General features: G+C 64.1%; 59 protein-coding genes (1 of these 59 cut by a window edge). 27 read left to right on the forward strand and 32 right to left on the reverse strand.

Annotation, left to right across the window (positions count from 1 at the left end; translation table 11 throughout):
- Positions 1-560: 560 nt before the first annotated feature.
- From ACX40Y_RS17050 to ACX40Y_RS17065, 4 genes are all read right to left on the reverse strand, one after another.
- Positions 561-2,228: a hypothetical protein gene (locus tag ACX40Y_RS17050; protein WP_459120772.1), complete on the reverse strand. Its 1,668-nt coding sequence runs from the start codon at positions 2,226-2,228 to the stop codon at positions 561-563.
- Positions 2,229-2,460: 232 nt separating this feature from the next.
- Positions 2,461-4,446 (reverse strand): hypothetical protein, encoded by a 1,986-nt coding sequence (locus ACX40Y_RS17055; RefSeq protein ID WP_459120773.1) that lies wholly within the window; start codon positions 4,444-4,446, stop codon positions 2,461-2,463.
- The gene (locus ACX40Y_RS17060; RefSeq protein WP_459120774.1) at positions 4,443-5,165 is read right to left on the reverse strand and encodes a hypothetical protein; all 723 of its coding nucleotides are present in this window, start codon (positions 5,163-5,165) and stop codon (positions 4,443-4,445) included. The genes ACX40Y_RS17055 and ACX40Y_RS17060 overlap by 4 nt, the downstream gene beginning before the upstream one ends.
- Before the next feature lie 659 nt (positions 5,166-5,824).
- Positions 5,825-6,457, reverse strand: a complete 633-nt coding sequence (locus ACX40Y_RS17065; protein WP_459120775.1) for a tyrosine-type recombinase/integrase — start codon at positions 6,455-6,457, stop codon at positions 5,825-5,827.
- 91 nt (positions 6,458-6,548) lie between these two features.
- On the opposite strand from ACX40Y_RS17065, the gene ACX40Y_RS17070 reads away from it, so the two are divergent.
- Positions 6,549-7,145, forward strand: coding sequence for a hypothetical protein (locus tag ACX40Y_RS17070; protein ID WP_459120776.1), 597 nt, complete (start codon positions 6,549-6,551; stop codon positions 7,143-7,145).
- A 217-nt stretch (positions 7,146-7,362) separates the two neighbouring features.
- On the opposite strand, the gene ACX40Y_RS17075 is transcribed toward ACX40Y_RS17070, so the two are convergent.
- The 4 genes from ACX40Y_RS17075 to ACX40Y_RS17090 all read right to left on the reverse strand — a co-directional run bounded on the left by ACX40Y_RS17075 (position 7,363) and on the right by ACX40Y_RS17090 (position 11,995).
- Positions 7,363-9,153, reverse strand: a complete 1,791-nt coding sequence (locus ACX40Y_RS17075; RefSeq protein WP_459120777.1) for an ADP-ribosylglycohydrolase family protein — start codon at positions 9,151-9,153, stop codon at positions 7,363-7,365.
- Complete coding sequence (locus tag ACX40Y_RS17080) at positions 9,150-9,845, reverse strand: DarT ssDNA thymidine ADP-ribosyltransferase family protein (RefSeq protein WP_459120778.1); 696 nt, start codon at positions 9,843-9,845, stop codon at positions 9,150-9,152. The genes ACX40Y_RS17075 and ACX40Y_RS17080 overlap by 4 nt, the downstream gene beginning before the upstream one ends.
- A complete protein-coding gene (locus tag ACX40Y_RS17085; RefSeq protein ID WP_459120779.1) occupies positions 9,842-11,233 on the reverse strand; it encodes a 3'-5' exonuclease in 1,392 nt (463 codons plus the stop codon). Before ACX40Y_RS17085 ends, ACX40Y_RS17080 begins: the two co-directional genes overlap by 4 nt.
- Before the next feature lie 306 nt (positions 11,234-11,539).
- Positions 11,540-11,995 (reverse strand): carboxymuconolactone decarboxylase family protein, encoded by a 456-nt coding sequence (locus ACX40Y_RS17090; RefSeq protein ID WP_459120780.1) that lies wholly within the window; start codon positions 11,993-11,995, stop codon positions 11,540-11,542.
- 173 nt (positions 11,996-12,168) lie between these two features.
- On the opposite strand from ACX40Y_RS17090, the gene ACX40Y_RS17095 reads away from it, so the two are divergent.
- The 3 genes from ACX40Y_RS17095 to ACX40Y_RS17105 are packed head-to-tail and all read left to right on the forward strand — an operon-like array spanning position 12,169 to position 14,253.
- Positions 12,169-12,930 (forward strand): SDR family oxidoreductase, encoded by a 762-nt coding sequence (locus ACX40Y_RS17095; protein ID WP_459120781.1) that lies wholly within the window; start codon positions 12,169-12,171, stop codon positions 12,928-12,930.
- Positions 12,927-13,367 carry a hypothetical protein gene (locus tag ACX40Y_RS17100; RefSeq protein WP_459120782.1) on the forward strand — a complete coding sequence of 147 codons (441 nt, stop codon included), beginning with the start codon at positions 12,927-12,929 and terminating at the stop codon, positions 13,365-13,367. The genes ACX40Y_RS17095 and ACX40Y_RS17100 overlap by 4 nt, the downstream gene beginning before the upstream one ends.
- Complete coding sequence (locus ACX40Y_RS17105) at positions 13,354-14,253, forward strand: sigma-70 family RNA polymerase sigma factor (RefSeq protein WP_459120783.1); 900 nt, start codon at positions 13,354-13,356, stop codon at positions 14,251-14,253. Before ACX40Y_RS17100 ends, ACX40Y_RS17105 begins: the two co-directional genes overlap by 14 nt.
- Positions 14,254-14,361: 108 nt before the next feature.
- Here the strand turns inward: ACX40Y_RS17105 and ACX40Y_RS17110 are convergent, their stop codons facing one another.
- The 5 genes from ACX40Y_RS17110 to ACX40Y_RS17130 form a co-directional block, all read right to left on the reverse strand.
- Entirely contained in the window at positions 14,362-15,078 is a 717-nt protein-coding gene (locus ACX40Y_RS17110) for an SDR family oxidoreductase (RefSeq protein WP_459120784.1), read from the reverse strand.
- Positions 15,079-15,134: 56 nt separating this feature from the next.
- A complete protein-coding gene (locus ACX40Y_RS17115; protein WP_459120785.1) occupies positions 15,135-15,809 on the reverse strand; it encodes a peroxiredoxin-like family protein in 675 nt (224 codons plus the stop codon).
- Between the two features lie 81 nt (positions 15,810-15,890).
- Positions 15,891-17,015 carry an alkene reductase gene (locus ACX40Y_RS17120; RefSeq protein ID WP_459120786.1) on the reverse strand — a complete coding sequence of 375 codons (1,125 nt, stop codon included), beginning with the start codon at positions 17,013-17,015 and terminating at the stop codon, positions 15,891-15,893.
- A 23-nt stretch (positions 17,016-17,038) separates the two neighbouring features.
- Entirely contained in the window at positions 17,039-17,674 is a 636-nt protein-coding gene (locus tag ACX40Y_RS17125) for a glutathione S-transferase family protein (RefSeq protein ID WP_459120787.1), read from the reverse strand.
- Positions 17,675-17,827: a hypothetical protein gene (locus tag ACX40Y_RS17130; RefSeq protein WP_459120788.1), complete on the reverse strand. Its 153-nt coding sequence runs from the start codon at positions 17,825-17,827 to the stop codon at positions 17,675-17,677. It abuts the gene before it with no gap.
- Between the two features lie 116 nt (positions 17,828-17,943).
- On the opposite strand from ACX40Y_RS17130, the gene ACX40Y_RS17135 reads away from it, so the two are divergent.
- Both ACX40Y_RS17135 and ACX40Y_RS17140 read left to right on the forward strand, forming a co-directional pair.
- Positions 17,944-18,837 (forward strand): LysR family transcriptional regulator, encoded by an 894-nt coding sequence (locus tag ACX40Y_RS17135; RefSeq protein ID WP_459120789.1) that lies wholly within the window; start codon positions 17,944-17,946, stop codon positions 18,835-18,837.
- Positions 18,838-18,934: 97 nt separating this feature from the next.
- Positions 18,935-19,705 (forward strand): enoyl-CoA hydratase/isomerase family protein, encoded by a 771-nt coding sequence (locus ACX40Y_RS17140; protein ID WP_459120790.1) that lies wholly within the window; start codon positions 18,935-18,937, stop codon positions 19,703-19,705.
- Between the two features lie 662 nt (positions 19,706-20,367).
- Here the strand turns inward: ACX40Y_RS17140 and ACX40Y_RS17145 are convergent.
- A complete protein-coding gene (locus ACX40Y_RS17145) occupies positions 20,368-21,252 on the reverse strand; it encodes an alpha/beta fold hydrolase (RefSeq protein WP_459120791.1) in 885 nt (294 codons plus the stop codon).
- A 20-nt stretch (positions 21,253-21,272) separates the two neighbouring features.
- Here ACX40Y_RS17145 and ACX40Y_RS17150 point away from each other — a divergent pair, with 20 nt between their 5' ends.
- Entirely contained in the window at positions 21,273-22,172 is a 900-nt protein-coding gene (locus ACX40Y_RS17150) for a LysR family transcriptional regulator (RefSeq protein ID WP_459120792.1), read from the forward strand.
- 35 nt (positions 22,173-22,207) lie between these two features.
- Here the strand turns inward: ACX40Y_RS17150 and ACX40Y_RS17155 are convergent, their stop codons facing one another.
- Entirely contained in the window at positions 22,208-23,110 is a 903-nt protein-coding gene (locus ACX40Y_RS17155; RefSeq protein WP_459120793.1) for a LysR family transcriptional regulator, read from the reverse strand.
- A 106-nt stretch (positions 23,111-23,216) separates the two neighbouring features.
- Between ACX40Y_RS17155 and ACX40Y_RS17160 the strand changes: the two genes are divergently transcribed.
- Both ACX40Y_RS17160 and ACX40Y_RS17165 read left to right on the forward strand, forming a co-directional pair.
- On the forward strand, positions 23,217-24,047 hold the full coding sequence (locus tag ACX40Y_RS17160) for an oxidoreductase (RefSeq protein ID WP_459120794.1): 831 nt from the start codon (positions 23,217-23,219) through the stop codon (positions 24,045-24,047).
- A gap of 165 nt (positions 24,048-24,212) precedes the next feature.
- On the forward strand, positions 24,213-25,199 hold the full coding sequence (locus ACX40Y_RS17165; protein ID WP_459120795.1) for an alpha/beta hydrolase: 987 nt from the start codon (positions 24,213-24,215) through the stop codon (positions 25,197-25,199).
- 641 nt (positions 25,200-25,840) lie between these two features.
- Here ACX40Y_RS17165 and ACX40Y_RS17170 read toward each other — a convergent pair.
- On the reverse strand, positions 25,841-26,737 hold the full coding sequence (locus tag ACX40Y_RS17170) for an NmrA family NAD(P)-binding protein (protein WP_459120796.1): 897 nt from the start codon (positions 26,735-26,737) through the stop codon (positions 25,841-25,843).
- On the opposite strand from ACX40Y_RS17170, the gene ACX40Y_RS17175 reads away from it, so the two are divergent.
- The 3 genes from ACX40Y_RS17175 to ACX40Y_RS17185 all read left to right on the forward strand — a co-directional run bounded on the left by ACX40Y_RS17175 (position 26,703) and on the right by ACX40Y_RS17185 (position 29,441).
- Positions 26,703-27,829, forward strand: a protein-coding gene (locus ACX40Y_RS17175; RefSeq protein WP_459120797.1) for an IS3 family transposase whose coding sequence is annotated in 2 segments (ribosomal slippage) — positions 26,703-26,955 and positions 26,955-27,829 — 1,128 coding nt in all. Because the reading frame shifts where the segments join, the coding sequence is not laid out codon by codon here. The two genes, ACX40Y_RS17170 and ACX40Y_RS17175, sit on opposite strands and share 35 nt — an antisense overlap.
- A 201-nt stretch (positions 27,830-28,030) precedes the next feature.
- The gene (locus tag ACX40Y_RS17180) at positions 28,031-28,456 is read left to right on the forward strand and encodes a hypothetical protein (RefSeq protein ID WP_459120798.1); all 426 of its coding nucleotides are present in this window, start codon (positions 28,031-28,033) and stop codon (positions 28,454-28,456) included.
- 226 nt (positions 28,457-28,682) lie between these two features.
- A complete protein-coding gene (locus ACX40Y_RS17185) occupies positions 28,683-29,441 on the forward strand; it encodes an aspartyl protease family protein (RefSeq protein WP_459120799.1) in 759 nt (252 codons plus the stop codon).
- A 498-nt stretch (positions 29,442-29,939) separates the two neighbouring features.
- On the opposite strand, the gene ACX40Y_RS17190 is transcribed toward ACX40Y_RS17185, so the two are convergent.
- Together ACX40Y_RS17190 and ACX40Y_RS17195 are read right to left on the reverse strand one after the other, a co-directional pair.
- Complete coding sequence (locus ACX40Y_RS17190; protein WP_459120800.1) at positions 29,940-30,434, reverse strand: carboxymuconolactone decarboxylase family protein; 495 nt, start codon at positions 30,432-30,434, stop codon at positions 29,940-29,942.
- A 14-nt stretch (positions 30,435-30,448) separates the two neighbouring features.
- Positions 30,449-30,904 (reverse strand): carboxymuconolactone decarboxylase family protein, encoded by a 456-nt coding sequence (locus ACX40Y_RS17195; protein ID WP_459120801.1) that lies wholly within the window; start codon positions 30,902-30,904, stop codon positions 30,449-30,451.
- Positions 30,905-31,067: 163 nt separating this feature from the next.
- Here ACX40Y_RS17195 and ACX40Y_RS17200 point away from each other — a divergent pair, with 163 nt between their 5' ends.
- Positions 31,068-31,976: a sigma-70 family RNA polymerase sigma factor gene (locus ACX40Y_RS17200; protein ID WP_459120802.1), complete on the forward strand. Its 909-nt coding sequence runs from the start codon at positions 31,068-31,070 to the stop codon at positions 31,974-31,976.
- 417 nt (positions 31,977-32,393) lie between these two features.
- Here ACX40Y_RS17200 and ACX40Y_RS17205 read toward each other — a convergent pair whose 3' ends face one another.
- Both ACX40Y_RS17205 and ACX40Y_RS17210 read right to left on the reverse strand, forming a co-directional pair.
- Positions 32,394-33,539 (reverse strand): extracellular catalytic domain type 1 short-chain-length polyhydroxyalkanoate depolymerase, encoded by a 1,146-nt coding sequence (locus ACX40Y_RS17205; RefSeq protein ID WP_459120803.1) that lies wholly within the window; start codon positions 33,537-33,539, stop codon positions 32,394-32,396.
- Positions 33,540-33,675: 136 nt separating this feature from the next.
- Entirely contained in the window at positions 33,676-33,858 is a 183-nt protein-coding gene (locus ACX40Y_RS17210) for a hypothetical protein (protein WP_459120804.1), read from the reverse strand.
- A 698-nt stretch (positions 33,859-34,556) separates the two neighbouring features.
- On the opposite strand from ACX40Y_RS17210, the gene ACX40Y_RS17215 reads away from it, so the two are divergent.
- The 7 genes from ACX40Y_RS17215 to ACX40Y_RS17245 all read left to right on the forward strand — a co-directional run bounded on the left by ACX40Y_RS17215 (position 34,557) and on the right by ACX40Y_RS17245 (position 37,559).
- Positions 34,557-34,685, forward strand: coding sequence for a hypothetical protein (locus ACX40Y_RS17215; protein WP_459120805.1), 129 nt, complete (start codon positions 34,557-34,559; stop codon positions 34,683-34,685).
- A 133-nt stretch (positions 34,686-34,818) separates the two neighbouring features.
- On the forward strand, positions 34,819-35,100 hold the full coding sequence (locus tag ACX40Y_RS17220; protein ID WP_459120806.1) for a hypothetical protein: 282 nt from the start codon (positions 34,819-34,821) through the stop codon (positions 35,098-35,100).
- Positions 35,101-35,109: 9 nt separating this feature from the next.
- Positions 35,110-35,997, forward strand: coding sequence for a transglutaminase family protein (locus ACX40Y_RS17225; RefSeq protein WP_459120807.1), 888 nt, complete (start codon positions 35,110-35,112; stop codon positions 35,995-35,997).
- A gap of 1 nt (position 35,998) precedes the next feature.
- Complete coding sequence (locus tag ACX40Y_RS17230) at positions 35,999-36,526, forward strand: hypothetical protein (RefSeq protein ID WP_459120808.1); 528 nt, start codon at positions 35,999-36,001, stop codon at positions 36,524-36,526.
- Between the two features lie 247 nt (positions 36,527-36,773).
- Complete coding sequence (locus ACX40Y_RS17235; RefSeq protein ID WP_459120809.1) at positions 36,774-36,992, forward strand: hypothetical protein; 219 nt, start codon at positions 36,774-36,776, stop codon at positions 36,990-36,992.
- A gap of 37 nt (positions 36,993-37,029) precedes the next feature.
- Complete coding sequence (locus tag ACX40Y_RS17240) at positions 37,030-37,236, forward strand: hypothetical protein (protein WP_459120810.1); 207 nt, start codon at positions 37,030-37,032, stop codon at positions 37,234-37,236.
- Complete coding sequence (locus ACX40Y_RS17245) at positions 37,236-37,559, forward strand: hypothetical protein (RefSeq protein WP_459120811.1); 324 nt, start codon at positions 37,236-37,238, stop codon at positions 37,557-37,559. Before ACX40Y_RS17240 ends, ACX40Y_RS17245 begins: the two co-directional genes overlap by 1 nt.
- 32 nt (positions 37,560-37,591) lie before the next feature.
- Here ACX40Y_RS17245 and ACX40Y_RS17250 read toward each other — a convergent pair whose 3' ends face one another.
- The 3 genes from ACX40Y_RS17250 to ACX40Y_RS17260 all read right to left on the reverse strand — a co-directional run bounded on the left by ACX40Y_RS17250 (position 37,592) and on the right by ACX40Y_RS17260 (position 39,872).
- Entirely contained in the window at positions 37,592-38,884 is a 1,293-nt protein-coding gene (locus ACX40Y_RS17250) for a cation:proton antiporter (protein WP_459120812.1), read from the reverse strand.
- 116 nt (positions 38,885-39,000) lie between these two features.
- Positions 39,001-39,246: a hypothetical protein gene (locus tag ACX40Y_RS17255; RefSeq protein WP_459120813.1), complete on the reverse strand. Its 246-nt coding sequence runs from the start codon at positions 39,244-39,246 to the stop codon at positions 39,001-39,003.
- 410 nt (positions 39,247-39,656) lie between these two features.
- Entirely contained in the window at positions 39,657-39,872 is a 216-nt protein-coding gene (locus ACX40Y_RS17260; protein WP_459120814.1) for a helix-turn-helix transcriptional regulator, read from the reverse strand.
- A gap of 310 nt (positions 39,873-40,182) precedes the next feature.
- On the opposite strand from ACX40Y_RS17260, the gene ACX40Y_RS17265 reads away from it, so the two are divergent.
- The 3 genes from ACX40Y_RS17265 to ACX40Y_RS17275 are packed head-to-tail and all read left to right on the forward strand — an operon-like array spanning position 40,183 to position 41,180.
- Positions 40,183-40,395, forward strand: a complete 213-nt coding sequence (locus ACX40Y_RS17265; RefSeq protein WP_459120815.1) for a hypothetical protein — start codon at positions 40,183-40,185, stop codon at positions 40,393-40,395.
- 10 nt (positions 40,396-40,405) lie between these two features.
- The gene (locus ACX40Y_RS17270; RefSeq protein WP_459120816.1) at positions 40,406-40,864 is read left to right on the forward strand and encodes a hypothetical protein; all 459 of its coding nucleotides are present in this window, start codon (positions 40,406-40,408) and stop codon (positions 40,862-40,864) included.
- A 1-nt stretch (position 40,865) separates the two neighbouring features.
- The gene (locus ACX40Y_RS17275) at positions 40,866-41,180 is read left to right on the forward strand and encodes a hypothetical protein (RefSeq protein WP_459120817.1); all 315 of its coding nucleotides are present in this window, start codon (positions 40,866-40,868) and stop codon (positions 41,178-41,180) included.
- On the opposite strand, the gene ACX40Y_RS17280 is transcribed toward ACX40Y_RS17275, so the two are convergent.
- From ACX40Y_RS17280 to ACX40Y_RS17290, 3 genes are all read right to left on the reverse strand, one after another.
- Positions 41,177-41,821: an SOS response-associated peptidase gene (locus tag ACX40Y_RS17280; RefSeq protein WP_459120818.1), complete on the reverse strand. Its 645-nt coding sequence runs from the start codon at positions 41,819-41,821 to the stop codon at positions 41,177-41,179. The two genes, ACX40Y_RS17275 and ACX40Y_RS17280, sit on opposite strands and share 4 nt — an antisense overlap.
- Before the next feature lie 74 nt (positions 41,822-41,895).
- Positions 41,896-42,843, reverse strand: a complete 948-nt coding sequence (locus ACX40Y_RS17285) for an IS110 family transposase (RefSeq protein ID WP_459120819.1) — start codon at positions 42,841-42,843, stop codon at positions 41,896-41,898.
- Between the two features lie 192 nt (positions 42,844-43,035).
- Entirely contained in the window at positions 43,036-43,698 is a 663-nt protein-coding gene (locus ACX40Y_RS17290; RefSeq protein ID WP_459120820.1) for an SOS response-associated peptidase family protein, read from the reverse strand.
- A gap of 168 nt (positions 43,699-43,866) precedes the next feature.
- On the opposite strand from ACX40Y_RS17290, the gene ACX40Y_RS17295 reads away from it, so the two are divergent.
- The gene (locus ACX40Y_RS17295) at positions 43,867-46,473 is read left to right on the forward strand and encodes a TonB-dependent receptor plug domain-containing protein (RefSeq protein ID WP_459120821.1); all 2,607 of its coding nucleotides are present in this window, start codon (positions 43,867-43,869) and stop codon (positions 46,471-46,473) included.
- Between the two features lie 32 nt (positions 46,474-46,505).
- Positions 46,506-48,590 carry an Atxe2 family lasso peptide isopeptidase gene (locus ACX40Y_RS17300; protein ID WP_459120822.1) on the forward strand — a complete coding sequence of 695 codons (2,085 nt, stop codon included), beginning with the start codon at positions 46,506-46,508 and terminating at the stop codon, positions 48,588-48,590.
- A 52-nt stretch (positions 48,591-48,642) separates the two neighbouring features.
- On the opposite strand, the gene ACX40Y_RS17305 is transcribed toward ACX40Y_RS17300, so the two are convergent.
- The 6 genes from ACX40Y_RS17305 to ACX40Y_RS17330 form a co-directional block, all read right to left on the reverse strand.
- Entirely contained in the window at positions 48,643-48,768 is a 126-nt protein-coding gene (locus ACX40Y_RS17305) for a hypothetical protein (protein WP_459120823.1), read from the reverse strand.
- Positions 48,769-48,791: 23 nt separating this feature from the next.
- Entirely contained in the window at positions 48,792-50,459 is a 1,668-nt protein-coding gene (locus ACX40Y_RS17310; RefSeq protein ID WP_459120824.1) for an asparagine synthase-related protein, read from the reverse strand.
- 110 nt (positions 50,460-50,569) lie between these two features.
- The gene (locus ACX40Y_RS17315; protein WP_459120825.1) at positions 50,570-51,217 is read right to left on the reverse strand and encodes a lasso peptide biosynthesis B2 protein; all 648 of its coding nucleotides are present in this window, start codon (positions 51,215-51,217) and stop codon (positions 50,570-50,572) included.
- A gap of 53 nt (positions 51,218-51,270) precedes the next feature.
- Positions 51,271-51,390 (reverse strand): hypothetical protein, encoded by a 120-nt coding sequence (locus ACX40Y_RS17320; protein WP_459120826.1) that lies wholly within the window; start codon positions 51,388-51,390, stop codon positions 51,271-51,273.
- A 283-nt stretch (positions 51,391-51,673) separates the two neighbouring features.
- Positions 51,674-52,744 carry a FecR family protein gene (locus ACX40Y_RS17325; RefSeq protein WP_459120827.1) on the reverse strand — a complete coding sequence of 357 codons (1,071 nt, stop codon included), beginning with the start codon at positions 52,742-52,744 and terminating at the stop codon, positions 51,674-51,676.
- Positions 52,741-53,280: an RNA polymerase sigma factor gene (locus tag ACX40Y_RS17330; protein ID WP_459120828.1), complete on the reverse strand. Its 540-nt coding sequence runs from the start codon at positions 53,278-53,280 to the stop codon at positions 52,741-52,743. The genes ACX40Y_RS17325 and ACX40Y_RS17330 overlap by 4 nt, the downstream gene beginning before the upstream one ends.
- 415 nt (positions 53,281-53,695) lie before the next feature.
- On the opposite strand from ACX40Y_RS17330, the gene ACX40Y_RS17335 reads away from it, so the two are divergent.
- Both ACX40Y_RS17335 and ACX40Y_RS17340 read left to right on the forward strand, forming a co-directional pair.
- Complete coding sequence (locus ACX40Y_RS17335) at positions 53,696-53,989, forward strand: RNA polymerase sigma factor (protein ID WP_459120829.1); 294 nt, start codon at positions 53,696-53,698, stop codon at positions 53,987-53,989.
- Positions 53,989-54,319: the 5' end (the start) of a HEPN domain-containing protein gene (locus ACX40Y_RS17340; RefSeq protein WP_064312258.1), read on the forward strand. 593 nt of this gene lie beyond the right edge of the window; the window shows 331 of its 924 coding nt (coding positions 1-331); its start codon is at positions 53,989-53,991; the stop codon falls past the right edge of the window. Before ACX40Y_RS17335 ends, ACX40Y_RS17340 begins: the two co-directional genes overlap by 1 nt.

Consider the following 54,319-nt stretch of genomic DNA (forward strand, 5'->3'; position numbering starts at 1 on the left):
TCTGCCAGTTTTGAACGTTCATGGATCTGTGTGGAGAGGTGGATGGTGCGGTTGCAGGAATCGAATGGATCGGAATGCGTTTTTTAAAACAATCACTTACCGCACTGCAACAAAAATGGAGCCCCAGGGGACAGGCCCCACTCCCCTTCTCGTAAATCGGGTTCGAAGCACAAACGCGAACGGGTTGGGCAACTACGAACGTGGGAGATGTCCCACGATCGTTCGGCAGCTAGCGACTAGATGGCGTCGTTCGCCGTTCGGGCTTTGAACGGCAGCTTCTGAAAGGACCCGCCATTCGCTTCGTGCGGAGCCGCCTGGCAGCAAAGCGCCCCAATCTAAGCCATTCCAGTCGCCAATCGACGATCCCAATACCCGTCGTTCATTCACAAGACACTGCGGGGATCGGTGAATGACCATGTACGGGACATTCCCGGCGTTCCGGCGAGGTTACTCGAACGTCAGCCGTTGCCAGAACTCGATGCTCAAGAGTGGGCTTTCTTGCCGTGATGAATCCGACCAAGGACAACGGTCGTTCACGCATCTCCTCCGCGGACGGCGTGCTAGCGAAGCTGATGTGGCGTTTTCCGTTTCCCCTGAATCCGTGCGGTGATCACATGATATTCTACGTCGGAGCCAGTGGGCGTCTTGCGCTCGACGCTGATCTGCTCGGAAATATGTGGCTGATGTCCCGCACGATCGGTGAGGTCGAGGACGAGTAGAAAGCCGAAACGGACACCGGTCGTGAGATAGCCGGTCGCTTGTCCTGCATAACGCCGTGCCAGCGTCTTGTTGTCAGGAACATTGTCGTCCTTCTTGACCTCGACGATCGTCTTGAGGCCGCGAAATGCGATGGCGATGTCCGATCGCCCGCCACCTGTGTCGCGGGCCTCCGCCTGTATCGACGGAGTGTCGGTCGATGACAGGAACTTCAGGAAATCCAGCTGTAGATCGTGCTCGACCGGCAGATCGCAACCGCGGCGGAAGACGTATTCGCTGGAAGGGTCGGTCGCGGTGCCGACGTTGGCGCGGAACTCGAGGAAACGAACCATCAGTGTACACATAGTCTCGAGCAATGCCTTCGCCGGACCGCGATCGATGTCGGCACATCCGGACAGGTCTTCCATCAGCCGTTGCCAAACTGGCGCTATTTGCTGGTTGCGATCGACCGCTACTTCGATCTGCGCGGCCGTCATCGCGGCAGTCGCCGCATCGACTCCGGACTTCCTCAGCAGATCGGCGATGCGGACTTCTGCCGCTTCGTCAAAAGGGCGCCGGTGGATTCCATCGACGACGGTCTGGCGAACCGTGTCCCGCATCTGCCCCACTGCCGGCGCGAGAGGGCTGTCGCCATTCTCGGCCAGCCACTGGTCGATCGCTTCGACGTAGAAGCTTCGACGCCGCAATGCAGTGACAATGGCGTTGCGCGCCAGCAGGTTCATGCCGCCGGCGTCCGATCGACCAAAGATGCGCTCGCCGACGAAGAAGATCGCTAGCAGCTCCTCCTCGATTACGAGATTGGCATGGAGCCAGATGTCTTTCGTGAAGGAACGAGCGAGTGTCGCCAGTTTCGAAGCCATCGACAGCCAGTGGAACCGCTCCTGCGGATCCCCCCTGAGCCAGGATGTCGTGCCGTGCGATGCTACGGCATAAGCGGAGTATTCGAAGGCATGTCGGCGCAATTCGGGCAATCGCCGATGCAGCGTGCTGTCCAAGCCGCCAGCCTGTGCCGCTATCAGAACAGACGCACAGGCTTCATAGAGCTGAGCATCCGGCCTGTTCTCGCTGGACGCCAGCGAGCGTTCAAACCATTCATGCGCGTCAGCCAGGGCGGACGATACGTCAGTTTCGGTTTGCGCCACCAAACTTTGCCGCAACCGGTCCAGGCCTAGTTCAAGAGTTGCCTCATCCGCCGATGCCTCAACGTCGGCCAGGACACGAAGAACCGCCCTGAAATCGTCGTCTGGATATCGACGCAGAATAACGCCAGTGACTTTAGCCACATGCCGGAGGTACGCGCCGTCATCCTGCGCATCCACGTCAAGGATATAGGCCTGCAAGCGGCGGATCAGGCTGGGGCTGTTCTGTACCACGAGAAGGCCGCCGCGCAGCGCATGGCACCGCATCCAGCTATGTTCCGACCGTGCTTCGAAGCGCGGTCGCAGGACATCCCATATCAGTTGGGCCAATGCTGGCGGAATGGGTGCGAGGCTCTCCAGACCATCGATCATCTCGGCCAGGGACGTCGCATCGTCTTCGCGCTCAAGCAGGCGAACAAGCGCCGCCTGGACGGACGATGCGTCCGCCCACCGCGCGAGCCACAGAAATGCATCAGTGCGCGCTATGTTGTCGGGAAGCTCATCGATCGCCTGTAGCAGGGTCGGTTCCGACGTGGTGCCTGGATCGAGAATGCGATCTCTAAGTGGAGTGCGCAGGATGACGACATCGTCGATGGGCGATGGATCAGAAGAGATAGGCCTCTCCCTTGGCGTGCAACCGGTGCGTGTCGGGCACCACGGCTTCCACCGCCTCGCGCGCAATCGTGCCAATGATAATCTGAATTCCGCCGATGCTTCGCGCTGCCGCCGCGACACTATCGAGCATCTGCTCGAAATCCTTGCTCACCACCTCTTCGGAAGCCGGTGAATCGATGATCAGCAGACCAGGGTGACGTCCATGGCCGCGACGCTGGGCTACCTCGACCGCCGCCAACGCGATCGCGATCTTGATGCGTAGTTTCTCGCCCATGGTTAGGCCGGTGAAGAACGTATCGGCACCGCCCTGACGCACTTTCAGCTTGCCGCCATTATCGAGATGCATGCTCGTCAGATGCGACACGCCGAACTTCGTTGCGAGGCTCATCACGGCGCCCGTGAGTTCGCCCAGAATATCCTCCTGCAAGGCGGTCATCGACGCTTTGCTGATCTCACTGGCGGCACGCAGGATTTGAAGATCGACTTGCGCCTCACTGTCTTCGGCCGATGGCAGTTGCAGCGCGGAAAGCAGCTCCTGCAGCTGTTTGGCCTGTGCTCCGAGTTCGATCACCCGGTTGTCTGGATCGACGGGCAAGGCCGATAGCTGGTCCTGCACCCGCCGTGCCTCAGCCATGTTGAGACGAAGCCGCTCGCTCTTGGCAAGGGCATCGGCTTCGGACCGCTTCTGCTTAGTTTTCGCCTGTTCGACGGATCGCGTGAGTTCCGTGACCAGATGCTTCGCATCGGCGATACGATCATCGCCTGCTTCAACGTCCTCGGCAGGGAGCACGTTTTTGCACAATGCGCAGCTGGCGTCCGACGACGATTTCGTCGTGGCAATCTCGAACTGGCCCTCGCAGGCAGGGCAGCAGGACGGGCTCAACTGCCGAAACGAGTATCCTGCGGAACGCTCTTCCTCCAGAAGCTTGAGCCGTCGCCTGGCGGTTTCGAAGCTCTCCGATATCGCACCGAGACTGGTCTCATCTGCCTCCATCACGGTATTGGCGTCACGGGCCTGTCTGCGATCCGCAGCAATGGTCTCGTCAAGCCGCGCCAGTTGCAGCCTTAAGTCGCTTCGATTGTCGGGACCGCGCGCCTTTTTTGCTTCCGCCAGCTGTTCTTCCACCTCAAGCAGTCTGGTCTTTAGAACCGTCGCCGTCCCGGCTTGGCTCGGGCGATTGGCAATCCCCTGCTCGATCTGCTTTTGCGCGGTCAACGCTGCGCTGTACGTTGAGACCCAGGGAAGGCCGATGAAGAGTTGGAGAAGACGCAGAGGAATGCCGTCGACCGGCAGATCACCAAACAGCGCCTTCGGTTCGACCGAACTGGACAGATAGAAGGCGGACGATATCAGCGGCCATCCATGCGCATGGCCACCGGTATTCTTGTTGTGGGCATAGATGACAGGGAAATCGAGTTCCTCCATCATCAACTGTTCGGTTTGCGCCTTTAGACCCTCTGCAGCGTCACCGCTGTAAAGGGTCACCCATTGATGGCCGTCCTCGCTGCGGCTGAGGTATGCGCGGGCCTGTGCGGCCTTCTCCTCGCCAGCGTCCTTTTCAAGCTCCAGACGGTGGAGCACGCTATCGATGCGAAACCGCACCTCCAGCGCTTGCAGCCATTTCCAGATATCGGATTTGATCCGGCCGGGAAAATCACCGCGGATTGCGGCGTTCAACATATTCAGGATCGAGGATTTGCCACGGAGATTACGCTCCGACATCACCGCGTAGATGCCGGCATCAAGATCCAGCCATGAGAGGCTGAACGGCCCGGCGGGCGTTGATTCAGACCGCACCCCGCTAAATTTAATGCTTTCAAAGCGCAGGCTCTTTGAGCGCGGTGGGGTTGTCTGCGCGCGGATGCCATATTTGAGCAGAACCTGACGAACGTCGCCGATATCGAGGTTGCAATGCTCAGCAATCGCCTTGACCCAGCCAAGCTCGGTCATTTCAACGGCGGCTGTCTTTTTCATGCGTTCGCCTCATCGATCTTGGCGAGCCGCTTCTCGACCTGCGAGCTGATACTCCCGATGATGTCGCCGTGCATCGTGTTTCCATATTCGGGATGTTCGTATTGCCACTCTTTGAGCGCGGAGCCGCTCTTTCCGTGCGCGATGCGCATCACCAGCTCTAGGCGATCCCTGTACCACGCCAATTCAGGATGCTCTCGCACTATATCCTCAAGAAACGCGAGCGCCTTAGCGGAGATCAGATACTCATATCGCCTGACCTTTCCGTCGCCATCTGACAATTGCATCGGTCTCACCAAGCCGTAATAGCTCAACATCGATAGCGCATCGTCGACGTTTTGATACGCGCCGTGCCGCCATCGAACCATGCGCACCAGTCGGACGGATGGCTCTTCCTTAAGAAATATTTGCCGAACCTCTTCCAGCAATTCCTGTTCGCCGGTTTGCTCGTATAGATCCAGCAGTGCATCGGCGAGATAGTCAGGATACCGAACGAGGAAATCCATCGCCATCAGGCGTTTCTCGGCCCTGAAGATGCGGACCGCGTCGTCGGTAGGAATTTCGGTCGGCTCACTTCCCTGAGCGAGGATGAAGAGGAGCCTCAGCGCGTTGCGATAGCGCGAACCAGGCTCACGCTGGCCGATTAGCGGAACTGTACGGCCCCCTCCGTTTAAGTGATCCCCGCCCCCTAGCTCCATATCAGCCCTGCCCCTGTCCTTCACAGATCCTATCGCATCACGGCGAACAGTGGCCACGATCAGATCGTGGCACCTATTCCACCACAGTTCCGTACCCACGACCGATAAAGTGCGGTCATTGCGGGGCCTCATATTCCCCTCATCAACTGCGACAGCCTAGCATTGCCTCGCCGAAAGGGAACAACGTTGAACAAAGGAAGCGGGCAACGTCGCGGATAAGGGGCGGCATGTAGCGTGATGCGAAGCGCTGGCTGGAGGGCACTTCGCCCTTCTTAGTTGATCCGTTGGGCAGGCAGGAGACTCGCTAAACGCGGCCAGTCAAAGCCTGCTCGAAAGTTTATCCGCGCAACCCTATTACCCATTTTGTTGCATAGGCGGCTTACGGGCGGGCCGCCGATTGCCCATGAACGGTGCGGATTGGGTCGGAACCGCAAAATGGAGCTACCGCCGGCAACGGCAGCTATCGTGTCGCGATCATCTGAAAACCGTCAGTCCGCAATCGGTCCAGCTTCACTCATAGAACAACGCCATGCGAACGAGCACTGAACGTCAACTGCTGGCAAAGGCCGACGTTCAACCTGTGGCCTAGGAACGGCCGAAATGTCCCAATGGCAGGCGCTGGCGCGCTGGCTACGACCTGCTTGGAGCGGTCGCTCCCGGAACATCGAACGACCGCTCCGCCGTCAGATTTCGGTCCGCTCAGCGAGGAGGAGCGCGTCTTCGATGTCGACCCCGAGGTAGCGTACCGTGTTTTCGATCTTCGTATGCCCAAGCAGAATCTGGATGGCGCGGACGTTGCCAGTGGCGCGGTAGATCATGGCTGCCTTGGTTCGCCGCAGCGAGTGCGTGCCATACTCGGTGCGGCGCAAGCCGATGGCGGTTACCCACTCATCGACCAATCGCGCGTATTGGCGCGTACTCATGTGATTGGCGTGATCGACACGACTGGGAAACACATAGTCGGCGACACTTCCGCCCCGTCGTTCGAGCCATGCCAAGAGGCTCGTCCGGACATCGGCGGTCAGCTCGAACTGCACAGGTCGGCCAGTCTTCTGTTGCACGACGATCGCCCGGGTCCGTATCTCCGCCCCAGAGAAAATGTCTCCAATCTTGATTTTCACCAGGTCACATCCGCGAAGTTTACTATCGATCGCAAGGTCGAAAAGGGCGCGGTCCCGGGCACGCCCTTCCCGGTCAAGAAAAAAGCGGACAGCCCAGATCTGTTTCTGCGTAAGCGGTCGCTTGGTTCCGACGGTCTTGCCCGCGTTCCAGGCTGGACGAGCTTGGACCGGCGCATCATATTGTGAATATCCCATTGTCGTTCTCCTCGGCCATGATTGGCCACCCGGAAAACGCGCTCGCCGCGCCGCTCTTGTCCCGACACCAGCCGGAAGGCACACGGGGCACATGAGGATCGAATTCCATCTTCCGGCAGCGCACCTCGATCTGTCGCCCCTGCACCGCGCAGCCGTGCTGACCTTGCGCCATCTCGTCGAGACGGGCCCCATTGGCTTGACTCCGAATTATGCGCTGAAGCGCTATTTTGTGACCTTGGCTGTCGAAGCCTTCGATTGGCCCGGCTACCGACCTGAGGACCTGTACGCCATCAACAAGGTGCTCAATGAGCACGACTTTCCGCCTCTCTATGCCCTTCACGACCTTCTGCTTGCAGGTAAGCTCGTGCGGCGACGCAAAGGCTTCCTCCACATCACCAAGCTCGGCAAAGACCTACTCGCCCATCCCGGGAGCCTCTGGCTTGCGCTGGCGCAGCATTTGCTGGCCACCACCGAAGTGGACTGGCTGTCGATCCTGAGCGCCATCAACATCGCGGCAAGCGTAACAGATCGAGACTTCGGCGGCGATCCGTCACTCGTCTATGTGCATGTGCTGCGCCCGCTGGCGTGGCTCGGCCTGCTTCAGGAGGAGATGAGGGTCTTCACGAAATCGCCGCTCTGGGGCGCAGCGCTGTCGTTCGAGGCTGGCACCCCCATGACCCGGCACTGATCCCTGCTACCCATTCTGTGCCGAATCTCATGGCGGAGTTTTTTGGGCCGATTACGGTCTGACTGCTTTCGGGCACCGGATCGCGAACTGCGGAAAACTAGAACACGTCGGCATTTCGGAAGCCCGCGCCGGGAAATACGCCAGAAGCTACGATCGCTATGTCGCGATGATCGCCGCAACGCGATCACGTCACCCAGACCGCCCGGCCAAACCGCAACTAGCTGTCGGCTGCGTGCCGCCGCATTTGATAGATCTCTACGCGATACCCGTCCGGGTCGAGGCACTGTAGCCGCGTACGGTCGTCACGTTCATCGAGACGAGACGGACCTTCCGGCATAAACCGCTCATAGGCAGCGTAGCTTCGCCGGACGTCAGCGACTTCGGCGAAGACCGTGACGTGGTCGGTCACAGCTTCGATCTGGCCGGCTTCGACGATCGACAAGACGCCACCGAGGTTCACCGACTTCGCGGTTCGCTTGCCAATCCGAAGACCCAAGACTTCGCGGTAGAAGGCGACGGACCGGCCAAGATCCGCAACCACCAGCCGAAGCCCCAAGTGCAACGGAGCCGGCATCTCCGCGGGCGAGCGGAAGCCGAGTTCGGGATCGGTTCCGAGCCGTTCGACCGCTCGACCCGATCTTTTGCCGAGTTTCTTGACGAAAAGCGTTTGCCCGTCCTCGAGCGTCAGCTGCCACGCGTTTGCAGTGAGCGACGGTGACTTTGGGATGATGCCGTCCCAACCCTCGGCGCGGGCGGTCAGCCCATTGGGAAGTCGGATCGAAGACGGCTCGCGAAGCGCCGCAAGTTCCGAGAGGAACGCGGCGAGCGCCGGCTTGGTAACGGGGCGATGCCCGGCGCGAGGGGCGGCATCTTCAGGAAGGTCGTAAATCTCGTCCGCCGTACGACGGATCATTTCACGATCCTGGAGATCGCGGAGGTAAGGCGAAAGCCATTCAAGGCCGATCGCCGCACCGAGCAGTCCGCCGGTCATGGAGGCGAGCGTGTCGGTGTCCGCCCCTTCGGCGAGCGCGGCCTGCTTCACACCTTCGACCGGATCGGCCGCGTGCCGTGAGGCGAGGAATAGCGCCGCGGCTGCATTGACCGTGCCCGATCCATTCACGCGCTTGTCAAAGCAGCCCAGCTTCTTGAGCACGTCCTCATCGATCACGGCAACGCCGCCCGCGAGCCCAGCGAGACACTGGTCGAGCAAGTCGAGTTGCTCCCGTACCGCGTCTGTCCACTGCGCGCGATAGGCACTAGAGCGATCGGCGATGTCGCCCCAGCCAGGCCAGCGCTCCGTAACCGAGGGCACGGCGCCCCACGCTTCCCGGTTCGAGCTGACGACATCAAGGAGCTGGCCATAGCCGAGCGTTCCGCGCTGCCGCAGCGCCTCCCAGAGCCCATAGCCATAGGCCAGTGCTCCGACGAGAGCGCGCGGGTGACCGTGGGTCGTGACGCCATCGGTCATGATGTCGGCCGCAAGCGCGGAGAAGCCAGCATCGCCAACGCGGCGAAGACAGTGCGGCAGGATCCGCATGGCGACGCCATTACCGCCGGCCGCGAGATACCGATCGACCTCTTCGGGCTTGGCGTCCCACGGCGCACGGCCCGCGAGCCAGCTGGTTGCCGCGCGCTTGGTCGCGCCGCCGCCGCCGCGCTGGTAAAGCGTCCACAGTGGGAGCTCCTGCGTGGCGAAGAGCAGCCACCACGAAGTCGGGTCGCGCAGCAACGACCGCGCGCAAGCCAGAATCAGCTGGGTGTCGTCGCTGTAGCTTCCAGGGCCTATCGCCTCCTCATGCGGCTGGAAGCGCCCCCCGGAGCGCTTCGTCCAAGCCTCGAAACCGAGAGTAGGCGATTTTCGGTTGCCGCCCGTACGGGAGGCACGCATTTCGTGCGGCCAACCCAGCGCATCCCCGACCGCAGCACCTAGAAATGCGCCTTCCGCGCGGTCGCGCCTTGGGCGGAACACGATGCTGCCATCATCATCGAGAGCTAAACGGTCGGTCATGCAGTCCACGGCGTTTCGGATGGTCTTTGCCCCGCTCGGATGGCGTTGCTGAGAGCGTACTTGTCGAACAAGGTGGGGGATACCACAAACTTCAGGTCGCCGACGTCAATACCCAGAATCTCGAGCCGGACGCGCTCGATCTGCGCTTGCTCCTCGCTCGAGAGTCCGATCGCCCTGATGCTGGCCGGTGGGATCGAATCCGGGACAAGCACCTCCGCCTGGTCATCGGTCGGCGAGCAGGGCAGATGCAGTAGGGTACGGCCGCGCACCTTTCCTTGCGCGCCGGGGACCGACAGCGCGTACATGCTGGCGAAGGCATCATACCCCGCGCTAATATAGGCGCCGTAGCCGGCAGCGGCATTCCGCGGACAGAACAAGGTCCCCTCGGACGCGAGTACGTCCGGATCGATGAAGATCACGACCCAGTCTCGAAACAGGATTTCGCCCTTCCGGGCACGGTCGAGATACCACGCGTTCGGATATTCGATCGAGCAGCAGATATGATCCGGGTGGCCGTCGAGGCGCTGGAGATCGGTCGGGTTGAAGAGCAAGCGATCCTCCTCGGCGAGCAACCTGGAGGGCAGGATGCCGGCGCCGCCAGCCAGGATATGGGCGAGGCTGCGCGAGGGCGTGAAGTGGCATAGCCGGGTGATGCCTCGTTGCGCGATATCCCGTTGAATGGCTTCGATCATCCTTCGACTTCCACGTAGAGCGATCGGGTCGGCGGGAGCAGCGGCGTCCGCTCCCCGGTATAGGTGAGGAGCAGTGCCGTCCGCGCACGGGTTACGCCTACGTAGAGGATGCGGCCGTCCGTCGCGGTAGCGTCCTCCAGGCCGGTCTTCTCGACTGCAAGAGGATGCGGGAGTTCCGCCTCCGAAAGGTGCGGCAGGATGACGCTATCGAATTCAAGGCCCTTGCCGCTGTGAAGCGTGCCAATCCAGACCCCCGAAGCCTCCTTCCAGATCGACAGTGAATCGGTGAGCGGCCGCGCATCGGGGAGCTTCGAGATGAACACCCGAGCCTGCTCTCGCGTTCGCGTCAGGATCGCCACGCTTCGGGTTCTGGCGAAGCGCGTGGCACGATCGACCACGAAGGCTATTTCTTCGTCGCGATCCGTGAAATGCACCAGAGTGGGCTTGGGGCCTTCGGCTGCGGGCTGCTTGGGTGCGACCAGGTCGGCCTCCCCGGCATAATAGGGCATGCGCGAGATCGCCAACGCCAAGTCCGCGATGGCCTGCGTGTTGCGATAATTCTCTTCGAAATACCAGATTTTCGGCGGGCTCAATCCCGCCGATCTCCAGGTCATCTGGTTGCCGTAGATCTGCTGCGCCACATCACCGAAGAACGTGAACGAACCGTCCTTCGGCACCGCCTTGGACAAGGCGCGGAGCATCTCCGGGGAGAGGTCCTGCCCCTCGTCGACGATGACGTGCTTGTAGAATCGGGGTCCGGTATCAGCATCGAACGCATTCGCGACTGCGGTTGCAATATCATCGACGTCATAACGGTAACCGGCTTCGCCGCGCAGCCTGCGATATTCCTCAAGAATCTTCCACATTGTCGGCCGCAGCGAACGGACAAGGCGCGCGTCGGCGCGCCCCGTCCTGCTCGTCGAGGAATAATCCTCCGCGCTCACGATTCCGTGCCGCGACAACCAACGGATCTCATCTTCAAAGAACGAAGCCGGCCGGTTGAAAAATGCGTGGCGATCATGATCTGCGGCGATATTCGCGACCGCTTGCTGGACGAGCCCCGCATAGCGGTTGGTCGGCAGGATCGACGTTCCGGTCATTTGGCCCCGGGCGCTCAGATATCCGCGGGCAAAGCGATGGAAATTCTCGACCGTGACACCGCGCAGAATATCGGCCGCGAGGAAGCGGATATAGGTCCCCAACGTCTTGTTGAAGGTGATCAGAAGCGTCTTGCCGGACCCGGGGAAGCTGGCATTCGACAGCAGCGCCGCCCGCAGGACTGCCATCGAAGTCTTACCGCTTCCCGCTGTGCCCAAAATTACCTGATGACCCTGCGTCGGAAGGTATACGACCTCGCGCTGACGTCCGACAGGTTTCGGTAAAGCCACGAATCCCCCCAAAAATGGCGTCGTCCTCTGCGGAACGCCCGCGTGCTTGCTACGTCGCGTCCGCTCGAGTCGCCAAGCTATTCGTTGCCGTTTTGGGGAAAAGTCCGAAAGAACGCCGGCTCTCGAGATCGTCAGCGGTCAGGCGGGATGGCCGAAATTGGGGCGCGCTGCTGCCGGACCGCTCAAAGGAATAGGAATGGCGGGTTCCGGCAGGAGCGGCCATTCACGCGCGCGCCGTTGAACGGCTCAAGTTGGTCGCGTGCCGCCGAAGAGGAAAGCAAAGGTTGCTCCCCCCCCTTTCAGAGCCTATGGCTTCGCGGCGACGGGAAGGCGAAATGGCGCGCCAAGACGATTGAACGCGTTCATCGCCGCAATAACTAGTGTGAGATCGACCAAATCCTTTTCAGCAAAGGCGGCGGCAGCAGCCGCATATGCTTTGTCCGAAGCATGGGTCGTGCTGATGTTGGTCACTTCCTCGGCCCAGGCCAGCGCTGCTCGATACTGGTCGGAAAACAGGTGCGGCACCTCAGCCCAGACAGGGACCAGCGCGACCTTGTCGATCGCCATGGTCTTGAGCAGGTCGCGAGTGTGCATATCGATGCAATGGGCGCACCCGTTGATTTGCGAAACCCGCAGGAACACCAGATGGATCAGCTCTCCAGGAAGATCTATCTTCTTGGTCACATAATGATGGACTCCGAACAGGGCCTTGGCGCCTTCAGGGGCGATTTCCGACCAGTTCAAACGCTTCATGTCGGTCATGCTTGCTTTCCTCGTCACCCGCGCCGGGCATCGGCGCTCGCTGACGTGACGAGGTAGGCCGGGGCATTGTGACATCATGGCGCCGATAATTTTTCGTTCCCGCTGTCGTCCCATGTCACACCGGTGGTGGCCATCTCGTCATGCAGGCAGACACTTGCATCGGAGACATGGACATGAAGATCGTTATCATCGGCGGCACCGGTCTGATCGGTAGGCCCCTCGTCGGACTGCTGCGGGCCGAGGGCCATGAGGTCGTCACCGCTTCACCGAGCACCGGCATCGATGCGCTGACTGGCTTCGGCCTGGCACAAGCGCTGACGGATGCCGCCGTCGTGGTCGATGTCAGCAATGCCCCATCGTTCGAGGACGAGGCCGCTCTCGCTTTCTTCCGCGGCACGACAACCAACTTGTTCGAAGCAGCACGCGAAGCAGGCGTGCAACACGTCGTCGCACTTTCGGTGGTGGGGACCGATCGCCTTCAAGCATCGGGCTATTTTCGTGCCAAGCTGGCGCAAGAGCAACTGATCGCCAGCGGTGGCGTACCCTACACGATCGTGCGCGCCACACAGTTCTTTGAGTTCATGTCCACCATCGCGGACGGCTATACGCGGGGCGACACCGTGTACCTGCCAGCGATCGCGCTCCAGCCGGTCGCCGCATCCGATGTCTCGGCGCTACTTGCTCAGATAGCCACAGCTGCCCCGGCCGGTGGCATCATCGAAGTGGCAGGACCGGAGCGCGCACCGCTGGCCGAGTTTACGGCTAGCTGGCTCGGCAATCGCGACGATCCGCGCCGGATCAGCGCTGCCGCCGAACGCGACTATTTCGGCGCGCCCGCTGACGACCGGACGCTGGTCCCGGGCGAAAATCCGCGGATTGCACCCACGCGCTTCGATGAGTGGCTTGCCGCTCAGTCGCAGGAGAGCGCCGCATGAGCCGGAATCTTCCGCTCGGGCTGGCCTCAGTGCTCGGTCTTGCGTCCGCTATAAATGGCGCCTTTATGCTGATCTCACCAGCGAATTGGTACTTTGCGGTGCCCGGCGTCACCACCACCGGTCCGTTCAATCAACATTTCATCCGTGACATCGGCTTAATTTTCCTGCTCGTAGCGATCGCGATGCTCAGTGGTGTCGCGCGACCGGCATCACGCGTTCCCCTGTGGTGCGCGGCTGCCGTCTGGCTTGCCGGCCATGCGCTTTTCCATTTCTGGGAGGTAGCGGTCGGCATATGTGGGACAGGTGCGCTGTCCCAGGATTTTCCTGCTGTGACCTTACCGGCTATGCTGACGACCGCTCTTGCCCTCTGGGCCTGGCGCGATGACGCGCGCAGTAGCCAAGCATTGTCGATGGGGGCCATTCGTGCGGCACGGTGATGAACGTCTCGCCGATTTCGAAGCTGAGCGGCCGAGGCTGTTGCGTCTCGCCTATCGGATGCTTGGCTCTCTCAGCGAGGCGGAAGATATCCTGCAGGAAGCCTGGCTGCGTTGGGCGGCAACGGCCCAGAGCGTTGACACGCCAGCGGCCTATCTGACCCGCATTGTCACCCGCTTATGCCTCGATCAGCTCAAGTCCGCCCGGGTGCGCCGGGAGACCTATGTCGGTGCCTGGCTGCCTGAACCCTTGATGGGTGCTACTGAGGAAGAGGAGACGATCGCCGACGACGTGACGCTCACACTGATGCTTGCAATGGAGCGCCTGTCCCCTCTCGAGCGTGCCGCCTTCCTGCTTCACGACGTGTTCGACATGGCGCTCCCCGATGTCGCGACGACATTGGGACGCGAGCCCGCCGCTGTCCGGCAGCTTGCCTCACGCGCACGCAGGCACGTACAGCATGCGCGACCGCGTTTCACCGTGGAGGCACCCGAGGCCGATCGGATCGCGCGCGCCTTCTTCGCTGCCGCCCGCGACGGTGATGCTGCCGCACTGTCTGCGATGCTGGCGCGCGATGTCGAGATACATTCCGATGGCGGCGGTAAGGTGATCGCCTTCCGCAATGTGGTGCGCGGGATCGAGCGAGCGCTTCGCTTGTTCGCTGGGTTGCGTCGGAAGTATACGTCAGTACCGAGGCTACTGCGCACCGCTACGATCAACGGTCTGCCCGGCTATATTAGTATCGATCGTGGTGACGTGCTCCAGACCACCGCGCTCGACGTGCGCGATGGGCGCATCGCGGCGATCTATATCGTTCGTAATCCCGACAAGCTCCGTCATTTGGTGGCAGCTTTTGGCACGGACAGTCATCTACAGCACGGCCACTGAAGGTCGTGAATTGGGTCGGCACCCGCCGCAAGCTCTTGGACCAGAGCGGCCCTCCGACATCGCAGTGGCGACCGGCTCCTGTTGTCGTAGGCCGCCACCGCATCGAGATTACAGCGCTGCTTTCCCAATCGAAGCGCCGCCATCCACGAAAAGCGTCTGGCCGGTCATGAAAGCAGCGTCGTCTGACAGCAGAAACGCGACGGCAGCCGCGATTTCATCCGGCGCACCAAAACGCCCCATGGGCAAACCGGCAAGATACCGGCGTTCGCCTTCGCTGCCCGGGGCATTGTTGGCGCGGAAAAGCTCGGTTTCGGTCGGACCGGGTGCCACTGCGTTCACGGTGATCCCGCTGGTCGCGAGCTCCAGTGCCCAACTCCGGGTGAAGCTGATGAGCGCCGCCTTGGCGGCTGCATAGGCTGTCCGCTCGACAGCACCGAGCACTGTCAAGCTGGCGATGTTGACGATCCGTCCCCAGCCCCGATCGGTCATTCCCGGCAGGAACGTCTGTACGGCTTGAAGAGCGGGGTGGAGATTGACGCGCAGTACGTCGTCAAGCGCGGATAGCTCGACAGCACCCAGCCGTTGCGGCCGAACCAGGCCGACATTGTTGACGACGCCATCGAAGGCGAATTCCTGGCCCAGTTCGGTCAGGCGCCCCTGGGTGGCTTCCGTATCGCTCAGATCGAGCGCGACCAGTGTGCCGGGATATTCAGCAGTGGTATGGCGCGCGATCCCGACGACCTGATGACCGTCGCGTGCGAGCCGGTGGGACAGCGCAAGGCCGATACCCTTGCTGGCGCCGGTGACGAGAAAGGTGCGGGACATAGCTAAACTTTCAAGACAGGCCCCGGCCGCGCGGGACGACCGGGGCAAGGGACAGGTCAGGCAGCGACGCTGGCGGCGCGGCGAAGAGCCGGGAGCATATCCTGTGGCTCGGGACGCTTGGTGTAGTCCGGGTTCACCTCGGCGTAGAGGATCGTGCCATCCTGCCCGATCACGAAGCGGCCGGGCATCGGCAGCGTCCAGCTCGGATCGCCGTTGAACGCCGGCAGATCATTCTTCAGTCCCTTGTACAGCTCGATCAGATAGTCGGGCATCGCGAAGCGCAGGCCGAAGGCGGCAGCAACATCATTATGCGTGTCCGACAGGATCGGGAAGCCGAGGCCATTCTGTCGCACCGACTTGCGGCTGTTCACCGCCGTCTGCGGCGAGATGGCAACGAGGCTGGCACCGAGGGCGTCGAAATCGGGCAGCGCCGCCTGAAGAGCCTGCAACTCCATGTTGCAATAGGGGCACCAGAGACCCCGGTAGAAACTCACAACCAGCGGCCCCTTGGCGAGCAGGTCGGTCGACGAGACCGGGTGGCCGTCGGGATCGTTGAGCGTGAAGGCGGGCGCCTTGTCGCCGGCCTTGAGCGCACGGCCGGCGGCGCCGGATACGATCAGTTCAGCGGTCGCGCGGTGCATCGTCTCGATCACCGAATAGGGCACGTTATAGGGCGGCTTGCCGGCCTCGAAATCGGCTTTGAAGGCGTCGAGCTTGGATTGCAGGGTCAAGATGTATCTCCTTGGATAGGTCGGTGAAGGGAAGATGAGCCATTCCAGAGAGGGGATGCAGGCGGCCTGTGCGACTAACCGTCATTCCCCATCGGAATGCGTGACGGATGGTCGGGCGGCGCGGCGGTAGGACGGGTAGTCGGTGTACCCATGAGCATCGCCGCCATAGAAAGTGGCGCGATCATACGGGTTGAGCGGCAAACGGAGCCGCAGCCGTTCCGGTAGATCGGGGTTGGCGATGAAGGCACGGCCGAAGGCGACCGCATCGGCGTCGCCGCTCGTGATGATCGCCTCCGCGCCCGCGCTATCGAAACCTCCGGCCGCGATCAGCGTGCCCCGGAAGACAGAGCGTAGATGCCTGGCTGCGACCGGCTCCGCGTCTGCAATCAGCTCCGTGCCCTTGATGCGCGGTTCCACAACATGGAGCCATGCGATCCCCAGATCATCGAGCCGCCCGGCGACATAGCCGAACGTGGCCTGGGGATCGCTGTCTGACATCGAGCCGTAGGTGCCGCTGGGGCTGAGGCGAACGCCAACCCGGTCAGCACCCCAGATATCGATTGCGGCCTGGGTTGCCTGCAACAGGAAGCGTGCGCGGTTCTCGATGGAGCCCCCATAGTCATCCGTCCGCCTATTGGTGCCGTCCTGCAGGAACTGGTCGGGCAGATAGCCATTGGCGCCGTGGATCTCGACGCCGTCGAATCCCGCCGCCTTCGCGCGTGTCGCGCCCGCGCCAAACTCGGCTACGATACCGGTGATCTCGTCACGCTTCAGCGCACGCGGCATCGCGAACGGCACTTCCCCGTCGGCCGAATAGCCATGCCCATCCGCCTGGATCGCGGAGGGGGCGACCGGCGCGCCGCTGCCCGGCTGGATGTCGGGATGCGACTGGCGACCGACATGCCAGAGCTGCAAAGCGATCTGCCCGCCTCTCGCATGCACCGCGTCGGTGATCGCGCGCCAGCCGTCGATCTGGGCATCATCATAGATGCCGGGAGCGCCAGCATAGCCATAGCCCTGCCGCGAGATGGGCGTGGCTTCCGAGATGATGAGGCCACCCTCGGATGCGCGTTGGCTGTAATATTCCTCCATCAATGCGCTCGACCGATCGCCGGGATCCGCCCGCATACGGGTGAGCGGCGCCATAACGACGCGGTGGCCGAGCGACAGGGCGCCGGCACGAACCGGCGTGAACAGCTTCGACATGACAGTCTCCTTGGGAATCTGGTTCAGGCCTGGGGGATGAGCGCGTTGACGCGCTCGATCGCGCGCTGGACGGCGGGGCGAGCCTCGATCTCCGCGTACCAGCGGGCGACGTGGGGACTGTCTTCGAAGTCGATGCCTGCGAACTCGCGCCGCCACAGCCAACCGAAATGCGCGATGTCGGCGATCGTGAAGGCGTCGCCGGCCACGAAACGGTGAACTGCCAGCACGCCGTCGAGGACGGCCAGCGTCCGCTTCGCCTCGGTCGAAAAGCGCTGGATTGCGAGCGGCTGTGGTTCGGCCGCCTGCCGCTGGAACAAGCCCGACTGGCCGAACGCCGGGCCGAGACCTGAAGCGTGGAAGAAGATCTGCTCGAACACCCGCGCCCGGCCCTTGCCGGCGGCGGGCAGCAGTTTGCCGGTCTTCTCGGCGAGATAGACCAGGATCGCTGCGGATTCGGTCAGGACCAGCTGGCCATCGGCACCATTGGGGTCGACCAGCACCGGCACCTTGGCGTTCGGGTTCAGTACGACGAAGTCCGGCGCCTTCTGCTCGCCCTTGCGGACGTTGACCGGATGGAGCGCATAATCCAGCCCGAGTTCCTCGAGAGCAATCGGCACCTTGATGCTGTTGGGCGTGGCGAAGGCATAGACGTCGAGCATTCAGTGGTCCCTTGAGAGCAGCGAAATCCGGCCGCGCAGCATTGGTGCTGTGAACGCGATCAGCGCCGGGATCGGGCTGCCGGTGATCTGGAAGGTGAGCAGCCCGTCGAGGACGGGCGGCGCGGGATGCAGGCGCATCAGCCAAGTCATCATGACGGGTCACTCCGGCTGTGCATCGGCCGATCCGAAGCACGAGCTGGAAATGCTCCCTCGCGGCTCGACATGGCAGGGTTCGCGAGGCAATAACGCCCATTCCAAGGAGGAATGGCGTGGACCGATATCAGGCAATGGCGACATTCGTGCGCGTGGTGGAGACCGGCTCCTTCTCGGCGGCCGCTCGCCAGCTCAATGTCGGTCAGCCCGCCGTGTCGAAGACGATCGCGCAGTTGGAAAACCGGCTACAGGTCAGTCTGCTGATCCGCTCCACCCACGGCCTCTCGCCGACCGAGGCGGGCCAGCGCTTCTTCGAGCGCGCCAAGGCAGCGATCCAGGAGGCCGACGAAGCCGAGCTTGCCGCACGCGGTGCGGGTGCGGGCCTGTCGGGCTGCTTGCGCGTTTCGGCCGCAACGACCTTCGCGCGGCTCCACATCGTGCCGCTGCTGCCGCGCTTCCTTGCCGAGAATCCCGAACTCGAGATTGACGTGATCCTCGACGATCGGGTCATCGATCTGGTCGCCGAAGGGATCGACCTCTCTTTGCGGATGGGGGCGCTCGCCGATTCCACGGCGGTTGCACGGAAATTGGCCACTGGCGGCCGGTCGGTCCTTGCGACGCCTGGCTATCTCGCGCGGGCCGGCGAACCGAAGACGCCGGCGGACGTCGCGGCTCATGAGGCCGTGGTCTACAGCCAGACCGCGAGCGTCTGGTCTTTCAGCCGGAATGGCACCGAGACGTCGGTAGCGGTACATGGCCGGGTCCGTGTGAGCGCGGCAGAGGGTCTGCGGGAAGCCGTCCTCGCCGACATGGGGCTCACCATCGCATCGGACTGGATGTTCGCCCGCGAACTCGAAAGCGGCGCCGTCTGCCGCGTCCTCACCGACTGGGCCTTGCCGCCGATCGATCTGTGGGCGGTGTTCCCGACGGGTCGGATGATGAGCGCCAAGGCCCGCCGGTTTGCCGCCTTCGTCGAACAGGCATTCGCGGGTCATTCCGCAGCGGCATAAGCCTTATCGCCTCGCGCCATCGTCCGCAGCCCGATCCGACGGCCTAGCTGGGTTTCACGCCAACCGCTTCCGGTCGGCCCCAGCAAGGACACAGATCATGGCCCGCTTCGACACCTATCGCGACGCCTTCTCCAACGCCCGCCTCATCCGCAAGGCCAATGGCGTGCTCGAAGTCGCTCTCCACACCGATGGCGGCAAGCTCGTCTTCGACGGCCACACCCATGAGCAGTTCGTGGAGCTGTTCCATGCGATCGGCGAGGATCGCGAGAACCGCGTCGTCATCCTGACGGGGACGGGCGATGCGTTCATGGACACGATCAGCCCGGACGGCTTCGATTTCTTCAGCCCCCAGGGTTATGACAAAATTCTGCGCGAAGGGCGCAAAATCCTGAGCAACATCCTCGACATTGAGGTGCCGATGATCAGCGCGCTCAACGGCCCGGTGCTGCTCCACAGCGAATATGCGCTGCTCACCGACATCGTGCTCGCGACGCCCGAGACGGTGTTCCAGGACAAGCCGCACTTCGAGTTCGGCATCGTTCCGGGCGACGGCGTCCACGCCCTGTGGCCGCATGTGATCGGCTCGATCCGTGGCCGCTACTTCCTGCTGACCCGGCAGCTGCTTGATGCCGAGACCGCGAAGGAATGGGGCGTCGTCAACGAGATCGTGCCGGCGGACCGCCTGCTTGAGCGCGCGCACGAGATCGCTGATGGGATCGCCGCTCTGCCGCCGCTGACCAGCCGCTATACCCGCATCGCACTGACTCAGGGCCTGCGCCGGATCATCGAAGCCGATGGCGGCTATGGCCTGGCTCTGGAAGGCATCAGTGCCGCCGACGTTGTCCGGAGCATGGCAGCGCAGGGCTGACGCTCGGATGCCGCCCGGCGAAGTGCTGGGCAGCATCCAACTCTTGAGGTCGGCTTCTGGCAGAGGTGGACTTTAAACTCTCTCTAAGGAATGGCTCGTTGTGGTCGAGTCTCGCCACTCCGGGCAGCTAGGAGCCACCCCTTCGCACCATTCAGTCTGCGTCCGCTTTCGGGAGGTGCGTTGGGCCGGCTGAGCGTCTGAAAGTAGGGCGCAAAGCCGACCGGCCGGTTTGTGCTACCCGGATGGCGGGTTTTCGCGAAAGCCGACGCTCGCAACACCGACGCTGAACGTCTTGAGTTGGTCGGAAGGCGATCGGCAGCTTTCCAGGCCCGACCATCACAGACCGGACTGGCAGGAGGCGGCCCAGTTGCAGCCGCTGTGCGAGGGCGATCCACCAGACGCTGAATGTCGGCTCCTGGCGAGGCCTGACGTTCAGCCCGGAACTCGGGAATGGCGGCTTCGTCCCACATCCGGTCCATCTCCCTTATCTCTGGGGGGGCGGAGCTGTTTGATATCTCATCGGGTTATCAGGCCAGCGGGTAGGCTCGCGCCACTGTCAGATGCAGCGTGTCGACGCTACATCGGGCTTCGACAGATTTGACGCAAAATGTCTGCGCAACGAAGGCTTCTGCGATGGCGATGCGGGGGCAAGTCTCTGGGAATCAATGCAAGCGATCGACGAAGCCCGCGATCAGCGTCGCGAGGGCCGCCGGTGCTTCCAGCGGGGACAGATGCCCCGTATCCGGCAGGATGTGGAGCGTCGCATGCGGGATGCGCGGCAGCAATTCGGCCTCCAGCGTCGCGGGTGTGTCAATGCGATCAAGCGCACCGCTGATGACCAGGGTCGGCACGTCGATCCGGTGTACCAACGCCGTGATGTCTTCCAGGCTCGTTGCGCCAGGCCAAGCCTTCTTCGCCTGCGGCGCACCGCGCAGGCTGTCGGCAATCACCTGGGCGCGATCTGCCGGAGAAAGCGGGCTTCCGGCGAGGACCTGATCGATCGTTGCTTCCACGCTGCTGCGGGAATCATAGGCGCTCGCCATCATCTCGCGGGCAAGATCAGGCAAGGCGATCGGCGTCGGCGGCGCGGGCGCGACGAGGACGAGGCCGACCAGCGCGTCCGGGCGCTGTGCCGCGATCCACTGGGCCACCTTGCCGCCCATCGAGTGTCCGACGAGGACATAGCGCGTCAGGCCAAGGGCGTCGATCACGCCCAGTGCGTCTGCGGCGAGGTCTGCCAGCGCATATCCGCTTTGCGGTGCATCGGAGTCTCCCCATCCGCGATGGTCTGTGGCCACGACGCGGTAGGCGGGGGCGAGCGTTGCCGCAACATGTCGCCACGTACGGGCTGAGCCGCCCCAATAATGGAGAAAGACCAGCGTCGGCTCGCCTTCGCCCTGGACCTCGACGTTGATGTGGATGCCGTTGGATGTGAACTTCATGGATGTGCCTTCATCTTGTTGCTGCGGCGCCTTGCCGCCCCCAGCGATGTATGGCCTATATGAATCTTCTATAATCAATCGATTTATATCATCAGCTGATAACAATTGGATAGGATGGTTGCCTGATGGATCGGCTTGCTAGCATGGGCGTATTCGTCGCCGCTGCGGAGGCGGGCAGCCTGATCGCTGCAGCGCGGCGCCTTGGACTGTCCGCCTCGATGGCAGGCAAGCACGTCGCGGCCCTCGAGGCCGAGCTTGGCGTGCGCCTCCTGCAGCGAACCACCCGTAGCTTGGCCCTGACGGAGGCCGGGCGCGCCTATTACGATCGGAGCAAGCGGATATTGGAAGCGTACGAAGATGCGCGACGCGAGGCCTCGGACGCGAGGGAGACAGTCCGCGGAGTGCTCCGTGTCGCTGCGCCGGTCACCTTCGGCGAGATGCACCTGAGCGGGGCCGTCGGACGCTATATGGCCCTGCATCCTGAAGTGTCGGTGGAGGTGATGCTGGACGATCGGTATGTCGATCTGCTGGCGGAGGGGATCGATGTCGCGATCCGGATCGGTCAGCTCCGCGACTCCGATCTGGTCGCGCGTCGTCTCGCACCGTGTAAGATGGTCTTCTGCGCGTCACCAGACTGTATCGAGCGGCACGCGCTTCTACCAACCATCGAAGCGGTGCGGCGTGCGCCCCGGCTGGTGTTCAGCGACGCGGTGTCTCAGGGCGACTGGAGTATCGCTTCCTCCGACGGGGGGCGGCAGCGGATCGACGGACCCGTTCGAATGCGGGCGAACAATATGAGGATGTTGCTCGCTGCCGCACGGGCCGGCCTCGGCATCACCTATGGCCCGAGCTTCGTCTTCGACGAAGATCTCGCCTCCGGCGGGCTGGTAGCGCTACTGCCGGACAGCGAGATCGCAGATCTGGCAGTCCATGCCGTCTATCCTACCAGCCGATATGTCGCGCTGAAGGTCAGGAGCTTCGTTGATCATCTGGCCGACGAATTTCGCGACGGCCTTCGAACGTGAGCACAAGGCTGCCCGCCGGAGACGCGGTCAGGGGCTTAATCGGGAACCGCTGCGCTGATCGTGTCGATCACCGCGCGCAGGGCCGGCGCCATCTGCCGCTGCTGGGGATAGCACAGATAATAGCCGGGAAAGGGGACCGACCAGCCCGTCAGGAGCGGGACGAGCTCGCCCCGGGCGAAGGCGTCGACCACGGACTCCTCCTTGAGAAAGGCGATGCCGACGCCAGCCAGCGCCGCGTCCACCATTACCGCGCGGCTGCTGGTGATCAGCGGGCCTTCCACGGCGACCGAGAACCAGTGCCCCTTCTCGAAGAACTCCCACGCATAGGGGCCCGGCTGCCCCGGCCAGCGCCAGCGGATGCAGCGATGCTGCAGCAGGTCCTTCGGTGTTTGCGGAACCCCGTGCTCGGCGAGATAGGCGGGTGCCGCGACCGCCAGCTGCCGGATGTCACCGCCGAGCCGGAGTGCGACCATGTCCCTCTCGATCAGTTCGCCGATGCGGATCCCGGCATCATAGCCGCTGCCGACGAGATCGACGACCATGTCGTCGATGGTGAGGTCCAGCGTGATGTCGGGGAAGGCGCGCGCCAGTTTCGGCAGGATCGGCACCACGAACCGGTCGGCGGCGGCATGGAAGCAGTGCAGGCGCACGGTGCCGGTCGGCTGCCGCGCGGCACTGCGGGCCTGTTCCAGCGCGCCCGCCAGGCTGTCGATCGCCGGCGCGACCTCGGCAAGCAGGGCGGCGCCGGCTTCGGTGAGCGAGACGCTGCGGGTGGTCCGATGGAGCAACCGGATGCCCAGCCGCTCCTCCAGCCCGCGGATCAACTGGCTCAGCGCCGAGGAGGAAACCCCCAGCTGCTCGGCCGCCCGGCTGAAACTCCGCTGCTCGGCCACGGCCGCAAAGGCGCGCAGGGCGCCGAACTCGCTGGGATGGATCATGCGGCGCATCTCAGCATTGTGAAGCTGGCCTTACAAGCCCGGGTAGCAGCTGTCCGATTATCCAGTCCCACGGAAGGCCTACATCCGGCGGCGAAGGAGAACAGCAATGAAGACATGGTTCATTACCGGCATTTCCCGCGGCCTCGGCAAGGCACTCGCGCAGGCGGCGCTGGCGCGCGGCGATACCGTCGCCGGTACGGTCCGCGAGGGGGCGCCGGACCTTGATGCGGGCAGCGGCACGCTGCATGTCATTCCCGTCGACCTGACCGACGCGGCGGCGATCGCGCCTGCCGTAGACGCGGCCTTCGACAAGGCGGGGCGCATCGACGTGCTGGTCAACAATGCCGGCTACGGCCTGCTCGGCGCGCTGGAGGAGGCGACCGATGCGGAGTTCCAGCGGCTCTTCGCGGTCAACGTCTTCGCGCCTTTCGCGGTGATCCGGGCAGCACTTCCGGCACTGCGCCGGCAGGGCAGCGGTCACATCCTCAGCATCACCTCGATCGCGGGGCGCGCCCCGGCGGGGTCCTCCGGCCTCTATTCCGCGACGAAGTCGGCGCTCGAAGGGCTGACGCAGAGCTTGGCGCAGGAAATCGCGCCATTCGGTCTCAAGGCCACGGCGATCGCGCCCGGTGCTTTCCGTACCGATTTTCTCAGCGACCATTCGATCCGGCGCAGCCAGGGCGCCGGCGCGCATTATGCGGAAAGCGTCGGGTCCGGGATCGCACGGCTGGATGCGATGGCCGGGCGCCAGATCGGCGATCCGGATAAGGCGGCCGCGGCAATCCTCGAACTGGTCGATGCGCCCAACCCGCCGCTGCACCTGCTGCTCGGGAGCGATGCGCTGCGACGCGCCCGCGAGAAGCTCGACGCGGTGATCGACGAGATCGATCGCTGGGAAACGGTGACGCGCGCGACCGATTACGATCAAGGCATCTGAGCGGCCGGGACCGGAGCGGCCTTCCTTCTGGATCAGAGGGAGGGCCGTCTCCAAGGCCGGGTTCGTTTGCGGATATCGGGGAGGGCGCGCTACAGCAGCAGCCCCACCAAGGTCAGCAGGACGGTGTACCCGCGACCCGGCAAGCATGGCGAGTAGCGTAACGACATGAGCGACCAGAAAAACGGCGTACTGGTTCAAGCCCGGCGGATCCCGTTCCCCTCGTCGGTAAGCAAGGAAGCGCGGGTCCGTCTCGAGCGGCAGGTAGACGAGGACGGCGTTCCGCTGAATGCGCGCTACACCATGCCATCACCGGACGACCATGCCGGCTGGATGCAGCTCAAGGCCGCCGCGGAAGGTCACTATGCGGCAGCGGTGAAGGGGCTTGCCGGCACCTTGCGCGCCACCGTCGAGACCGTTCGAACCGGTACGGCCACGATCCATGTCGCGACGCCCGAAACCCTGGGTGTGCCGGATCGTGCCTATGTCGATTTCCATGGCGGAGCATTCGTGTTGGGCGGCGGCGAGGCCTGTTGGATGCAAGCGCAGATGCAGGCGGATCAACATCAGGCGATCTGCTACGGCGTCGACTATCGGATGCCGCCCGAGCATCCCTATCCTGCAGGCTTGGACGATGCGTTAGCTGCGTATCGCTATGTGCTGGAGCGGCACCCGCCGTCGCGCATCGTCGTGGGCGGACGGTCTGCGGGCGGCAACCTCGCCGCCGCGATGCTCCTTCGCGCCAAAGAGGAAGGGTTTCCCATGCCTGCCGGGTTGATCCTGCTTTCCCCGCAGGTGGATCTGACCGAATCCGGCGACAGCTTCCAGGTCAATCAGATGGTCGATGTGGTGCTGCCCACGTCGCTGATGCGGAACAATGAACTCTATGCCGGTGGGGCGGATCTGTCGGACCCCTATCTCTCGCCCCTGTTCGGAGACTTGACGGACTTTCCGCCGGCCTTCGTCCAATCCGGCACCCGCGACCTGTTCCTGTCCAATGCGGTACGAATGCACCGGGCGCTGCGTCAGGCAAACGTGGCCGCCGAACTGCACGTGTTCGAGGCGATGCCGCACGGAGGGTTCCAGGGCAACACGCCGGAGGACGATCAGCTGGCGGTCGATATATGCCGGTTCGTACAGGCTCGGTGGGGATGAGGCATTTTCACTGCTCCCGCAACGCTCAGGCGACGTAGCGCTGTCGACTAACGAAGCTCCTGACCAACTCAAGCCGTTCCCATCAGCGGATGCGAACGGCCGCTCCCGTTGAGCCTGCGGCTCAGTAAACGCCACCGATATCGAGTGGAGCTGTAGTTTTTCACCTCGGCTCCAAGCGCGCGGATTGCCAACCAACGGCCAAGTTTCGAGCGCCAAGCAGCACCTGAACGAACGACCGCTTCCGCCGCGGTGAATGGCCAGGACGGGTCATCTCGCCAATAGCAAGAGGCCCGCTGTTCACCGGAAGCGAACCGATTAAGGCCCAGTACACGAACGGCGGCTGTTGTCAGAGACCGTCGTTTAGCAAGCTGTTTCGGAACGACCGCTTCGTCCCACGAACTGCCGGCAGCAGTCGACCTACTTGCGTCGTTCGCCTCCCGTGCTTCCAGCGGCAGCTTCTGTTAAAACCTGCCGCTTCCAAGGCGCCAAGTATCGTGATTTAGAACGGTTTGCAGCGGCTTAGGCGCGCACCCGCGCGATGTGTTGGTCGCAAATGGGCGCCGACCGCGACCGGCATGGGATTGCCGACGCGTGCCAGTCGCCGGATACTCGATCCGAAGACTGGCATCTCCCGTTATCATTTAGGCTACCGCTAACGCGGTAGCGGTTTCCCGATAGCTGTGCAGCGGGCGGCCGAGCATTGTGGTCAGGCGTTCGCGATCCCCATCGTCCGGGATCATGCCGTCGCTGACATAGCGCTCCGCCATCAGGCGCATTTCATAAGCGGTCCAGCGCGGCAGAAAGGTCGCCATGTTCTGCTCGAACCCGCTGGGGTCATCACCGCCATAGACGACCGGACGGCCCAGCACGTCGGACCAGATCGCCGCGACGCTTTCGCCCGTGAGCGTATCGGGCCCGACCAGGTTGATCTTCTCGATCGGAAGCTTCTCGGGCGCGCGGTCGCGGCGCAGCAGTTCGAGCGCGGCGAACTCCGCAATGTCGCGAGTATCCACCATGGCGACGCCCTTGCTGCCGATCGGCATCGGGTAGACGCCGTGCTGTAGGATTACGTCCTTCACCATCGCTTCGTTGTCGATGAAATAGGTCGGCCGCAGGATCGTCGCGCCGAAATCCATCGCCGCCAGCATCCGCTCGGCGCCCGACTTCACCGCGAAGTGCGGAACGTTGACCGCCCCGTCGGCGTCGAAGACCGACAGGTAGACGACCCGGTCCACCCCGACCGCGCGGGCAAGGTTGAGGGTTATGAGCGCCTGGGTGAATTCGTCGCCGGTCACCGCGTTCAGCAGGAACAGCGTGCGGACGCCCGCGAACGCGGCGCGCATGGCATCGATGTCCAGCAGGTCGCCCTGCTCAACCTCGACGCCGGCCGGAAAGCTGGTCTTGGCGGGATCGCGGGTGAGAACGCGGACATGGGCGCCGCGTGACGTGCTCCCCTGAAACTCCTCCAGTTTGAGGTAGAGTCCTCGACTAAGGAGGACGGAGATGAAGCGCAGCAGGTTTACGGAAGAGCAGATCATCGGGATCTTACGCGAGCAGGAGGCCGGGTCGTCGACGGCAGACGTGTGTCGGAAGCACGGTGTAAGCAGCGCGACGTTCTACAAGTGGAAGGCGACGTATGGCGGCATGGACGTGTCGCAGGCGCGCAAGCTGAAGGTGCTCGAGGACGAGAACGCGCGGCTGAAACGGCTGCTGGCCGATGCGATGCTCGACAATGCGGTGCTGAAGGAAGTTGCCGCAAAAAACTGGTGAAGCCTGCCGCTCGCCGAAGGGCTGTCGAGGACGTGCGGCAGATCTTCGGCATCAGCGAGCGTCGGGCATGCGCCATTCTGAGCGTGGACCGGTCGTCGATGCGCTATGCGCATCGGCGTAGTGATGATGGCGACCTGCGGTCGCAGCTTCGCGAGATCGCGCTTGAGCGCCGTCGGTTCGGCTATCGGCGGCTTGGGATCATGCTGGCCCGAGAAGGGATCGTCATGAACCACAAGAAACTGCTGCGGCTGTATCGCGAGGAGAATCTGCGGGTGCGTCGTCGCCGCGGCCGCAAACGGGCGATGGGCACGCGGGCGCCGATGGCGCACCCGCAGGGGCCGAACCAGCGGTGGAGCCTGGACTTTGTGAGCGATACGCTAGTGTGCAACCGGCGCATCCGCATCCTTGCCGTCGTCGACGACTTCACGCGGGAGAACCTGGCACTGGTGGTAGATACCTCGCTGTCGGGCGCTCGTGTCGCTCGCGAGCTCGACGCGATCATCGCGGTGCGCGGCAGGCCCCTGATGATCGTCAGCGACAACGGGACCGAACTGACCAGCCTGGCGATCCTGCGCTGGGCGCAGGACCGGCAGATCGAGTGGCATTACATCGCGCCGGGCAAGCCGCAGCAGAATGGCTACATCGAGAGCTTCAACGGTCGCTTGCGCGACGAGTGCCTGAACGAGACGCTGTTCGCCTCGCTGAGCCATGCCCGCTCGGTGCTGAGCAACTGGCGAAACGACTACAATCATGTGCGGCCTCATAGCGGCATAGGCGGGCTGACGCCTGCCGATGCCGCCAAGCGCGTTGTGCAAACCCACCCGCCAGGGCATCCTGGCAGTCCCGGACTCTACTTATGAGTGGAGGAGAAAAGGGGAGCACGTCAAAGATTATGCAAATTGCCGCAGCGGGGAAAGAGGGATTTTGGATATATTCAATAAATTGGTCGCAGAATCGATGTCGAGAGATGCTACTCGATATTGATCGAGCCTTGTTCCTTTAGGAGAAACAAGGCCCGCGCTCGACCTCATGCGGACAAAACTTTCAGTTGGAGATCCAAAATGCTAACTCAAAGTGCCAGCCTTCGTGAGTTGTCCGATGCGGAAATCGATAGTGTAGCCGGTGGCGCCCAAGATGTTCCTGCAGAAGTTGCCGATAACGTTCCAGTAGATTACGCCTATGACCCTAGTATCAAAAAGTTCGACTTTCACGTCAATATAGAGGGGAACAACGGCGGATATGCTGATTTCAGCGGATCATTTAACGGCCTTGAGAATTTTCGTCTAGAAAATCTAGGGGTTGAGGTCGGGAATAATGGCTTCTCCAGTTCGATGAATTACAACATTCAGAAGGATACCTTCCGAATGGATACAACCTACACTGTGGCCAACGTCAACGGTTATGACGTCTCGATCACATTCTTCGCCGGAAGTCAGCCTGGCGAGATTGGATTCGTTGCGAAGCTCAAAAAGAACGGGCAAAATTAAGCGCGAGGGAGGCGCATTACGAATTATGCGCCTCCCCATAACGCGGTGAGTTCCTATGAGAGTTTTTACTGTCCCGTTGTTGTTAGCCGCACTGCTAACTTGTGCAAATATCGCTGCAAGAGCACAGTCGTCGATCGAGCCCAAAGGAAATAAGACCGAGGTGGTCCGCCCTGATAGTACGGAGGCCAGCTTTCCAACGCCATTCGTATTTTCGGGAAACCATATCTTGTTTCGCGCAAAGGTGAATGGTCGCGAAGTGTGGGCTTTGCTCGACAACCAAGCGCAAAATAGTCTTATTAGCAATGATTTCGTGATATCGTTGGGAGTAAGAACCGATGGCGCTCCCAAGCCGTTAAATACGGCTCAAGGTACTTCAACAATGGCGCTTACCGAGCCGGTTGAGATCGTCATCCCGGGTCAGGCACAGTTCCGAATGCCACTTTTTTCCACCAGTCTTTCTGGCGCGACGATGGTTGCCGGGAAAAAAGTAGATCTCATTCTAGGCGGCGATCTGTTCAAAGGTTTAGGTTTTTCAATCTCGCCCTCGAACTCCTCTTTCTCGATAGGGCCGTCCGGTGCAGCGCACCCCCCGGCTCCTTACTATCGAGTGGGACTCGAAAACCGCGAAGCGCAAGTCAAGGTCATGATAGGCACCGAAGTCCTGCTGTTGAGGATCGATCTTGGCTTCGATGGCGGCGTCGCCGTGGAGCCTGAGGTCTGGAAGCGCCTATCGCGATCGGGACCGCGCACAAAAAAACATATCATGGACCTCCACGGAAATCTTTCCGCTGTCGATTATGAGAGCCTGCCTTCCGTGCGCTTGGGCAACATGGCTTTCCATGACGTACCGGTGTGTAATTGTCCCCTAAGAGCGGGGACTGGGGACGGGCTAGTTGGCATGGCTATATTTCGCCAAGCTTCGTTTGTTCTTGACCAAGGGGCCCGAGCTCTCTGGATCGCACCAACGAGGGCGCCTGCAAAGTGAAGGCCCGCAAATAAGCGCTCCAATTAGCACCGCAGCCAGCGTCGAGGCGATGGTGCTGAGCTATCAACGGCAACAATCGGGCGAAAGCGGTTCGGCAGCCTTTTGGCCTCAGCTTCCGAGCAGCATGTCCGCAATCGGCTGGTTAGCGGACTAATCGATGACGGTCGGGGCGGGGTCGCGTTCTTCGAATGAACCCACGCGCCTCCAGCATCATGACGGGCGCCAAGTCCCCTCGCTACCCATAGGAGCATAGCGGCTAGAGCCAGTACCGCCCCCTGCGCTACCTTTCGTCTCATCGAGGCAGTTTAGAACGCATACGCAGAGGATCCGCAATCGGGCGTGAAGCTGAACGTACGTCCGCTCTGGGGCAGCGCCCCGCCGGTGCGGAATGACCGACAAGGGGGCGCAAAGCGGAAGACTGCGAGCTTCGGACGAGCGGCCGTTCATTTCACTTGAGCGCCTTTGGGCGACCGCTCGACGAATAACTCATGCTCTCGATCAAGACAGCCCTGATTTATCCAGCCCAAAAGCCTTGTCCTGCGACCCGGGCACCGACCGGAACGCAATCGAGGCGCGATTCCAAGCGTTGATCACCATCACCATGTAGGTGAGGTAGACGAGCTCATCTTCCGAGAACTGCGCGCGTGCGTCCGCGTAGATATCGTCTGCCACGCCGTGGGGCGAGAGCCGGGTGAGCGCTTCGGTCCATGTCAGTGCAGCGCGCTCGCGATCACTGAACAGGGTCGATTCACGCCAGATCGCGAGGTGGTGGAGGCGCAGCTCGCGTTCGCCGTGGAGCTTGGCCTGTTTGACGTGCATGTCGAGGCAGAAGGCACAGCCATTGAGCTGCGACGCTCGTATCTCGATCAAGCTCAGGATGGTCTGCTCGACTGTCCCCTTCTTGAGTGTGAGGGTAAGTTCGGTGAGCTTCTGCGTCAGCGCCGGCACCTGGCGCATGTGATTTAGTCGTTCGGTCATGATCAGTAGATCCAATACGTCAGGAAGTGTCAGGGCTTGGCTTTGACCGGCAAACGAAATGGCGCGCCAAGCCGGTTGAAGGCGTTCATCGCCGCGATCGCGATGGTCAGGTCGACCAAGTCACGTGGCTCGAACACTGCCGCTACTGCGGCATAGGCGTCGTCCGAGGCATGGGTCTCGCTGACACGCGTAACTTCTTCGGCCCAGGCAAGGGCTGCGCGGTATCGCGGATCGAAGAGGTGGGGCACCTCAGCCCACACCGGCAGCAGCACCACCTTGTCGAGCGACATTGTCTTGAGCAGGTCGCGCGTATGCAGGTCGATGCAGTGTGCGCAGCCGTTGATCTGCGACACGCGCAGGAACACGAGGTGGATCATCTCTTCCGGCAAGTTGGTGCCCGTTGTTACGTAGTGGTGCACGCCGAACAGTGCCTTGGCGCCCGCGGGCGCAACCTCATGCCACACCAGCCTCTTGGTCTCGTTCATGCCATCGTTCCTTTCACAGCAGCGTCCAATCGACGCTCGCTGCACTGACGAGGCGGGCTCCGGCGATGTGACATGCTCAAGAGATTTTTGGTTCTGCCCGCGACCATGTCACACTGCGGCGGGCTGGCTCGTCAGATCAGGGGAACCATTGGAGCGACGCAAGATGACGAAGGTCGACAGCGTGAAGGTGTCAGCACAGACGATCGGACCAAGTTCTCGCCTGGCCGACTTTCAGTGCGAGCAGAAGCGTCTTCTCCGCTTGGCATATCGAATGCTCGGCTCGTTCAGTGAAGCCGAGGATGTGGTCCAGGATAGCTGGTTGAAATGGGAGCAGGTCGAGGGTGGCATCGACTCGCCCGCCGCCTATCTCACGCGGGTCGTCACCCGGCTATGCCTCGATCGCCTGAAATCCGCTCGCTCGCGCCGCGAAACTTACATCGGCCCATGGCTGCCAGACCCGCTGGTGGGCTCGACCGATCCCGATGAAACGAGCGCCGACGATCTCACGGTCACGCTGATGCTCGCGATGGAGCGCCTGTCGCCGCTGGAACGCGCAGCTTTCCTGCTGCACGACGTATTCGATGTGGCTCTGAGCGACGTAGCGGTGACGCTTAGTCGGGAGCCGGCTGCTGTGCGCCAGCTGGCTTCTCGCGCACGCAAGCATATCCAGGCCGCGCGACCGCGCTTCAGCGTGGAAGCAGCCGAGGCAGACCGGATAACTCAGGCGTTCTTCGTTGCCGCACGCGATGGCGATACCGCCTCACTTGCGTCGCTGCTCGCCCAAGAGGTGGAGATCCACTCGGACGGCGGCGGCAAGGTCATGGCCTTCCGCAACGTGATCCGCGGCGTTGATCGCGCGCTGCGCTTGTTCGCCGGACTGCAGCGCAAGAACGCGCCGACCGCCCAACTGCTACGCACTGCCGAGATTGATGGTCTGCCTGGCTACATCAGCGTCGATCGCGGCCTCGTGCAAACTACCGCCCTCGATATACGGGACGGCAAGATCGCAGCGATCTACATCGTTCGCAACCCCGACAAGTTGCAGCATCTGGCAGGCGCAATGATCGGCTAGATCAACCGACCGAGGCTCCCCCCTGAGCCACGCAGAACGGCCGCTTCTAGGATTGCCTCAAGTGAGGCCAGAGGGCGGGAATTGGGGCGCTTTGCTGCCAGGCGGCTCCGCACGAAGCGAATGGCGGGTCCTTTCAGAAGCTGCCGTTCAAAGCCCGAACGGCGAACGACGCCATCTAGTCGGGAGCCGTCGGAAGCGGTAGGGGAAGGGAGGCTAGGCGGCTGCGCGCCCACTTTCAGCCGTTAGGAGGCGCTCGAGAACTTCCCAGAAGCGGACATTTCGGGGGCTCTGTTTCGCAGTTGTTCGGTCCGCCGAAGGGGGAGGGGGGCCGCGGTTGCGCTCCCCCGCTTATCGTCGTCCGCAGGCCTCCAGAAGCTTCCTATAAGCGCGCACTACCCGGCGCGGTGCGAAGTCGGCTCAGCGCATCAGTCCGGCGGCGCGCAGAGCATCTTCTATCACCCGTCCAACGCCGTTAGAGGCGGGCTGAGGCTGAGGCTGGGGCGGTGCTTCGAAATGAATGACCGGTGCGGCCTCTCTCGGCAGTTGTGGCGCCGAGAACGGCTGTGAAGGGGCCGGATTGGTCTGATTTCCTGACTTGGTCGCCGCCAAACCCCAAAAACTGGCGATCCGGCACGTCGAGGAAATACCGGCCTCCAGCATGTATGCCCCAACATTGCCGCAAGCATTCGCACCCGTGGTGCTCAGCGGTGTGCCGTGACCAAAGCCGTCGATCCGATATTCCTCGATCACCTCACGCCCATGCGCGTCACGCCAGGCGCGGCGGAGATGACCGTCGATCTGCTCGACAACGGTGGGCTCGGGCGCAACGCCGTGAATGCTGCGCCATTGTTCAACAATCAGGGCCGAATTGGCATGGCTCACCGTTGCGTCGCGATCGCCGTGCCAAATCGAGATCGTCGGCCATGGGCCCTGGTGTGGAGATGCCGCAGTCACGAGTTTGCCGAGCGCCGCCGCCGGAGGTCCGCCGTGGGCCCGCATGCGATCAAACGCCTCGGGAATCGAGGATGCGGTCCCGTAGGGGAGACCCGCGATAATGGCCCCACCGGCAAAAACATCGGGATAGGTGGCGAGCATTACCGACGCCATCGCGCCGCCCGCCGACAGTCCGGTCACGAAGATGCGGGCCGGATCGATCGCATGCTCTGCCACCATCGTCGCGACCATCTGGCGGATAGACAGCGCCTCGCCGTCGCCGCGCCGCGTATCACCCGCGTTGAACCAGTTGAAGCAGAGGTTGGGGTTGTTGCCGCGCTGCTGCTCAGGATAGAGCAGTGCAAAGCCCTCTTCGTCGGCGAGACGGGACCAGCCCGAACCGTGATCATAGCCGGCGGCATCCTGCGTGCAGCCATGCAGTACGACGACCAATGCCGATGGTGCTTGCCCCGATCGAGGCAGATAGAAGCGCCCTCGGAGCGCGCCGGGGTTTGAGCCGAACGCCACCAGGTCGGAGAGCCGATCTTCTGCCGCGGTGGCGGTTCCGCCGACCACGGCACTGTTGCGGAAGCGGGAAAGGCGGCTCAGAGTGTCGTTCAGGTTACGCATGCGGCTTTTCTCCTGGCCACGGCGGAAGCCCTGACACGCAGCACGATTCTGGTTGGAATGCTGCGCTGCACAATGTCGGGAGGCGCGGCGTGGATGCAAGGGCGGGCGCGATCTATTTACGCGCGTGCCAAGGCGCCTAGATGCTCGAGAATGGCCGCTCCGGGGTCACACGAAGGCGCAGCCGCAATGCCATCGCCTGCGTGTCTTCCACCGTCCTGCCTAAGGCGTCGGCTATGGCTTCGATGCTGATGCCGGCGGTGATCCCGCTGCGTAGATCGTTGATGTTGGTCTGGGTCCAGCGCTGATGCGTGTCCCTCATCGGCCGACCTTCGCGGGGACTCTGTCATCCTGTACGCGGGTCGCAAGCTCCCACTTGCATCGGGCACCAAGCCCCGAAGAAATCGCGATTTCCGCGAGCCCTGGAAGAACCTTGATCGAACATGGAATCGCGGGTGCGTAGATGAAACGCCAGCACCAACGGCATTCGGCCGAACCCAGATTGGAGGGCGGCGTGTTCCACGGCAAGGCTGTCTCTTGACCGGGCTGTGCGTCGCGATCGTCGAGAAACATCAGCTTGTCATCCTTGTCGCCCTATCCGCGGTACAAGGGCTGATGCATCAGCTTCAGGATCGCACACGCGATGTCGTGTCTTGGCGATTGAATCACAAGCGCGCCACAAACTATTTCGAGTTTCGCACAACTGGGGGGTGCCCATGTGTCCCGGCGGCCCCATATAGGGCTCATCGCGCCGTCCTTCCCGAGCCTGGCCGCGACCGAGAGCGATCGATGCTCCCGCTCTGACGCGGAACGCTCTCATGCCTTCGATTTCCGACATGCGGCCCATGAGGCCCTTCAAACTAGCGTGCCCTCAGTCCTGCGCCAAGCAGAGGGCCGCGCGTGGCCGATGCCGCAGCGCCGGCCGCCTGGGCTGAGCTCGTCCGCTTCTATCGCGCTTCCCGAACTGACCATCATCTGCACGCGGGGTCCATCTGACCCCAAAACCCAGGAGAGTACGACATGGCCAAAGGACAGCAGCGCGGCAATCGCGAGGCACGCAAGCCGAAAAAACCGGAGCCGCCGAAGCAGAATGCTTCCAATCCCTCACTCAAGGGAACGCCGCAGGCGCAATTGCCCAAAAAGGGCTGATCTTCTTCGCGAGTCGAAGGGCTGGGTCCGTGCAGCCGCCTTCGATCCTCTGCTGCCTTGAACGCAGATCCGATGCGCTGGCCTGCGCTTTCGCGCCCCTTCCTCCCGCGCTTCGCGACAAAAAGGAATGCCGATGTCCGATCCCACGACGACCGAACCGACGACGACGCGCGCGCCGGCCCGCAAGCAGTTCCGCAGCAAGTTCGGGATGCCGCGCCCCTCGCCGGACAGCCTCGAGCGGCAGAGCCGCGTCACGCTGCTCGCCTGGAATCTTCTGGGCGGCGATGCGGCGATCGCCTTTCTCAACAGTCATGACGAGGCGCTCGGCGGGCGGCCGCTCGACCTTGCCGTCGCCAGCGCACACGGTTGCGAGGCGGTGGAGCAGGCGATCACCGCCCGCGCCGAGCGCCGTTAAAGCGCTGCCGTGCTGCTGACCATCCGTCACCGCACCAGCTACCGCTATGCGCGGCCGGTCTGGCTGCAGCCCCACCGGATGATGCTGTGCCCACGCGGCCAGCATGACCTCCGGCTGCTCACGACCGAGCTCCGCTGCGTGCCGCCGGCCGCGATCGACTGGACGCAGGACGTGTTCGGCAACCTGATCGCGACGGCAAGCTTCGCGGAGGCGACCCAGACGCTGACGATCGACAGCCGGATGGTGGTGGATCATTCCGCGGCGGCATGGCCGGTTTTCAGCATCGCGCCGTCCGCGCACCAATTTCCCTTTGCCTATTCCGATGCGGATATCGCCGATCTTGGCGGGCTGCGGCTGCCCCAATATCCGCAGGCGGCGAGCCGGGTGGGCGCATGGGTGGCGAAGTTCCGCGGCACCGGGCCGACCGATACGCTGACGCTGCTCAAGACGATCAACACCGCCATCGCCACCAGCCTCGCCTATCGGGTGCGGGAGGAAGAGGGCACCCAGTCGCCGGACGAGACGCTCGACCGAGGCAGCGGATCGTGCCGCGACTTCGCGACGCTGTTCATCGAGGCGGTGCGCCACCTCGGCTTTGGCGCACACGCGGTGTCTGGCTATCTCCAGCCCGACCTGCCGGGAGACCAGCACGGCACCACCCATGCCTGGGCCGAAGTGTATCTGCCCTGTGCCGGCTGGATCCCGTTCGATCCCACCCATGGCAGCATGGGCGGGGCGGGCCTGATCCCGGTGGCGGTCGCGGGCAACATCGCCCGGATCCATCCGGTGCGGGGCAGTTATCTCGGCGCGCCCGAGGACTTTGTCGACATGCAGGTCGACGTGACGGTCGAGACGAGCAGCGCGCCCGCCGGTTCCTTCGACGCTTTCGCCCTCTGAGATGCCCGACACGAACGGACGCGCCGCCGAACTCGATCGCGCCTATCGGACGTTGTGCCGGGGCGCGCGCTTCGTCGCCGGCCCCATGGGGCAAGCCGCGACGCGGCCGGAGAGCGTCGTGCCGATCAGTCATCAGCACCGGTCGAAATGGATCGGAAACGGCCTGCGCGAACTGGATCGGTTCCTCCACCATCTGCTCGACGCGTTCGCGCACGCCCATGGCCTTGGTACTGCGCCCGCCCAGCGGAACGGCGCCAACAAGTTGCGCGCGCTGCACGCGGCGCTGGGGCGAGGCGGCGACGATTACGCGCGTCTGCTGGCGCTAGGCAGCACGCGCGCCTGCCTGTTCCGCTGTGACGGTATCCTGCGCAGCCGCGCGATGGCGGCGGCGTGCTGGATCGGCCTAGGCAGGGCTGGCACGCCACCGGTGCCCGATTCGGGCATGATGCTCGTCGTTGTACCGATGGACCTGCAGGGTGTCGGCCAATTTTACCAAAGGCTTGCCGACGATCTCGTGCGGCCGCTCTAGTAAATACGCGGCGGAGTCCCCATCTTGAAAGCATCGCGGTTCGCCCTGCTTGAGCAAGGCCGCGGCTGAGAGAGAATCCTGCTCCCGCTCTTCTCGAAGGAGCAGCCCCATGTCTTCTTTCTCCCTCGTTCCGCGGTCCCCGAACGTCGTTCCGTTTGTCGATGGCAGTGTGCGCCGCCGGCCGGTCCTGTCGATCTTCGCCCCCCGGCACGATCCCGCAGGCCCGCCCAGTCCAAAGCCCGCCTGAATGTCGCGCGTCGTCAACATCGACGCGGCCGTGCAACAGGTACTCGCGACCTGCGCGCAGCAGCAGGCGCGGATCAGCGCGATCGAACCGATATCACCGAGCGGCACGCACGTCGTCTTTGCCCGCGTAGAGGATGCCGAGCGCATCCGCCGTGTCTATCGCGATCGGCTCCTCGACGGCGTTGTGACGCGGACCAGCGGCGGCCGAAGGCGCGTCTGACTCTTCACCAAACCCTGTGTCCAGAAGGAGTCCTCGCATGTCCCCATCCACCGCCGATCCCGCACCCGACGCGGCGACCGAGGAAGAGCATTGCATGCTGGCCGACTATGGCATCGCGCGCGTTCCCGCCGACGTCTTCCATTGGGGTGGCTATCGCTACTCCAGCTTCAAGGATGCGCTGGCTGCCGCCCGTCGCGCGGAACGTGCCGCCGCTTCCAATCCCACGTCCGAGGACTCCATCTGATGCAGCCTACCGCCATCACCTGCCGCGCGCAGGAAGCGCGTCAGCGCCAGCTGGCCGCGAACGCATCGCTGCCCAATGTGCGCGACATCGCTTTCGTCGCGGCTGCGGCTTGGGAAAAGGAAGCCCTGGCCGCAGAGAAGCGCGAGGCTCGAGACCGCGAGACCCGTCGCCGCCGAGGCGAGGCAAACCTCGGCCGGGCCACCTCGCCGTTCGATGACCGTACTTTAAGTGAAAACCCGGACCGCGGCTTTGCAAATCGGGCATCGGCACCGGTTGCGCTTGCAATCGTGGCTTGGGACAATGGCACCGGCTCGGGCGATTGACTCGGGACTGTGATTTGGGCGCATGACGCGGTTTACCTGGCGATGCGGGCGGCAAGCGCCCGGCCTGTGTCCGGATCGCGCCCTTGCTGGCGATCGAGGGACCGCATGATCGGCGTCACCGTCAGCCCGTGCAGCAGGATCGAGAAGAGCACCACCAGTCCGACGATGCCCCATAGCCGCTCGGCCTCCGCCACCGCCATGTGGTTCATGCCGTAGGCCAGGTAATAGATCGTGCCCACGCCGCGGATGCCGAAAAAGGCCAGCGTCAGCTTCTCGCTGCGATCGGCGCGGTAACCGAGCAGCCCGATCCATCCCGCGACCGGCCGCACGACCAGCAGGATCGTCGCCGCAACGCCAATGTCGACCCAGCGGACATGCGCCAGCAGACCGCTGACGAGCGCGCCACCGAACAGGATCAGCAGCGCCATCATCGCCAGCCGTTCAAGCTGCTCGATGATCGTATGCATCTCGTGGTGGAAGGCGTGCTCGCGGTGCGTGTGGCGGAAGGTCAGCGCGGTCACGAACACGGCCAAGAAGCCGTAGGCATGGGCGATCTCGGTAAGCCCGTAGGACACGAACGTTGCCGAAAGCGCGATCAAGCCGTCGCCGGTCTTCATGAGCTTGGTGTCGCCCCGGACGTGGAAGGTGAGCCATCCGAAGGCGAGACCGATCAGCCATCCGCCGAGAATGCCGCCGCCGATTTCCCATAGCACCCGATAGACCAGCCATTCGCCGAGCCAGGGTCTGCTCGACGCGGCGCTGGCCGCGAGCAGGATGGCAAGATGGACGAAGGGAAAGGCGGCGCCGTCATTGAGCCCGGCTTCCGAGGTGAGCCCGAAACGAACTTCATCCTCTTCTCCCGTTTTGGGCGGGCCGACCTGGACGTCCGAGGCGAGCACCGGATCGGTGGGCGCGAGGCTCGCCCCCAGCAGCAGTGCCGTCGCCAGCGGCAGCCCCACGGCCCAACCGGCAAGCCCGGCGATCGCGAGGATGCTGAGCGGCATGGTGATCGCCAGCAGTCGCCACGTAACTGCCCACCGCTGCCACCCGAGCATCCTGTCGATCTTGAGACCCGCGCCCATCAGCGCGATGATGACGATCAGCTCCGAAAAGCGTTCGGTGACGTCGGGGTAAAGCAATGGCAGCGGTCGCAATGAAACTTCGGGTAGGAGGAAGATTGTCGCGCCGAAAACCATGCATACGATCGGCAGCGAAAGCGGCAATTTGCGTAGCGCGAGCGGCAGCCACGCCACCAGCGCTACAAGCAAGCCGATACCGGTCAGGACAAGGATATAGGTGGAGGGGAGCAAGCTGGCATGGTCCATCGTTGCTTAACCGGTCGCCGAGCGGATCGGGTGCCGGCGCGTGCGAAAGAAGCTGGCACCGCCATGTCTGATCGTTGTTCGGCGGAGCGCATCTCCACGCTCAGGCTTTCGCCCCCTCAGTGCCCCGCCGCTTCCCGTTCGCGCAGCGTGGCCAACTGACCGCTCAACTGGCGCAGCACGCGGGTGCGATGCTGATAGGTGTTATGGCGCTCCCCCACCCGACCGGCGACGAAGTCGCTGGAGAACGCCCTGGTCATGTCCGCAAGCGCGGCCTCAAGCGCATCCGCATCCGATCCGGCTGGCGCGCAGGGGCGCGAGGCAGCTGCGTCGAGCAGGCGTGTCTTTTTCTGGTCGATGGTCATGCGTGTGTCCTCGCCGAGCGGGAGCACGTAGCATCTCTCAGTCGCAGCGGCGCTCGTGGCGGGGGCTGCGATAGACTGAATATGGGGACGCCGAAGCGCTATGAATAGATGCGATTGCATCTATCGGCTGCCGTGCTGCGGCGTCAGGCTTAAGCTGGCTGACGATCAGGTACGGAGCCGGCACATCCAGCGAAGCAGGCAAAGCATGATTCGCATGCCAACCATTTCGGGCTGACCATCGAGGCCGCGGGCGTGTCGCTATAGGCGTGGAACGTGGACGACGGTAGGTTATTGAAGGATGGGCGCGGTTTCATGCTGCAGGAGGGCGATGGCCGGCTCCTGACTGAAGCTGCCGTTGAACATATCTTTCCGGCACGACCGTTTTGTCCCACACCCGGTCAATCGTTGCCTCATCGCTCCGGGGTCGGGGCAGCCTCATATGTCATCGGATCATAAAGCCAGCAGGTCACAGCAGACTCGCGCCAGCCGATACAGCGGGTGCTGATCTGCGTGCTAGCTGGGAAGGTGCCTGCTTCCATCTTCCGGTAAAGGGTGGAACGGGTGAGGCCTGTTAGAGCGAGGACGGCCTTGAGCCGGAGGATGCGGTCCGTTGCGTTGGAGTGCATTGCTATCACCTTGCATGGTTCGGGGGTTGGTGGAGGATTTCGACGCAAGATGGACCCGAACGCTTGCCGGCAGAAGGGTTCGTCTGGGGCTGAAAGGGCAGTGTTCGGTGCAGGCTGGCATGTACATCGACTGGGGCCGACGGTCGTGCGAGCGGTCCGTCTGCCGTCGGGTGTCGCCGACGAGTTTGCAGCGCACCTGAGCCTGCATGGCACAGGTCAGAGACTTTGCGTTCTTGCCATTCGTTCCCATTCTGTTCTAGCTGGCAGCTCGCTGCCGATGCAGCGATTCGACATCATTGGGAGCTTCGGCATGGAGCACGACCTCCAGTTGCGCGCTGCTGCGCGTGCGATCTACGACGCCTGCTATCCGAGCGAGGAATGGGCGCCGTTCGGCTTCGACGAGGCGGAGCGCTTCAGGACCATCCACTATCGTCAGGCGGTCGGCGCGGCACTTCAGGCGCGCCAGGCGCTGTACGATCGTGCCGTCCAACCGACCCTATTCGCCGAGCAGGCGCGCGCGTGAAGCCCGCGCGATGGATGCGATCGAACGGACAAACTGGCTGGCGCATCGCTGGCCGATCGAACTCGAAACCTTCTCCTATGGCGGATGGCTGATCCACGTGGGCAGGGTCGAGGGGCATCGCCTGGGCCAAGTCAATTCCGCTGCTGAGTTCGAGACCTGGAAGGCGGCGCAGCGACCGCTTTGCCTGGCGCGCTTCATTGCGGGGCGGCGCGAGCTTCATCCTCCAGCGGTGCTGGTGGTCGCCGGCAAATACCGCCTGGGCCGTATCCCGCCGGAATTGTGGTGTGGCTATGATGCGACGCTACTGATGGATGCGCCGCCGGCAACGCTCCTGTCCGCCAAGGTGCGGGCGATGTTCCCGGCCTGGCCGGATGCCTTCATCCGGGTGGTGCCGCAGGCACAGGTGCCTGCGCTCGGCCTGCACCCTGCGCCTGGTGCGGCAGGGCCGCGCCTGCGCCTGGTCGGCTGATATGGCACGCTACGACGCTGACGGTGGGCAGGTGCCCCGGACGTTGTTCGAGGCTGCGGCGTTCCACCGTTCGGTCCGGGCAGCCTGTGCGGGGTGCGGGCACATCGGCGTCTTTCATGCGGCGGCGCTCTGGCGGCTGTTCGAGCGCAGGCAATGGCCTGGCCCGCTCGTCGAGGTTGGTGCCCGCCTCCGCTGTTCGCGATGCGGGCAGCGCGGCACGACGATCAGCCTGACCCGCGATCCGCCGACGATCACCAGCCTGCCGCTCCCGAGCGATGTCGAGTGGCGGCGGGCGGTCAGCCGGTTCCGCGCCTAGAACAGGGCGGCCTGTTCGACCGCGCCCTTGCGCTTCACCCAGGGCTCGCCGGTCCGCTCCACGACGATCAGGTCGTCGGGGAAGCAGCGCGCCTGGAAGGCGAGGATGTCGTCGAAGCTGCCGTGCAGCCAGCGATCATGCTCGTCGCGGTGGAGCAGCACCGGCATGCGATCATGCACCGGGCGGATCGCCTCGTTGCAGTCGGTCATCACGCCGGAATAGACCGGACCCCATTCGGCGCTGTCCCGCCACAGTCCCGCCCAGGCGAAGATCGGCGCGTCCTTGACGCTGAACCAGGTCCTCGTCTTCGATCCCTTGGCGCCCTCTGCCTCGGCAAAACCAGTCAGCGGGATGAGGCAGCGCCACTCCGGCTTACGTGCCAGCCCGACCCACATCGGCTTGGTGAGATCGGCGATGTTGTTGACCGGCTTCGGCTTGGCGGTCGGGCTCATCCCCTTGAGCCGGAGCGGGAAGCCCCAGACCATCGACTGCAGCACGCGCGCACCGGCTTCCTCGCGCACCACCATGCCGGGATAGCCGGGATAGACTTCCTCCCCGGCATTGGACTGCACCGGGTTATCGACGCCGAAATGCGCGGCGACTTCGGCCGCACTCTTCCGAAGGTGGTAAAGGTTGCACACGGCGGCAGCCTAGGTCGAAGGCGAGCGTGCTGCAACGCGCAGCCCATGGTTCGCGGCTAGAGTATCCGTTGCGGTCAAGCGAGTTTAAGCGCCCAGTTTCGCTCGGCCTTGAGGAGCGCGTTTGCGAGGATGATGAGCTTTCGCATGACGGCAGTGATGGCGACCTTGGTTGGTTTTCCGGCGGCGATCAGCGCCTGATATTTAGCCTTGAGGTCGCTGTTGAAGCGGGTCGCGACGAGGGCTGGCATGTAGAGTGCTTGGCGCAGGATGGCACGACCGCCGTGGATGTGCCTGCGTCCCCGATGCTGGCCGCTGTCTCGGGCTTGCGGGGCAAGGCCAGCGAGGCTGGCAGCCTGTTTGCTGTCGAGGGTTCCGAGCTCAGGCATTTCGATGAGCATGGTGATCGCGGTGAGCGCACCGACGCCGGGGATCGAGACGAGGATCTCAAAGCGTGCGGCCAGTTGGGTATCGCGATGCAGGTGGGCTTTGAGAGCTGAATCGATGGCGGCGATCTGCCGGTCGATCTGGGCGAGGCGTTGCGCGGCGTGGCGCTTGAGCAAGGGGGCGCGACAGGCGTGTTCGCGGTTCCTGGCAGCGGTGCGATCCTTGACCAGGGCCAGCCGGGCGATGTGCAGTTCCTTCATCTCGTCAATGACCTGGCTGGTAATGGGCCGTACCGGCAGGGCCAGCAGCGCGCCCATGCGGGCGAGCATGGCGGCGTCGATGGCATCGGTCTTGGCGTGTGTGCCGATGGCCTGGGCAAAACGCCGTGCCTGCATCGGGTTGACCTTGGCGAGCGGCAGACCGGCCGCACCAGCGCGCCGTTCGAAGGTGTGATGATAGGGGCCGGTGGGTTCAAAGACGATGCGGGCGACGTCATGGGTGGCAAGCCATTCCAGCAGCGCTTTGATCCCGCGTGCGTCGTTGATGAATTGGCGGGCAGTACCGGCGGGAGGAAGATGCACGTCGAGCGTCGCTTTGGAGATGTCGACACCGACATTCTGGGCTATGATGCTGGTCATCTTTTCCAGGTCCTCTGCTTGTCATGCGGGCCCTCAAGCCCGCGTATCCGTTCAGGCCACAGGAAAAGAGAAGGGCGATCCATCTCTAGCTCGGCCCGTCACGGCCAGCATTTTTGCGATCCGTCCCTTCCCGCCGCCGGCGAGTTCGTGGCTCGCCGGCGGCAGCCTTCCTTCGCAGAAAGACCGGCATCTTCATAAGACAAGCAGGTCCAACTGTGTGCCATCGGACGGCGGGCCGCCGCCGCGCCAGGGATCTTCCGTGCGCAGGACGGCCATCCGCTCGGCGGCGATCGGCGCGCGAAACTGGAAGCCGATCACGTCCCGGATCGAGCCGTGCAGCCAGCGCGCGTGCTCGTGCGGCGCGAGCAGTACCGGCATGCGGTCATTGGTCGGCGGAATGGCCGCGTTCGCCTCCATGGTCATGCCCGCATAGGAGGGACCCACCTCGGGGAAGTTTCGGCAGAAGCCCGCCCAGGCCATGATCGGCTGGTCGCGGACCGATAACCATGTCCGTGTCTTGGCGCCTTCGTCGCCGTCCGGGTTGCCGAAATGGGTGATCGGGATGATGCAGCGGTAGCGCGGATCGACGACGGTCTGCTCCCAGAGCGGATTGGTGAGGTCCGCTACCAGGCCAATGATCTCGGGCTCGTTCGGCTGCAACTGCGGGTCGCGGATCCGGCGGGGAAAGCCCCAGCGCATCATCCGCAGCCGCCTGCGGCCACCGGCCTCGAACATCACCAGCCCCTGGCGGCCCTCGGTGACGTCGGGCGGAAGGGTGATCTGCCCCACGGGCTCCGCGTCCAGTAAGCGGGCGACATCGTTGATCGCGGCACGAAGGCTGTGAAGGCGCGACATGGTTTGGCGCGGGAGCCTAGCGCTACCCGCCGACGGGGCAAGGGCACCGCGCAAATGCGGACATCCTCCACTGCTGCCGCCCTGCAAACTTTTTTCTGGTCGGGCCCCGTAGTTCGCTTTCGGCTGCGTCAATCGCTCCAGTGCCGGAACACCGGCGGGGAGAAAAGAATGACAATCTCGAAAAGGGCGCTTTGTGCGGCGATGCTTGCCGCGACGATTTCCTACAGCGATATGGTAGCCGTCCCGGCACACGCGCAGGCAGCGACGACCAGTTTCGACTTGCCGGCGCAGGCCCTAGCGACGACGCTTCGCGCAATCGCGCGTCAGACCGGGCGGGAAATCCTGTTCGTGGATGAGGAGGTCCGCGGTAAGCGCGCCGTGGCAATTCGGGGCAGCTACACCGCCGACCAGGCCGTGCGCCTCGCCATAGGCGAGGGCATGGTGGTGCGCGAGGAAGCTGGCGCACTCGTCGTCCGGGGCGACCCTGGCGGGGCTGGGGGCGCGGCAGCCCAGGCAGAGACGCAGGATGCGATCACGGTCACCGGCTCGCGCATCCGCGGTGCCGAGGGTCCTTCCCCCGTCATTATCGTGTCGCGCCGGGGGCTGGAGGAGCAGGGCATCCCCGACATGGCGAGTGTTTCGCGGATACTCCCGCAGAATTTCACCGGAGGGCAAAACCCCGGGGTCGCGGGGGGCGGTGACCAGGGCGGATACAATAATGCAAACAACGCGACGACGCTCAACCTTCGCGGGCTGGGCTCGGACGCGACGTTGACGCTCATCAATGGTCACCGCCTTCCTTACGACGCCGTCAACCAGGGCGTTGACATTTCGATCATCCCGCTGGCGGCGCTCGAACGCATCGAGGTCATCACCGACGGCGCCTCGGCGCTCTACGGCTCGGACGCGGTGGGCGGCGTCGCCAACCTGATCCTGCGCCGCGACTATGACGGTCTCCTCACCAGCGCACGCGTCGGCGCATCGACCGAGGGCGGCAACGTCCAGCAGCAATATTCGGGCGTCGGCGGCGCGCGCTGGGCCGGCGGCGGATTCATGGCCGCCCTCGACTACAGCAAGGCGACCCCGATCTTTGCCGACGATCGGCCCTACACCCGCCAGCTCAACGCCGGGCAGATGCTGACGACCAGCAGCCGACAGGTGAGCGGGGTGCTGGCCGGCCACCAGGATCTCGCCAACTGGGCGTGGTTCGAGTTCGACGTCCAACTCGCCGATCGCCGGTCGCGCAAGGTCAACGCCTTCTCGCTGACGGCGCCGACCACCTTCTATGGGCAGGACAATCGGCCGGTGGTGCGCAGCTATGCGGTAACGCCGTCGCTGCACCTCCGGCCGGGTGCCGGCTGGGAGGCGGCCCTCCAGATGACCGATGGCGAGAGCTCCACCGTCATCAATACCCAGCGCTATACCAACGGCGCCCTCTCCGTCGGTCGGGCTGCCTATGACAACCGACTGACCAATTTCGAGGCCGGTGCCGAGGGCCCGCTTGCCCATCTGCCCGGCGGCGACATCCGGCTCGCACTGGGCGGCGGCTATCGTCGTTTCCAGCTCGACTTTGACGTCCGCACGACGAGCGGCGGTGTGACCACCATCTCGCGCGATTCCGTCGAGCGCCGCAACAGCGCGTTCGGCTATGCCGAGCTGTCGGTGCCGCTGGTCGGGACTGCCAACCGGACGCCGTTCATCAACGCCCTGCGACTGAGCGGGGCGGTTCGCTACGAAAGCTACAAGGGCATCGACGCCGTCGCCACGCCCAAGCTCGGCCTGGTCTACGCGCCGCACCGCGACATTACCCTGAAATACAGCTGGGGCCGCTCGTTCAAGATCCCGACGCTGCAGCAGGTCAACCAGGCACGGGAGGTGATACTTCTGCCGGCCTCGGTGTTCGCGCCGCAGCCCACCCCGCCGCTTCCGGCGGGCGCCACGATCCTGGCGATCGGCGGTGGGAGCCCTAACCTCCACGCCGAGCGTGCCAGGAGTTCGACCTTGTCGGCGGAAGTGCGGCCCCGCTTCCTCCCGGGGCTGCGGGTCGAGGCGACGTGGTACGACATTGACTATCGCGACCGTATTGCCTCTCCTATCAGCGATCTGCTCTCCGCGCTGAGCAATCCTGCCGCGGCGAACTTCGTTCAGTTCGCGCCCAGTGTCGCGGAGGCGCAGTCGACGGTTGCGCAGGCAGCGACCGGGCTGTCGAACCAGAGTGGCCAGCCGTTTGATCCGGCAAAGGTCGCCGCCATCGTGGATTCGAGCCTGCGCAACATCGCTCGCGAGCATATCCGGGGCGTCGATCTATCGATCGACTATGACACCCGGCTGGGAGAGGATAGCCAGCTGACGATTGCCGGGTCCGCAACCTATCTCGATGCGGATCGGCAGGCCGCGCCCAACCTCCCGACCGCAGGACGCTCCGGCCTGATCTTCACGCCGCCGAAGTTTCGCGCGCGGGGCGCGGCGAGCTGGCGCACCTCGATCGTTCAGCTTTCGGCGGCGCTCAACTATCTCGACGGGACGACCGACAAGCGGTTTTCCGTGCCGACCAGGATCGGTTCGTTCACGACCGTCGACCTGAGTGGTTCCGTTCGGACGCGGGAAGGGCGCGGTCCGCTCGATCGGATCGAACTGCGCCTGAGCGCGCAGAACCTGCTGGACGAGAACCCCGATCCCATCCGCGTCACCAACCCGACCTATGTGGCCTATGACTCGACCAACCAGTCGCCGATCGGCCGCTTCGTCAGCTTCACGGTGACCAAGCAATGGTAAGGCGGAATCTTGCCGGGGCGCTTCTCGCGACCGTGTGGCTGCCGATCCCGTGCCACGCCGCGATACCGCCCGATTGCACCGGCATTGTGCCGCCGACGAGCGCGGCGCCACAGGCGAAACGCGCGCTGGTCTCCGGGGATCTCGTTCGGCTGCGCGACGTCGGACCCGTCGATCCGAACCAGCAATATGGCGGACTGTTCACGGTATCGCCGGACGGGACGAAGGCCGCGTTCCAGCTACGGCGCGGTGATCCGGTCGCCAATGATTATTGCCTCGCGATGGTCGTTGTCGATCTGGGCAGCGGCCGGGCGGTTGTGGTGGACCGAGGTGGCGATTTCATCCGCTTGCGCATCGACGTGCGAGGCAAGGCGCACTACCCGACGGGGCTTGCCGATGCCGTCACGCCGCGCTGGACGCCGGACGGCCAGTGGATCATCTATCGGCGACGCGACAAGGGCGCGATTCAGCTCTGGCGCGCGCGAACCGACGGCAGCGGCAGCGAGGCGATCACCGACAGCGTCGACGATGTCGACGACTTTCGACTGGCGGCGGACGGGAGCGGGATTGTCTATGCGACCGCCACCGGGTTGCGCAAGGCACTGGCTGCGATCGAAGCGGAGGGGCGGTCGGGCTTTCACTATGACGAGCGCTTCGCGCCCTCGGCGAGCAATCGCCCGTTTCCGACTGCTCCGCTTCCGCGAAAGATATGGTTCCGCGACCTGGCGACGGGAGATACTCGGCCTGCGACGGACGCCGAGGCGGGATTGCTCGGCGCCGCAGCGATGCAGGAGGGGAACTGGACCCAATCAATTGACGCTGCCGGGCGTATTACCAGGATACGCGTCCCGGTCGGAAGCCTTCGTCCCGATCGGGGTGTGCTGGAGACGGAGCTAGGCGGTCGACATCTCGCCTGCACCGCGCTGGCGTGCACCAACGCAAGCTACCCCTGGTGGGTCGGCGACCGGGTGCGGTTCTTTCGTCGTGAAGGGGTGCGGGGAGAGAAGATCGGCATCTACGAATGGCGGCCTGGCACACCCGAGCCACGCCGGCTGTACCAGACCCAGGACCTGCTGATCGGTTGCGTGCCCAGCGGCGCCGAGATCCTCTGCCTCCGCGAAGGTGCCGTGCAGCCAAGAAGGCTCGAGCGGCTCGATCCGAGCACCGGGCGGCGCGATTTGCTGTTCGACCCGAACCCGGAGTTTGCGAGCCTGACTCTTGGGCGCGTCGAGCGACTCTATGCACGCAACAGCTTCGGCCTGGCATCCTTTGCCGATCTCGTCTTGCCGGTTGGGTATGAGCTGGGCAAGCGCTACCCGCTGGTCGTGGTGCAATATGTGTCGCGCGGCTTCCTGCGCGGCGGCACCGGCGATGACTACCCCATCCAGGCCTTCGCCAATCGCGGCTTTGCGGTGCTGAGCATCGACAAGCCCGAGGCGGTGGGCGCGAGGGCCGCGCCCGACTATGTCGAAGGCGACCGCATCAACCTCAAGGACTTCGCCGACCGTCGCAGCGTGCTCGAAGCCGTCGAGGCGCCAGTCCGTGTCGCGATCGCGCGCGGCATCGCCGATCCGGCGCGGATCGGGATCACGGGGCTGAGCGACGGCTCCTCGACCATGCAGTTCGCGCTGCTGCACAGCACGTTGTTCTCGGCGTTCGCGTCGAGCAGCTGCTGCTGGGATACGAGCATGCCCGTTCGGGTCGGGCCGGGTGCTGCAAAGCTATTCTACCGCATCGGCTATCCTCGAATCACCGATGACAGCGAGAAAGCGCGCGCCCTGTGGCGGCAGATCGCCATTTCCCCGAATGTCGAGCGGATCCACGCGCCGATCCTCGCGCAGGTTTCCGATGACGAATATTGGACCGCGCTGCAGAGCTTCACGGCCCTCCGCGACCTCGACCGGCCGATCGACCTGTTCGTTTTCCCGGGCGAACATCATATCAAATGGCAGCCGGCGCACAGGCTCGCGACCTACACGCGGGCGATCGACTGGTTCGACTTCTGGCTGAACGGGGTGAAGGCGCCCGGCCGCGAGGCGGAGATCGCGCGGTGGGAGGCGATGCGGAAGGCACAGGCGATTCCCGAAAAGCCCGCGGGCGCGCCAGCACCCACGCCCTGACGCCAGGTAGACTCGAGAGACGGGCGGAAGCCGTGGCACCCGCCCGCTTGGGTCAGTCGGCCTGCGGTCCGGGCTGCCAGGTCAGGCCGCCCTCACTGTCTGCGAACCCTATCATCGAACCGCGGGTGGCTCGGCTCGCGGCGCCGAGTTCGATCGTCGTGATATGCTTGGTGTCCATCGTGCTTCTCCAATGTCGTCTGTTCAACCAACAATGCTCGCACTGCACGCGGGGGCGGCCCAGGACGACCCGGAGGACCTGGTGCTCAGCCAGGCCTCGACATTTGCCAGTTCGAGCAGGCGCACATTTTCCTCTCCGGTTGTCGGTCGCCCGGGCCGGAGCGTTTCCTCGATCGCGCCGGGATCGAGAATGCGGTGACATGCGAGCTGTCCGTCGAGCAGCCGGGCGCGCAGCTCCTCGCGTTTGCGCTGGACGATCTCGCCGCAGAATGGGTCAGGCGTGCCCTTCATCCGCCGCTCGACGATCACGCTGGGGAGACGATTGGCAAAGGCCGCGCGGGCCATTGCCCGGTCCCGACCACCTTCGCGCCAGCGCCAGCTCGGGATGGCGAGGCAGGCTTCCATGATGGGCTGGGAAAGCAGCGGATTGACCACCGGCAGCATCTGGCTGCGATCGGATTCGAGCGTGAGCTGCGCGCGGACCAGCGCGGCGATGTGCGCCGCCTTGCCCGGTAGCGCCGAGGCGGGGGCGTCGAGCCATGGATGATCGAGCGGCGCGTCTGCGAGCGAGGCGACCAGGTCGGGATGCAGGAAGCGCGGGTTCGGCTTCCAGCGATAGCCTCTGGGCTGGCGTGCAAGGTGCATGGCGGCGCGCGTCACGCGCAGCGGTCCCGCGCCGGTTTGTCGGCAAATGTCCCGCAGCGTCGCAAAGGCGCCGGAGCCGGGTCCCTCGTGGAGGGCCCGGTCGGTCAGAGCGGCGGCCGATTGCGAATAGCCGAAGACATTGTCACCGCCATTGCCGGTAAAGAAGGCGTCGGCGCCGATCTGCCGTGCGAGGGCGCGATGCGCGGCCTCATAGGGCTGCGCTTCGGCGCGGCCAGCTGGACGCGGCAGGTGTCCGCCGAGTGGTCGTGACAGGTCGACGGCATCCAGGTCGTAGCGGTGTTCGGAGAGCGGCAGGCCAACCGCGTCGCACATCAGCTTCGCGAAGGCGCGTTCGTCGCCTGCGGCATCGTCGGTGTACAGCGTCAGGCACTCGGCGCCCGGCCTAGCGCCGCCGAGACAGGCCGCAACGATGGACGAGTCGAGCCCGCCTGACAGGCTCAGCAACGGACGCCGATAGAGCGATGCCCAACCGGCGACGCAGTGTTCGATGACGCGCCGCAGTTGCTCGGCGGTCGCTGCGCTGTCCTCGCCGTCGCGAGGATCGGCGAACGCCCAGGGGGACCAACCGGTGGTCGTCTCCTCGGACCCGCCGTCCAGCATCACAATGTCGCTGGCGCGGAGGTCGCCGATGCCGGCAAGCGCGGTCTCGGGGGTCGGCAGACCGGCCGCGTACAGGACCCGGCCCAGCGCTTCCCATGCTACCGAGAATCCCTGGCCGCTCGCCGCCTCCAGGAGCGCGACATCCGAAGCGAAGAGCTTCGACCCGTCCTGTTCGGCCCGGTAGCAGGGCAGCGCGCCGGAGGGGTCGCGAAGGACTTGCGTTTGGCCGCCTTGGGATCGCACCGCCACATAGCCGCCCCACCAGGCTTTGAGCAGCGCGGCGAAGCCGTTGCGCGATAACTGCGCCCGCGCTGCCTCGCTGAGGGCTGTCACCGCGCGTGCCGGACCCTGCTTCGGGAACAGGGTCCCGATGACCACCGCTTCCAGATCGATGGCGATACAGTTGCAGGCCTCGTCCGTCAGCACTGCAAAGCTATTGGCGCTGTGTGCTACCGCAAGGCCCGTACGCGCCGCGATCTGCGCGGTTGCCGGAGCCGCGGCGCCCGGACCTGCGACCAGCAGGAGGTAGCGGGGCCTCATCGAACCACCAGGATCGGCGTGTAGAGCCGCACCTGCTCAAGATCGCCTACCACGACGGCGTCCCCGGACTGCACCCAGCTATGCGCGGCGAAGGGATGGAGGCGAACGCCGAGGATCAGCGCGGCCTCCAATCCGCGCTGCCAGCAGAGGCGGGCTGCAGCGATTGCCCGGGGCAGGCATTGGTCGGCTGCGCGCAGGACCATGGCGCTCGCCACGAAGGCACCGGCGATGGCCTGCAGCGACGCTTCATCCGGTGATCGAGCTGCCGGCGCGGCGGTCGACGAGAGCCCTCGCAGGATCTTCGCAAGCGGCTGTCGCCGGAGGCAGTGCTTCGCGCGCAGCTGGCCAAACATCGCCTTCGCGGAGGTCCATATAGCTCTACCTGGACCGGCATGGGCGAGATCTCGCATCGCAAGTGGAAATGAAGTGGCTTGCGGGTGTCGCGTGGGATCGGCGCCAGCCACTCCGGCGGCGACCAGCGCGGCGTGCGCGTCCCGGTCGATCGCTTCGCCGGCAGCCCAGCGCTGGAAGATCGCATCCAGGGGCTCGGGGAGGCAGAAATAGCGGTCGCCTTCCAGGTCGAGGAAGACCGCCTGGCTTGCACAACGACACCAGGAGATGTTGGCATGAAAAGAGAGCGACATGTCGGGCTCCGTCACCGAATGGGCGCGCGCCCGAAGACGCGCGCCCGGGTCGATCAGTCGTCGATGAGGCCGGCATTCTGCTGCAGGGTCGCTTCGACATCGGCGAAGCCGATCGTGCCGCCCTTGGTGTCGACGCTGGCGATGCCCAGTTCGATGGTCTGTTCGGTGTTCATGGCACTTCTCCAATCATGGGAAATGTCATGGCCATGACCCGATCGAAGGTAGCCGGCCCGCCGGTTATGAGAAGCTTATAATCCGATTATAATTCGAATGTTTGCGCAAGCTTTGCGATAAACCTTTTGGCAACTGGAGTGACCGACCATCGGCAGCGGCCGGGTGGCCACCACTATGTCCAGGCCTCGCGGCTAAAGGTGGTGGCGCATGCCCACCAGGTGCATGCTTTTCCCGCCCGGCTTCGTCGTTGCCTGTGCGGCCTACGTTCGATCGGGCACGGTTTCAAAGCGCGGCCTGTTTCTGTGCCTCTTTGGTTGCACAGCTTCCGTGCCCTTCCCGTGGTGCTACCACGATTTGGTGCGCGTCGCGCAGGTCGACATCGCTGCACAACAAGGCGCTCAGCCGGCGTGCCAGGAGCAGCGTGTCGTCCACGCGGAACCATCCCGATACGCGCCGCGCGCCCAGCGACGGCTGTGCGAGGCGGATCGGCCGGCTGGTGGTGCGGTTCGCCAAGGCGATGAGTTCCTGGACGGACACGGCTTCGAACGATTGCGGCCTAGCGCTCTGCAAGCCTGCGGTATCTGCCGAGGTTGCGCGCGCTGCGGCATGTTCTGGCTCGGCCGGGTAGGTGACCTCCTGGCCCGGCGTCAGCCTGTGGATCGCCGGCGTTGCCTTGGCCGCGCCACGGGGCAGCGCCACATCCACCGCACCGCGCAGTAGCCGGACCTCGACCTTGCCGGCAGGTGCCAGTGCAACCTCGAAGATCGTGCCGCGCGCAGTAACGCTGCCGCCGCCGGCCAGGACGATAAAGGGGCGGCGTTCGTGCGCGACCTCGAACCGTGCCTTGCCGTGGAGCAGTCGCAGCCGACGCACGCCGGCCGCGATCTCGACCCCGATCACCGTGTTGGCTGCAAGGGTCACGGTCGAGCCGTCGGCTAGCTGGACGGTCTGTGGGGCGGTACTAGTCGACAGCGTCCGGTGGTCGGTCGTGCCCGCCACGGCGGTCGGCCGATCGGATGGCGGCGCCGAGGATTGATAGGTGATCCAGCCCCCGACGCCGATCGCGCAGGCGACGATGGTGGTCAGTGCAACGGCAAGGCCCTTGCGCCTTTTGTTCGGTCCGGGCGCGGCGACGGCGGGAGGCGCGTCCGGTTCGGAGAGAAGCTTGCCCATCGCGAAGATCTCGGCGGCGCGATTATACGCGGCGCGGTGTTCCGGCGCTTCGGCCAGCCAGGTCTCCAATTCCGCCCGGTGCAGCTCGGCGTCCGGGCCGCGGGTCCTGGCGAAACGGTGCGCGGCCTCGCGGGCCAGCGCCTCGGCGGCACCCTCGGTGGGTTCTTCGGCGATGGTCATTGTCCCAGCTCCTTGCCGATCCGCACCAGCGCCTCGCCGACATGCCATTCGACGGTGCGGATGCTGATGCCGAGCTGAGTCGCGATGTCCTTGTAGCCGAGCCCCTCCATTCGGTGGAGCAGGAACACCTCGCGCGTCCGGGGCGGCAGCGCGTCCACCGCCGCCCGGTAGCGTATGCGCATCTGGTCGAGCTGGATCGCATCCTCCTGAGTAGCACGCGTCTCGGGTTCGTTCGCCGCGTCGATCGGCACATGCGCCATGCGGTTGGCGGCCCGTCGCGACCGGTCGATCAGCAGGTTGCGCACGATCCGGTTGAGGAATGCCTCGGGCTGGCGCAGGCCCTCGCGGGTGCCCGACCCGAGCAGCCGGGCAAAGGCATCCTGCACGACATCATTGGCGTCCTCGCTCGAGCGCAGGCGCGCGTCGAGCCAGCGCCGCAGGCGCGGTGCCTGCTCGCGGTAGAGCGCGTCGATGCGCAGCTCGGCATGGCCGTCCCCGTGGGGCGCCGCGCCAGGATCCTGCTCCGGTCGCCGCATCGGCGGACCTAGGCGAAGCCGCCGCGCAGGGCGCGGGCAGGGGAAGGGGATCGCACGAGAACCCATCTCGTGCCGGGCAGATGCCTCGGGGATACACCCGACCGCGCTGGTCGAATGCGTGTGATGCCTGGCGGTCGAACTCCACAGCGGGCTGCCGGCCTGGACCGCGCTGCATGTGCAGTCTGCGGTACTTCGCGCGGCTGCGCAACTCTCCCGGCAAGCGACTGATTTGCTTGCCCGCCTGCCGCCCTCGGGGCCGGACGCCGCATGTCGGGCGCGGCGCGAGCGTCCCGCAACCCGGCCAGGGCCGGGTGCTTCGCTGGCGCTACGCCCTGCGGTGCGGGCCGCCGCTGGATCGCGCCCATGCGCAGCGTCGTCGACCGGCCCCATCGGGTCGGCACAGCGGAGCAGGATCATGTCGATGGACCAGCAGGAGAGACGAGCAGCGATGCAGCGCGCGGTCGCCGCGCTGCACGAGGACCAGCGCGCAGTGTTCCAGCTTTGCGCCGTGGAGCGGCTTGCCTATTCTGAGGCTGGCACACGGCTCGGCGTCAGCGCAACGGAGGTCGAACACCTCCTGGCGGAGGCTTTGGTTGCCATCGATCAAAGCCTTCGCGATGCGCGATACCTTCGCGATCCCGTTTGTTTTGGCGGCAAAGCGGGTCGTGCGCTGTTGCATCGCCTCGCACGCTGGCTAGGGTCTGGCTGATGCGCACCGATCTCGATCACCTGCCGGCGGCGAAGCAACGCGAGCTCGAGCGCGTGGTGCAGATCCTGTTCGAGGAATTCGGCGACGCGACTGCCACCGCGACGGTCGACTGGAAGCGGCACGCGCGCATCCTCAAGGTCATCCTCTATGGCAGCTATGCGCGCGGCGGCTGGGTCGACGAGCCGCATACCGCCAAGGGCTACCAGTCCGACTTCGACCTGCTGGTCATCGTCAATCACGACAAGCTGACCGACCGAGTAGAGTTCTGGGCCAATGCCGAGGAACGGCTCAATCGCGAGCTTGCCGTCACCCGGACCCTGCGCACCCCGG

The organism is Sphingomonas sp. RS6 (genome assembly GCF_054489705.1).

Bases quoted from the DNA above. Each gene is read 5' to 3' on its own strand.
- ACX40Y_RS17050 (WP_459120772.1), bottom strand. From the start codon at position 2,228: ATGATCGATGGTCTGGAGAGCCTCGCACCCATTCCGCCAGCATTGGCC.
- ACX40Y_RS17055 (WP_459120773.1), bottom strand. From the start codon at position 4,446: ATGAAAAAGACAGCCGCCGTTGAAATGACCGAGCTTGGCTGGGTCAAG.
- ACX40Y_RS17065 (WP_459120775.1), bottom strand. From the start codon at position 6,457: ATGGGATATTCACAATATGATGCGCCGGTCCAAGCTCGTCCAGCCTGG.
- ACX40Y_RS17070 (WP_459120776.1), top strand. From the start codon at position 6,549: ATGAGGATCGAATTCCATCTTCCGGCAGCGCACCTCGATCTGTCGCCC.
- ACX40Y_RS17075 (WP_459120777.1), bottom strand. From the start codon at position 9,153: ATGACCGACCGTTTAGCTCTCGATGATGATGGCAGCATCGTGTTCCGC.
- ACX40Y_RS17080 (WP_459120778.1), bottom strand. From the start codon at position 9,845: ATGATCGAAGCCATTCAACGGGATATCGCGCAACGAGGCATCACCCGG.
- ACX40Y_RS17090 (WP_459120780.1), bottom strand. From the start codon at position 11,995: ATGACCGACATGAAGCGTTTGAACTGGTCGGAAATCGCCCCTGAAGGC.
- ACX40Y_RS17095 (WP_459120781.1), top strand. From the start codon at position 12,169: ATGAAGATCGTTATCATCGGCGGCACCGGTCTGATCGGTAGGCCCCTC.
- ACX40Y_RS17100 (WP_459120782.1), top strand. From the start codon at position 12,927: ATGAGCCGGAATCTTCCGCTCGGGCTGGCCTCAGTGCTCGGTCTTGCG.
- ACX40Y_RS17110 (WP_459120784.1), bottom strand. From the start codon at position 15,078: ATGTCCCGCACCTTTCTCGTCACCGGCGCCAGCAAGGGTATCGGCCTT.
- ACX40Y_RS17120 (WP_459120786.1), bottom strand. From the start codon at position 17,015: ATGTCGAAGCTGTTCACGCCGGTTCGTGCCGGCGCCCTGTCGCTCGGC.
- ACX40Y_RS17125 (WP_459120787.1), bottom strand. From the start codon at position 17,674: ATGCTCGACGTCTATGCCTTCGCCACGCCCAACAGCATCAAGGTGCCG.
- ACX40Y_RS17130 (WP_459120788.1), bottom strand. From the start codon at position 17,827: ATGATGACTTGGCTGATGCGCCTGCATCCCGCGCCGCCCGTCCTCGAC.
- ACX40Y_RS17140 (WP_459120790.1), top strand. From the start codon at position 18,935: ATGGCCCGCTTCGACACCTATCGCGACGCCTTCTCCAACGCCCGCCTC.
- ACX40Y_RS17150 (WP_459120792.1), top strand. From the start codon at position 21,273: ATGGATCGGCTTGCTAGCATGGGCGTATTCGTCGCCGCTGCGGAGGCG.
- ACX40Y_RS17155 (WP_459120793.1), bottom strand. From the start codon at position 23,110: ATGATCCATCCCAGCGAGTTCGGCGCCCTGCGCGCCTTTGCGGCCGTG.
- ACX40Y_RS17160 (WP_459120794.1), top strand. From the start codon at position 23,217: ATGAAGACATGGTTCATTACCGGCATTTCCCGCGGCCTCGGCAAGGCA.
- ACX40Y_RS17165 (WP_459120795.1), top strand. From the start codon at position 24,213: ATGAGCGACCAGAAAAACGGCGTACTGGTTCAAGCCCGGCGGATCCCG.
- ACX40Y_RS17170 (WP_459120796.1), bottom strand. From the start codon at position 26,737: ATGATCTGCTCTTCCGTAAACCTGCTGCGCTTCATCTCCGTCCTCCTT.
- ACX40Y_RS17180 (WP_459120798.1), top strand. From the start codon at position 28,031: ATGCTAACTCAAAGTGCCAGCCTTCGTGAGTTGTCCGATGCGGAAATC.
- ACX40Y_RS17195 (WP_459120801.1), bottom strand. From the start codon at position 30,904: ATGAACGAGACCAAGAGGCTGGTGTGGCATGAGGTTGCGCCCGCGGGC.
- ACX40Y_RS17200 (WP_459120802.1), top strand. From the start codon at position 31,068: ATGACGAAGGTCGACAGCGTGAAGGTGTCAGCACAGACGATCGGACCA.
- ACX40Y_RS17205 (WP_459120803.1), bottom strand. From the start codon at position 33,539: ATGCGTAACCTGAACGACACTCTGAGCCGCCTTTCCCGCTTCCGCAAC.
- ACX40Y_RS17210 (WP_459120804.1), bottom strand. From the start codon at position 33,858: ATGAGGGACACGCATCAGCGCTGGACCCAGACCAACATCAACGATCTA.
- ACX40Y_RS17215 (WP_459120805.1), top strand. From the start codon at position 34,557: ATGGCCAAAGGACAGCAGCGCGGCAATCGCGAGGCACGCAAGCCGAAA.
- ACX40Y_RS17220 (WP_459120806.1), top strand. From the start codon at position 34,819: ATGTCCGATCCCACGACGACCGAACCGACGACGACGCGCGCGCCGGCC.
- ACX40Y_RS17230 (WP_459120808.1), top strand. From the start codon at position 35,999: ATGCCCGACACGAACGGACGCGCCGCCGAACTCGATCGCGCCTATCGG.
- ACX40Y_RS17235 (WP_459120809.1), top strand. From the start codon at position 36,774: ATGTCGCGCGTCGTCAACATCGACGCGGCCGTGCAACAGGTACTCGCG.
- ACX40Y_RS17240 (WP_459120810.1), top strand. From the start codon at position 37,030: ATGTCCCCATCCACCGCCGATCCCGCACCCGACGCGGCGACCGAGGAA.
- ACX40Y_RS17245 (WP_459120811.1), top strand. From the start codon at position 37,236: ATGCAGCCTACCGCCATCACCTGCCGCGCGCAGGAAGCGCGTCAGCGC.
- ACX40Y_RS17250 (WP_459120812.1), bottom strand. From the start codon at position 38,884: ATGGACCATGCCAGCTTGCTCCCCTCCACCTATATCCTTGTCCTGACC.
- ACX40Y_RS17255 (WP_459120813.1), bottom strand. From the start codon at position 39,246: ATGACCATCGACCAGAAAAAGACACGCCTGCTCGACGCAGCTGCCTCG.
- ACX40Y_RS17260 (WP_459120814.1), bottom strand. From the start codon at position 39,872: ATGCACTCCAACGCAACGGACCGCATCCTCCGGCTCAAGGCCGTCCTC.
- ACX40Y_RS17265 (WP_459120815.1), top strand. From the start codon at position 40,183: ATGGAGCACGACCTCCAGTTGCGCGCTGCTGCGCGTGCGATCTACGAC.
- ACX40Y_RS17270 (WP_459120816.1), top strand. From the start codon at position 40,406: ATGGATGCGATCGAACGGACAAACTGGCTGGCGCATCGCTGGCCGATC.
- ACX40Y_RS17275 (WP_459120817.1), top strand. From the start codon at position 40,866: ATGGCACGCTACGACGCTGACGGTGGGCAGGTGCCCCGGACGTTGTTC.
- ACX40Y_RS17285 (WP_459120819.1), bottom strand. From the start codon at position 42,843: ATGACCAGCATCATAGCCCAGAATGTCGGTGTCGACATCTCCAAAGCG.
- ACX40Y_RS17290 (WP_459120820.1), bottom strand. From the start codon at position 43,698: ATGTCGCGCCTTCACAGCCTTCGTGCCGCGATCAACGATGTCGCCCGC.
- ACX40Y_RS17295 (WP_459120821.1), top strand. From the start codon at position 43,867: ATGACAATCTCGAAAAGGGCGCTTTGTGCGGCGATGCTTGCCGCGACG.
- ACX40Y_RS17305 (WP_459120823.1), bottom strand. From the start codon at position 48,768: ATGGACACCAAGCATATCACGACGATCGAACTCGGCGCCGCGAGCCGA.
- ACX40Y_RS17315 (WP_459120825.1), bottom strand. From the start codon at position 51,217: ATGTCGCTCTCTTTTCATGCCAACATCTCCTGGTGTCGTTGTGCAAGC.
- ACX40Y_RS17320 (WP_459120826.1), bottom strand. From the start codon at position 51,390: ATGAACACCGAACAGACCATCGAACTGGGCATCGCCAGCGTCGACACC.
- ACX40Y_RS17325 (WP_459120827.1), bottom strand. From the start codon at position 52,744: ATGACCATCGCCGAAGAACCCACCGAGGGTGCCGCCGAGGCGCTGGCC.
- ACX40Y_RS17330 (WP_459120828.1), bottom strand. From the start codon at position 53,280: ATGCGGCGACCGGAGCAGGATCCTGGCGCGGCGCCCCACGGGGACGGC.
- ACX40Y_RS17335 (WP_459120829.1), top strand. From the start codon at position 53,696: ATGTCGATGGACCAGCAGGAGAGACGAGCAGCGATGCAGCGCGCGGTC.